52 protein-coding genes (2 of these 52 cut by a window edge) are annotated in these 56,667 nt (G+C 69.6%); 20 read left to right on the top strand and 32 right to left on the bottom strand.

From position 1 onward, the window contains the following. Window positions 1-1,243, top strand: the 3' portion of a protein-coding gene (locus tag ACQRWP_RS33610; RefSeq protein WP_357710574.1) for an ATP-binding protein. It extends 62 nt beyond the left edge of the window; 1,243 of the gene's 1,305 nt are visible here — the last part of the coding sequence; its start codon lies beyond the left edge, outside the window; it ends in the stop codon at window positions 1,241-1,243. Window positions 1,244-1,261: 18 nt separating this feature from the next. Here ACQRWP_RS33610 and ACQRWP_RS33605 read toward each other — a convergent pair whose 3' ends face one another. Next, window positions 1,262-3,214: a DNA cytosine methyltransferase gene (locus tag ACQRWP_RS33605; RefSeq protein ID WP_430500140.1), complete on the bottom strand. Its 1,953-nt coding sequence runs from the start codon at window positions 3,212-3,214 to the stop codon at window positions 1,262-1,264. Between the two features lie 332 nt (window positions 3,215-3,546). Here ACQRWP_RS33605 and ACQRWP_RS33600 point away from each other — a divergent pair, with 332 nt between their 5' ends. The 6 genes from ACQRWP_RS33600 (at window position 3,547) to ACQRWP_RS33575 (ending at window position 15,281) form a co-directional block, all read left to right on the top strand. Next, window positions 3,547-5,025 (top strand): ATP-binding protein, encoded by a 1,479-nt coding sequence (locus tag ACQRWP_RS33600; protein WP_430500139.1) that lies wholly within the window; start codon window positions 3,547-3,549, stop codon window positions 5,023-5,025. A gap of 47 nt (window positions 5,026-5,072) precedes the next feature. Further along, window positions 5,073-7,871 carry a Z1 domain-containing protein gene (locus tag ACQRWP_RS33595; RefSeq protein WP_430500137.1) on the top strand — a complete coding sequence of 933 codons (2,799 nt, stop codon included), beginning with the start codon at window positions 5,073-5,075 and terminating at the stop codon, window positions 7,869-7,871. Beyond that, window positions 7,868-8,872 carry a PD-(D/E)XK motif protein gene (locus tag ACQRWP_RS33590; RefSeq protein WP_430500136.1) on the top strand — a complete coding sequence of 335 codons (1,005 nt, stop codon included), beginning with the start codon at window positions 7,868-7,870 and terminating at the stop codon, window positions 8,870-8,872. Before ACQRWP_RS33595 ends, ACQRWP_RS33590 begins: the two co-directional genes overlap by 4 nt. Then, window positions 8,869-10,878 carry an AIPR family protein gene (locus tag ACQRWP_RS33585; RefSeq protein ID WP_430500134.1) on the top strand — a complete coding sequence of 670 codons (2,010 nt, stop codon included), beginning with the start codon at window positions 8,869-8,871 and terminating at the stop codon, window positions 10,876-10,878. Before ACQRWP_RS33590 ends, ACQRWP_RS33585 begins: the two co-directional genes overlap by 4 nt. 369 nt (window positions 10,879-11,247) lie before the next feature. Further along, on the top strand, window positions 11,248-13,680 hold the full coding sequence (locus tag ACQRWP_RS33580; protein ID WP_430500133.1) for a sigma factor-like helix-turn-helix DNA-binding protein: 2,433 nt from the start codon (window positions 11,248-11,250) through the stop codon (window positions 13,678-13,680). Window positions 13,681-14,327: 647 nt separating this feature from the next. Then, window positions 14,328-15,281, top strand: a complete 954-nt coding sequence (locus ACQRWP_RS33575) for an HNH endonuclease (protein ID WP_430500132.1) — start codon at window positions 14,328-14,330, stop codon at window positions 15,279-15,281. Between the two features lie 396 nt (window positions 15,282-15,677). Here ACQRWP_RS33575 and ACQRWP_RS33570 read toward each other — a convergent pair whose 3' ends face one another. The 3 genes from ACQRWP_RS33570 to ACQRWP_RS33560 all read right to left on the bottom strand — a co-directional run bounded on the left by ACQRWP_RS33570 (window position 15,678) and on the right by ACQRWP_RS33560 (window position 16,860). Then, complete coding sequence (locus ACQRWP_RS33570; protein WP_430500130.1) at window positions 15,678-15,905, bottom strand: alpha/beta fold hydrolase; 228 nt, start codon at window positions 15,903-15,905, stop codon at window positions 15,678-15,680. Then, the gene (locus tag ACQRWP_RS33565; RefSeq protein ID WP_430500129.1) at window positions 15,902-16,462 is read right to left on the bottom strand and encodes an alpha/beta fold hydrolase; all 561 of its coding nucleotides are present in this window, start codon (window positions 16,460-16,462) and stop codon (window positions 15,902-15,904) included. Before ACQRWP_RS33565 ends, ACQRWP_RS33570 begins: the two co-directional genes overlap by 4 nt. A gap of 98 nt (window positions 16,463-16,560) precedes the next feature. Further along, window positions 16,561-16,860, bottom strand: coding sequence for a helix-turn-helix domain-containing protein (locus tag ACQRWP_RS33560; RefSeq protein ID WP_430500128.1), 300 nt, complete (start codon window positions 16,858-16,860; stop codon window positions 16,561-16,563). Between the two features lie 71 nt (window positions 16,861-16,931). On the opposite strand from ACQRWP_RS33560, the gene ACQRWP_RS33555 reads away from it, so the two are divergent. Then, window positions 16,932-17,360 (top strand): VOC family protein, encoded by a 429-nt coding sequence (locus ACQRWP_RS33555; RefSeq protein WP_430500127.1) that lies wholly within the window; start codon window positions 16,932-16,934, stop codon window positions 17,358-17,360. A gap of 32 nt (window positions 17,361-17,392) precedes the next feature. Here the strand turns inward: ACQRWP_RS33555 and ACQRWP_RS33550 are convergent, their stop codons facing one another. Next, window positions 17,393-18,613 carry a hypothetical protein gene (locus ACQRWP_RS33550; RefSeq protein ID WP_430500126.1) on the bottom strand — a complete coding sequence of 407 codons (1,221 nt, stop codon included), beginning with the start codon at window positions 18,611-18,613 and terminating at the stop codon, window positions 17,393-17,395. 162 nt (window positions 18,614-18,775) lie between these two features. On the opposite strand from ACQRWP_RS33550, the gene ACQRWP_RS33545 reads away from it, so the two are divergent. Further along, the gene (locus ACQRWP_RS33545) at window positions 18,776-19,474 is read left to right on the top strand and encodes a hypothetical protein (protein WP_430500125.1); all 699 of its coding nucleotides are present in this window, start codon (window positions 18,776-18,778) and stop codon (window positions 19,472-19,474) included. 73 nt (window positions 19,475-19,547) lie between these two features. Here ACQRWP_RS33545 and ACQRWP_RS33540 read toward each other — a convergent pair whose 3' ends face one another. The 3 genes from ACQRWP_RS33540 to ACQRWP_RS33530 form a co-directional block, all read right to left on the bottom strand. After that, window positions 19,548-20,684: an epoxide hydrolase family protein gene (locus ACQRWP_RS33540; RefSeq protein WP_430500124.1), complete on the bottom strand. Its 1,137-nt coding sequence runs from the start codon at window positions 20,682-20,684 to the stop codon at window positions 19,548-19,550. 189 nt (window positions 20,685-20,873) lie between these two features. Further along, entirely contained in the window at window positions 20,874-21,407 is a 534-nt protein-coding gene (locus tag ACQRWP_RS33535) for a WapI family immunity protein (RefSeq protein WP_430500123.1), read from the bottom strand. Between the two features lie 44 nt (window positions 21,408-21,451). Beyond that, a complete protein-coding gene (locus ACQRWP_RS33530) occupies window positions 21,452-22,603 on the bottom strand; it encodes a hypothetical protein (protein WP_430500122.1) in 1,152 nt (383 codons plus the stop codon). A gap of 169 nt (window positions 22,604-22,772) precedes the next feature. Between ACQRWP_RS33530 and ACQRWP_RS33525 the strand changes: the two genes are divergently transcribed. Beyond that, window positions 22,773-24,314, top strand: a complete 1,542-nt coding sequence (locus ACQRWP_RS33525; protein WP_430500121.1) for a gluconokinase — start codon at window positions 22,773-22,775, stop codon at window positions 24,312-24,314. A 22-nt stretch (window positions 24,315-24,336) separates the two neighbouring features. On the opposite strand, the gene ACQRWP_RS33520 is transcribed toward ACQRWP_RS33525, so the two are convergent. Beyond that, complete coding sequence (locus ACQRWP_RS33520; RefSeq protein ID WP_430500119.1) at window positions 24,337-24,621, bottom strand: putative quinol monooxygenase; 285 nt, start codon at window positions 24,619-24,621, stop codon at window positions 24,337-24,339. A 151-nt stretch (window positions 24,622-24,772) separates the two neighbouring features. On the opposite strand from ACQRWP_RS33520, the gene ACQRWP_RS33515 reads away from it, so the two are divergent. Continuing rightward, entirely contained in the window at window positions 24,773-26,140 is a 1,368-nt protein-coding gene (locus tag ACQRWP_RS33515) for a serine hydrolase (protein ID WP_430500118.1), read from the top strand. Between the two features lie 7 nt (window positions 26,141-26,147). On the opposite strand, the gene ACQRWP_RS33510 is transcribed toward ACQRWP_RS33515, so the two are convergent. The 4 genes from ACQRWP_RS33510 to ACQRWP_RS33495 all read right to left on the bottom strand — a co-directional run bounded on the left by ACQRWP_RS33510 (window position 26,148) and on the right by ACQRWP_RS33495 (window position 30,770). Then, on the bottom strand, window positions 26,148-26,918 hold the full coding sequence (locus ACQRWP_RS33510) for a hypothetical protein (protein WP_430500117.1): 771 nt from the start codon (window positions 26,916-26,918) through the stop codon (window positions 26,148-26,150). Window positions 26,919-27,082: 164 nt separating this feature from the next. After that, the gene (locus tag ACQRWP_RS33505; RefSeq protein WP_430500116.1) at window positions 27,083-27,841 is read right to left on the bottom strand and encodes a MerR family transcriptional regulator; all 759 of its coding nucleotides are present in this window, start codon (window positions 27,839-27,841) and stop codon (window positions 27,083-27,085) included. 50 nt (window positions 27,842-27,891) lie between these two features. Next, window positions 27,892-30,147, bottom strand: coding sequence for a putative bifunctional diguanylate cyclase/phosphodiesterase (locus tag ACQRWP_RS33500; RefSeq protein WP_430500115.1), 2,256 nt, complete (start codon window positions 30,145-30,147; stop codon window positions 27,892-27,894). 341 nt (window positions 30,148-30,488) lie between these two features. After that, the gene (locus ACQRWP_RS33495) at window positions 30,489-30,770 is read right to left on the bottom strand and encodes a zinc-ribbon domain-containing protein (RefSeq protein WP_430500114.1); all 282 of its coding nucleotides are present in this window, start codon (window positions 30,768-30,770) and stop codon (window positions 30,489-30,491) included. Between the two features lie 56 nt (window positions 30,771-30,826). Here ACQRWP_RS33495 and ACQRWP_RS33490 point away from each other — a divergent pair, with 56 nt between their 5' ends. Together ACQRWP_RS33490 and ACQRWP_RS33485 are read left to right on the top strand one after the other, a co-directional pair. Then, window positions 30,827-31,192 (top strand): type II toxin-antitoxin system RelE/ParE family toxin, encoded by a 366-nt coding sequence (locus ACQRWP_RS33490; protein ID WP_430500112.1) that lies wholly within the window; start codon window positions 30,827-30,829, stop codon window positions 31,190-31,192. Then, window positions 31,189-31,506 carry a helix-turn-helix domain-containing protein gene (locus tag ACQRWP_RS33485; protein ID WP_196928203.1) on the top strand — a complete coding sequence of 106 codons (318 nt, stop codon included), beginning with the start codon at window positions 31,189-31,191 and terminating at the stop codon, window positions 31,504-31,506. Before ACQRWP_RS33490 ends, ACQRWP_RS33485 begins: the two co-directional genes overlap by 4 nt. A gap of 26 nt (window positions 31,507-31,532) precedes the next feature. Here ACQRWP_RS33485 and ACQRWP_RS33480 read toward each other — a convergent pair whose 3' ends face one another. From ACQRWP_RS33480 to ACQRWP_RS33445, 8 genes are all read right to left on the bottom strand, one after another. Next, window positions 31,533-31,823 carry a hypothetical protein gene (locus ACQRWP_RS33480; RefSeq protein ID WP_430500111.1) on the bottom strand — a complete coding sequence of 97 codons (291 nt, stop codon included), beginning with the start codon at window positions 31,821-31,823 and terminating at the stop codon, window positions 31,533-31,535. Window positions 31,824-31,844: 21 nt separating this feature from the next. Continuing rightward, window positions 31,845-32,942, bottom strand: coding sequence for a hypothetical protein (locus tag ACQRWP_RS33475; protein WP_430500110.1), 1,098 nt, complete (start codon window positions 32,940-32,942; stop codon window positions 31,845-31,847). Continuing rightward, window positions 32,920-33,261, bottom strand: coding sequence for a hypothetical protein (locus ACQRWP_RS33470; protein WP_430500108.1), 342 nt, complete (start codon window positions 33,259-33,261; stop codon window positions 32,920-32,922). Before ACQRWP_RS33470 ends, ACQRWP_RS33475 begins: the two co-directional genes overlap by 23 nt. A gap of 4 nt (window positions 33,262-33,265) precedes the next feature. Continuing rightward, on the bottom strand, window positions 33,266-33,598 hold the full coding sequence (locus ACQRWP_RS33465; protein ID WP_430500107.1) for a YbaB/EbfC family nucleoid-associated protein: 333 nt from the start codon (window positions 33,596-33,598) through the stop codon (window positions 33,266-33,268). A 267-nt stretch (window positions 33,599-33,865) separates the two neighbouring features. Then, on the bottom strand, window positions 33,866-34,735 hold the full coding sequence (locus ACQRWP_RS33460; protein WP_430500106.1) for an SRPBCC domain-containing protein: 870 nt from the start codon (window positions 34,733-34,735) through the stop codon (window positions 33,866-33,868). Next, window positions 34,728-35,285 carry a winged helix-turn-helix domain-containing protein gene (locus ACQRWP_RS33455; protein ID WP_124820022.1) on the bottom strand — a complete coding sequence of 186 codons (558 nt, stop codon included), beginning with the start codon at window positions 35,283-35,285 and terminating at the stop codon, window positions 34,728-34,730. Before ACQRWP_RS33455 ends, ACQRWP_RS33460 begins: the two co-directional genes overlap by 8 nt. Before the next feature lie 101 nt (window positions 35,286-35,386). Further along, complete coding sequence (locus ACQRWP_RS33450; protein ID WP_430500105.1) at window positions 35,387-36,730, bottom strand: class I SAM-dependent methyltransferase; 1,344 nt, start codon at window positions 36,728-36,730, stop codon at window positions 35,387-35,389. Further along, window positions 36,727-38,124: an FAD-binding oxidoreductase gene (locus tag ACQRWP_RS33445; RefSeq protein ID WP_430500104.1), complete on the bottom strand. Its 1,398-nt coding sequence runs from the start codon at window positions 38,122-38,124 to the stop codon at window positions 36,727-36,729. Before ACQRWP_RS33445 ends, ACQRWP_RS33450 begins: the two co-directional genes overlap by 4 nt. 93 nt (window positions 38,125-38,217) lie before the next feature. Here ACQRWP_RS33445 and ACQRWP_RS33440 point away from each other — a divergent pair, with 93 nt between their 5' ends. After that, window positions 38,218-38,688, top strand: coding sequence for an aminoacyl-tRNA deacylase (locus ACQRWP_RS33440; RefSeq protein ID WP_430500103.1), 471 nt, complete (start codon window positions 38,218-38,220; stop codon window positions 38,686-38,688). Window positions 38,689-38,751: 63 nt separating this feature from the next. Next, entirely contained in the window at window positions 38,752-39,465 is a 714-nt protein-coding gene (locus ACQRWP_RS33435; RefSeq protein ID WP_430500102.1) for an RICIN domain-containing protein, read from the top strand. A gap of 19 nt (window positions 39,466-39,484) precedes the next feature. Here the strand turns inward: ACQRWP_RS33435 and ACQRWP_RS33430 are convergent, their stop codons facing one another. Then, window positions 39,485-40,840, bottom strand: coding sequence for an MFS transporter (locus ACQRWP_RS33430; protein WP_430503370.1), 1,356 nt, complete (start codon window positions 40,838-40,840; stop codon window positions 39,485-39,487). 1 nt (window position 40,841) lies between these two features. Between ACQRWP_RS33430 and ACQRWP_RS33425 the strand changes: the two genes are divergently transcribed. Further along, on the top strand, window positions 40,842-41,849 hold the full coding sequence (locus ACQRWP_RS33425) for a GlxA family transcriptional regulator (RefSeq protein WP_430500101.1): 1,008 nt from the start codon (window positions 40,842-40,844) through the stop codon (window positions 41,847-41,849). A 111-nt stretch (window positions 41,850-41,960) separates the two neighbouring features. On the opposite strand, the gene ACQRWP_RS33420 is transcribed toward ACQRWP_RS33425, so the two are convergent. The 8 genes from ACQRWP_RS33420 to ACQRWP_RS33385 form a co-directional block, all read right to left on the bottom strand. After that, on the bottom strand, window positions 41,961-42,425 hold the full coding sequence (locus tag ACQRWP_RS33420; protein ID WP_430500100.1) for a hypothetical protein: 465 nt from the start codon (window positions 42,423-42,425) through the stop codon (window positions 41,961-41,963). Between the two features lie 28 nt (window positions 42,426-42,453). Next, on the bottom strand, window positions 42,454-44,406 hold the full coding sequence (locus ACQRWP_RS33415) for a VWA domain-containing protein (RefSeq protein ID WP_430500099.1): 1,953 nt from the start codon (window positions 44,404-44,406) through the stop codon (window positions 42,454-42,456). A gap of 2 nt (window positions 44,407-44,408) precedes the next feature. Then, complete coding sequence (locus ACQRWP_RS33410) at window positions 44,409-45,869, bottom strand: magnesium chelatase (RefSeq protein WP_430500098.1); 1,461 nt, start codon at window positions 45,867-45,869, stop codon at window positions 44,409-44,411. Window positions 45,870-45,926: 57 nt separating this feature from the next. Further along, complete coding sequence (locus ACQRWP_RS33405; RefSeq protein ID WP_430500097.1) at window positions 45,927-46,994, bottom strand: hypothetical protein; 1,068 nt, start codon at window positions 46,992-46,994, stop codon at window positions 45,927-45,929. Window positions 46,995-47,070: 76 nt separating this feature from the next. Further along, window positions 47,071-47,721, bottom strand: coding sequence for a response regulator transcription factor (locus tag ACQRWP_RS33400; protein WP_357270655.1), 651 nt, complete (start codon window positions 47,719-47,721; stop codon window positions 47,071-47,073). Next, window positions 47,718-48,962 (bottom strand): sensor histidine kinase, encoded by a 1,245-nt coding sequence (locus ACQRWP_RS33395; RefSeq protein ID WP_430500096.1) that lies wholly within the window; start codon window positions 48,960-48,962, stop codon window positions 47,718-47,720. Before ACQRWP_RS33395 ends, ACQRWP_RS33400 begins: the two co-directional genes overlap by 4 nt. Before the next feature lie 55 nt (window positions 48,963-49,017). Further along, entirely contained in the window at window positions 49,018-49,515 is a 498-nt protein-coding gene (locus tag ACQRWP_RS33390; protein WP_030331463.1) for a hemerythrin domain-containing protein, read from the bottom strand. 5 nt (window positions 49,516-49,520) lie between these two features. Then, a complete protein-coding gene (locus ACQRWP_RS33385; RefSeq protein WP_430500095.1) occupies window positions 49,521-50,501 on the bottom strand; it encodes an aldo/keto reductase in 981 nt (326 codons plus the stop codon). A gap of 70 nt (window positions 50,502-50,571) precedes the next feature. On the opposite strand from ACQRWP_RS33385, the gene mgrA reads away from it, so the two are divergent. After that, on the top strand, window positions 50,572-51,567 hold the full coding sequence (mgrA, locus tag ACQRWP_RS33380) for an L-glyceraldehyde 3-phosphate reductase (RefSeq protein WP_430500094.1): 996 nt from the start codon (window positions 50,572-50,574) through the stop codon (window positions 51,565-51,567). A gap of 27 nt (window positions 51,568-51,594) precedes the next feature. Here mgrA and ACQRWP_RS33375 read toward each other — a convergent pair whose 3' ends face one another. Then, complete coding sequence (locus ACQRWP_RS33375; RefSeq protein WP_430500093.1) at window positions 51,595-52,518, bottom strand: lytic polysaccharide monooxygenase auxiliary activity family 9 protein; 924 nt, start codon at window positions 52,516-52,518, stop codon at window positions 51,595-51,597. A 124-nt stretch (window positions 52,519-52,642) separates the two neighbouring features. Between ACQRWP_RS33375 and ACQRWP_RS33370 the strand changes: the two genes are divergently transcribed. Beyond that, window positions 52,643-52,765, top strand: a complete 123-nt coding sequence (locus ACQRWP_RS33370) for a 50S ribosomal protein L36 (protein ID WP_030490864.1) — start codon at window positions 52,643-52,645, stop codon at window positions 52,763-52,765. An 88-nt stretch (window positions 52,766-52,853) separates the two neighbouring features. On the opposite strand, the gene ACQRWP_RS33365 is transcribed toward ACQRWP_RS33370, so the two are convergent. Further along, entirely contained in the window at window positions 52,854-53,195 is a 342-nt protein-coding gene (locus tag ACQRWP_RS33365; protein ID WP_430500092.1) for a VOC family protein, read from the bottom strand. Window positions 53,196-53,920: 725 nt separating this feature from the next. On the opposite strand from ACQRWP_RS33365, the gene ACQRWP_RS33360 reads away from it, so the two are divergent. Beyond that, window positions 53,921-55,669 (top strand): carbamoyltransferase N-terminal domain-containing protein, encoded by a 1,749-nt coding sequence (locus tag ACQRWP_RS33360; RefSeq protein WP_430500091.1) that lies wholly within the window; start codon window positions 53,921-53,923, stop codon window positions 55,667-55,669. Continuing rightward, window positions 55,659-56,667: the 5' portion of an MFS transporter gene (locus tag ACQRWP_RS33355; protein WP_430500090.1), read on the top strand. Its footprint extends 317 nt past the window's final position; the window shows 1,009 of its 1,326 coding nt (coding positions 1-1,009); its start codon is at window positions 55,659-55,661; its stop codon lies beyond the right edge, outside the window. The genes ACQRWP_RS33360 and ACQRWP_RS33355 overlap by 11 nt, the downstream gene beginning before the upstream one ends.

Raw genomic sequence — 56,667 nt, 5'->3', positions numbered from 1 at the left:
CGACATCGGTTATGACTTCCCGACCGCAGTGGCCGACATCGTCGACAACAGCGTCGCCGCCGGCGCCTTGCGCGTGGAGGTGATGATCGAATTTGCCGGGTCGAAGACCCGGGTCTACATCGCCGACGACGGACGTGGCATGTCTCCCGGTGCGCTGCTCGAGGGGCTCCGACTGGGCACACGTCGCTCCTACAAGAAAGGGGATCTCGGCCGCTACGGGTTGGGTCTCAAGACCGCGTCCCTGTCGCAGTGCCGTTCGGTTGCAGTGATTTCCCGCAGCACCCCCGACGTTGTGCGGACCTCAGCCCGAGTCCTCGACCTTGACGTGGTCGAGGAATGGGATCAGTGGATCGTGATTGATCCCGGTGCGGATCCGGATATCGCCAGAGCCCGTCAGTGGCTGGCCGAGGGCACAGGGACTGTCGTCCTCTGGCGCAACCTCGACCGGGTGCTTCCCGAGAAGCGTCCCGAGGGGGGCTGGGCACGCCGGCGACTGGAAGCGCTGGCAACAAAGACGGCGGAACATCTCGGAATCGTGTTCCATCGATTCCTCGAAGGCGTCGGCGGACGCACTCCGCTTGTCATCACCGTCAACGGTCAGAAAGTGCGGGCATGGAACCCGTTCGCTCCGGACGAGGACGGCCTTTCCGAGCTGCCCGCGCAGCGCTTTGAGATCGCCGCCGGCGATGTCTCGGGCCATGTTGACCTTCGCCGTTTCATCCTGCCGTCCCGTGACAGATTCTCCAGGCCAAGCGAGTTCGAGCGAATGTCGGGGCCGTTAAACTGGAACCGGCAGCAGGGTCTCTACGTCTACCGGGCCGACCGGCTGGTTCAGTGGGGCGGCTGGAGTGCCATCCGTGGGATCGACGAGCACACCAAGATGGCCAGGGCTTCGCTCGACTTCAGCACGGACCTCGACTCCGCCTTTAATATCAACGTCGCGAAGATGCGGGTGTCGCTACCGGCCCAGTTGCGTCAGATGCTGGAGGCGCCGGTCAACGAGCTGTGCGGCTACGCCAACGACGCCTACCGTAAGAGCGCCCGGGTGAAGGCGAAGCCCTTGCCCCAAGACCTCAGCGCGTCCGCCGACGTGCGGTCCGCCACGCAGGCAGCGACGACCACCGGGCTCGCCCTGCGAGCGGCGGCGATGCAGTCCGGCGAGTGGGCCGCCTGGCAACGAATCGCGTCGACCCTGCGCAAGGACGCCCCGGAGATCGCCCAGTCGTTGGGATTGGAGCCCTGAGCCGCTGACGGACCCGGCTTAGAAGAGCCGTAGCGGGTCGGCGCGCGATTCCGAGCAGAGCTTCTGGAGCGGGCAGGCATTGCATTCCGGTTCCATCGGTCGGCACAGGCTGTTGGCCAGCTCAACCAGACCCAGATGGGCTCGCCGGGCGTCCGAATCACCGCCGATCATTCGGGCGATCTCCAAGCGGCCGTCCGTGAGCCGGTTCCGACGATCGACAGGATCACCGCTGAAGCGGGCGGCCACCCGCAGTACGCCCTTCGTCACAAGAACAGGCTCCTCGGACTCCTCTTCGCTGTGTGCGGGCACCACGAGAATCGCGAGGTCGGCCACCGCTTCGGTGAGCCCTGGGACATGGCGGAGCTGGTCGTCGCCATGGAGCAGCTCCGGGTTGTCGGCGAGCCGGCCGGCCAGTTCCAGAATCGCCCCGGCTCGGCCAGGCCGCCCAGCCCACTTGCTGATCTCCAGCAGCTCAGCCTCCGCGAGGACAGTCTCCTGCGGCTCACGCCAGCGGGCCAGTAGTGGCCAGATGAAGCGCACCACCTCGGCCGGCGCGCGGTCCAGAAGCATTTCGGCCTGAATCACCTGCCAGCGGGTTTCCGCCCTCAGCCAAGGGAGGCCGCGGACCGCCGCGCTGTCGAACCACGCGGCGAGAAGCGCAGCGATGTCCTGCGTCGTCGCGGGCACCGGTCGCGGATCGTCCAGGGCCGCGCGTACAGCGCCAGCGAGGTGCTCTCCCAACAGCGGGGGAACAGCGTTACCGATCTGGCGGAACGCCGCAGATGGTGGCCCGGCGAAGCGGAACCAGTCCGGGAACGTCTGAAGCCGCGCCGCCTCGCGAACCGTGATGGTGCGATTCTGCCGCGGATGGATGTACCAGTAGCCGTCCTTGGCGATGTGTGCGGTGATCGTACGCGACAAGTTGTTTTCGTCGAGCCGCTTGTACTTGTCGTCGAAGATGTCCTCGCGGTATCGCTTGACCTCGTCCGGGAGATCCCGGTACCGAGTGGTGGCGTCCATCGCTTCGAAGGCGCGAGCGTCATCTTCGCGGACGGGCCGCGTGATGTGATCGAAGATCTTTTTTGCGTCGTCCGCAGGCACCGACTTCCGCATACGCCGTTGAAACTCGCTCTGCGGTCGGTCGTAGTCGGTCCAGCCTTCCGCGCCGCCTGTCGGCCGCCAGCCGCCTTCCACTTCCGGAAGGTCGCCGATGGCATTCCAGACCGTCACCCGCTCGCGCTGTTCCTGCGGCCAGGTGAAGGCCGCGCCGTCGCGGAGCGCCACCAGGATGAGCCGTTGTCGGAACTGCGGAACGCCGTAGCGGAAGGTCTCCACCGAGCGTTCCTCGACCGCGTAACCGATCGACTCCAGCTCATGGACCATGGTCCGGAGAATGAACATCTCCTTGTCCAGTGCCATGTCCGGCACGTTCTCCATGAGAACAGCCTGAGGGCGGGCGATGCGAACGATCTCAAGGTAGGAACGCCACAGGTCCCGCCGCTCGTCGTACGGGTCACGCAGCCCGTGACGGACGCGGTGCCTGATCTTCGAGCGCCCAGCCTTCGAGAACGGCTGGCAGGGAGGGCCGCCAGCGAGGAGTTCCACTCCCGCAGCCTTGATCAGTTCAGCCACCTGCCGAACCCGCTCTGGATCCCCTAGGTCCCAGTCGACGCTCATCCCGCCGTGATGATGTCGGTGGGTCTCGATCGCTTCCTCGTCATGGTCGACCGCGATCACGACCTGGTATCCAGCGGCTTCGAGTCCCAGGCTGAGACCGCCAGCACCGCTGAACAAGTCGGCGGCCAAACGGCCGCCGCCAGCCCTGAGCCTTGATGCCAGGGAGACGAGCTCCTCGGGCTCCGAGCAGGCGTCAGGATGAGGAGCGAGACGAAGGAAAGGACCGCGAACCAGCTTGACCCCGTACCCACGGCGACGAACAGGGGTGGCGGCGGGCTGGTCTTCAGTGGTCACGATCAGGCAGGTTACCGCTAGGCCGCCTGTGTCGACGATCGCCCATCCCGACACACCGCGACTCATTGCGTCCTGCTGTCAACCCGCCCGTTGACCTGAGCAACCAACCATCCGTACGGGTGGAAGCATCGCGGGCAAAAGGCATGTAACACCCGCAAGCACAATAAACGATCTTGACATACCACGTGAGAGAAGCATCACCTCCCTATACTCGCGCTGTCCGCACCGAGTCCAACGTTGCACCCCACATCGGTGCGCTGATTCGGTCGGACAGCCACGAACGCAAACTGTGCGGCGCCCCCGAGCCCCGTGCCCGACTGGAGCGACCTGCTTTGAGTTACGACATCGCCAACCCAGATCCCGCCGGAACCATTACCTCTCTGCGGTCCTTCGGGTACAGCGTCGAGGCCGCCGTGGCGGACCTCGTTGACAACAGCGTCTCGGCCGGCGCCCGTCGTATCGACGTCTACTTCACCTGGGCGGGCCCTGCCTCGTGGGTGGCCGTCGTGGATGACGGCAGAGGCATGACGACCGAGAACCTTGTCAGCGCGATGACGGTCGCCGCCCGCGGCTCCTTCAAGGCTCGCGCATCTGAGGATCTGGGGCGGTTCGGTATGGGCCTGAAGAGCGCATCGTTCTCGCAGGCCGCCCGACTCACGGTTGCGACAAGCCCCGAGGCCGGCGCAGCTGAGGCTGTCCGCACCTGGGACCTGGCGGTCGTGTCCGCCACCAGCGAGTGGCGCCTGCTGCACGGCACCGATGACGAAACCGCTGAAACTCTGGCCCGGCTGCGACCGGACGGAGGTGTCGGCACAACCGTGATCTGGCGAAGTTTGCACCGGTTCGACGTCGACGGCCTAGCGGTGGAGGACACCCGCGCGCAGAAGCAGTTCTACACCGAGGTAACCCGCGTCGAGGAGCACCTCGGCATGGTCTTCGCCCGTTTCCTGACTGGCCGGAACCGGATCACGTTGACGGTCAACGGCACTCCCGTAAAGGCGTGGGATCCGTTTCTGAGCGGCCATCCCTCGGTTCAGCGACTTCCCACCGAGGAGCTGCCCGTCGGTGCGCACACCGTGCGGATCGAGCCGTTCATCCTGCCCCATCCCAAGAAGCTCGACTACGAGCAGCAGGAACAGGCCGCCGGTCCAATCGGCTGGCTCGATCAGCAAGGGTTCTACGTCTACCGAAGGGACCGGCTGATCCTCGCTGGCGACTGGCTCGGCATCCGCGGTTTCCGGCGCGACGAGCGGTACAACTTGGCGCGGATCGTGGTGGACGTCCCGGCTGAGGCGGACGCCGAATGGGCCATCGACGTGCGGAAGTCGACGGCAGTGCCTCCGGTAGGTGTTCGACGCCATCTCCAGCGCATCGGCACAGCGACCCGCAGCAGGGCCGCCGAGGTGCTCAGCCATCGTGGTCGGATCGCTGCCCGGGAGCACGGTGCCGAGTTCATCTATGCCTGGCGGGTGGACAAGCGCGACGGCAGCATCCGGTGTCGCATCAACCGCGACCATCCGCTGGTGCGGGAGGTGATGCAGGGCGGCCCCGATGCGGCCGTCGACGCCAAGGCGCTGATTAGGCTGCTTGAAGAGACCGTCCCGGTGGCCGCGCTGCGGATCATGCACGACGGTGACGTGGCGGACGACCCCGAGCCGTTCCTGGGAGCGGCACCCAAGGAAGTGGGCGACGTTGCTAACCGCATCTACGCCGCGTTCGTCGCCCAGGGCCGGACCCCTCGCGAGGCGAAGGAGCGCCTCGCGCTCATGCCGCCCTTCGACCAGTTCGACGGCTTCTGGCAACAACGCTGACGGCCCTACCGCCGCCGACCGCACATCAGATCAATGGGGAGGGCCACATGACCGCGCAGACGCAGGACAACCATGACGCGATGCAGCAGGCGATCCGGCTCGTGCTCGCACTGCTTCCTCAGGACCGTCAGGCAACGCACGACGAGATCGCGGAGAGCGTCGATCCGATCTGGATGATGCAGCAGTCCCGCGGGCAATTGCTTGACCGGGACGTTCTGCTCAAGGAGATCGAGTCGCGGGTTGCGGTGTGGCAGGACGACTCGGTCGGTTTAAAGGACGATCGCAACCACATCGAATGGCTCACCGAGGCTCAGCTGGAGCGCAGCTGGGACTTCTGGGACCGCTACCGTCGGTATCTCGAGGATGTCCGCCTGATGCCGCCGCGGGTTGTTCGCCGACTGGACCAGAGCACAGACCGTATCCTGCGCCAGATCGAGGACCCGTGGCGTCCAGGCGCCTGGCGCCGTACCGGCCTCGTGGTCGGCCAGGTGCAGTCGGGCAAGACCGGCAATTACATCGGCTTCGCCAGCAAGGCGGCCGACGCCGGTTACAAGCTGATCGTGATCCTGGCCGGCATTCACAACAGCCTCCGGAGTCAGACCCAGCTCCGGGTGGATGAGGGCCTGCTCGGCTTCGACACGCAGTACCAGCAGCGCTACGACGAGACCACTAACACGGCACGCATCGGTGTCGGAGTGATGCCCGGCGTGAAGCGGCTGAAGATTGCATCACTGACGAACAGCGCGGAGGGCGGGGATTTCAAGCAGCAGATAGCCAGGAACCTCAACCTGCCGATCGGTGACTACCCCGTCGTTCTCGTGATCAAGAAGCACAAGAGCATCCTCGAGAACGTCCGCAAGTGGATCGTCGAGGTTGAGGGCGTGCCAGTCGGGGACGGCAAGTCGAAGGTCGTGCGGGACATTCCTCTCCTCGTCATCGACGACGAGGCGGATCACGCGTCCGTCGACACGACCAAGGACGATGACACCGACCCCTCGACCATCAACCGGTCGATCAGGCATCTGCTCAACAGCTTCGACAAGGCGGCGTACGTCGGATACACCGCGACGCCTTTTGCCAATATCTACATCAAGCCGAAGGCGGACCACGACACGTTCGGGCTCGACCTGTTCCCCGAAAGCTTCATCGAGAGCCTGCCTGCGCCTTCGAACTACCTGGGACCGGAACGGGTGTTCGGACTGAGCGCGACGGACCTGGAGGACGACAGTGTCAAGGCCCTTCCGATCTTCCGCCCCGTTCGTGACCACGAGAGGTGGATGCCTCGTCGGCACAAGAAGGAATGGGTGCCGTCGGAAGAGCTTCCCGTGTCACTCCGCGATGCGATCGATACCTTCGTTCTGACGTGTGCTGCCCGTCGGGTGCGGGGACAGGGCAGTCAGCACAACTCCATGCTCGTGCACGTCACGCGGTTCGTCAGTGTGCAGAATCGGATCCGCGACCAGATCGAAGAATACGTTGAGTTGATGCGTGACCGGCTCCGCGACGGGATGGGCGGGGAGGCCGCCCACTTGCTTGCTCAGCTTCGGGACCTGTGGGAGCGGGACTTTGCCGTCACGAGTGCGACGTTCCCGGCCGAGGAGGCCCCGCCGACAGGTTGGATTGACGTCGAGAAGGAGCTGCGACCGGCCCTTCGCAAGGTCGATGTGCGGGCCGTCAACGGCACCTCCCGCGACGCGCTCGAATACTACGAGAAGCGCAAGGCCGGGTTGTCCGTGATCGCCGTGGGCGCGGACAAGCTTTCCCGCGGGCTCACACTCGAGGGTCTCAGCGTGAGCTATTACCTGCGAGCGTCGTCCATGTACGACACTCTCCTCCAGATGGGCCGCTGGTTCGGCTACCGACCCGGGTACGAGGACCTGTGCCGGCTGTACACGACGTCCGAGCTTTTCAAGTCGTACGGGGAGATCACTGCAGCGGACAACGAGCTCCGTCGGGACTTCGAGGAGATGGCCCGCCTCGGTCAGACGCCGGAGAGCTTCGGACTGCGGGTCCGCGCCTCTCCCGCCGGGCTAGCGGTCACCGCCGCCAACAAAATGCGACGCGGCGTCAAGGTGCGGCTCAGCTACTCCGGCGAGCTCCCCGAAACAACGGTCTTCAGTTTGCACCCTGAGGCTGTCCGACGGAACTCTGACATTCTCGAACGCTTCATCACCGGCTTGGACCAGCAGGGCGGTCCTGAGCGCGACGGGACCAGCCTGGTCTGGCGAGGCGTGCCGCCAACCGAGATCATCGACGGATTCCTCGACGGGTACATCTCCGACCGCGGCTCCTACCGAGTACGTCCGGCGCTCATCGCCCAGTACATCCGCGGCTGCGTCGCGGTGGGCGAGCTGTCCCACTGGACTGTGCGGCTGGTGGGCACGCCCAGCGGAACGTGGCGTGAGATTGGTAAGCACCCAGTTCGTCTGGTGACCCGTTCCGGTCCCGAAGGCATGGAGCCGGAAGAGGGGCGGCATGTCATCAAGCGGGTCCTCAGCCCTACGGACGAGAGCAGGGACCTCTCCGATGAACTCAGAACACGTGCGCTCGAGGCGACGAGCGCCGCTCGCCGGCTCGAAGCAGCGCGCAAGGGAAAGAAGTTCAAAGAGCCGACCATCCCCACCGGGCAGCCGCTCCGAAGGTTCCGACCCGTGCAGGAGCCCTTGCTCCTGATCTATCCGATCGAACACCCCGAGCGAAAGACCGACGCCAGCCTTCCTCCATTGGTTGGCTTCGCGATCAGCTTCCCGTTCTCGGAGCACCCGACGGAGACCGAATACGTGGTCAATGACGTCTGGAGGCAACTCGAGATCGATCTCTTCGATGACGAGGATCCGGACGAGTGAGGGTCCGAGAAGAAGACTGGGCGCCTCTCGAGGCTGAGAATCACCCGTACGGCATCGTCGCCCGGCGCCTGTTTCCACGATCGCGGCACGACATCTTCCTGGCAGTTCAGCAGCCAACGGGGAGGCGGGTGCTCCTTCTGCGGGTGCCCGCGTCTGCCGGTCGGTCGGTGGCCGAACGGTATTCGTCATTGCCCAGCACTCGGGGTCTTGCGATCGAGTTCGCGACGGCTCCTGACGGGAGCACCGAGCTTCGGGTCGTCCTCACCGCGGACGAGCGGCGGGAGGTCTTCAATCCGCTGATCGCCGACGTGGCCACGACCGCGCACTTAGCGGAGGGCCCCGTTGAGGCTCTGACTGCGGCTATCGAGCGCTTCGAGCACTGGCGTCACCTCCTCCAGTCCATCCGTGACACGGGGCTCGGTGAAGAGGCACGACGAGGTCTGTTTGGGGAACTGGTCGTCCTACGCGACCACCTTTGGCCGGTCCTGCCGCCTCAGAAGGCGGTGTCGGCCTGGCGCGGGCCGATGGGAGCGGATCAGGACTTCGAACTGGCGACCTGTGCCATCGAGGTCAAGACCGGGACGGGAAGAAGCCCCCGAAGCATCGTCATTGCGAGCGAGCGTCAGCTCGATGACACCGGTACCGGTCATCTGCTGCTGGCCCATCTCTCGCTGGACGAGCGTCGGGGCGGCTCGGGCGAGTCGCTCAACGCCATCGTCGGCTCGCTGAGGGAGGCGTCGCCGCCGGTGGTGCGAGCAGAACTGGATGATCTGCTCATCAGTGCCGGCTACCTCTCCGAACACCGGCATCTGTACGACGAGCTCCGCTACACAGTCCGGGGAACGGACTTCTGGCACGTCACCGGCGACTTCCCGCGCATCACGGAGGCTGACCTACGGCCAGGGGTAGGGGGCTGCCGCTACCGAATCAGCACTGTCGGCCTGGACCAGTACGGTGTCTCCGCCGAGCGGATAGCCAGCATTGTCAAGGGAGAGGCATGAGCCAGACCAGCCTGTCGGCCTACGCCCAGGAGCTCGTTGCCGACGTGCTCGCGACAGCGGAAGCGGAGAACGCCACCGCTCCGGACACCTTCACCCGCCGGGTGCTTGATGAGTTGGAGCAGGCCGGTGAGGTGGAGAACACCTTTACCGCCTACCACAAGGCGCTCGGTCTTGAGGTCAACGGCTACGGGATGAACGAGTCCCTCGGGACCCTGGATCTGTTCATCACCCAGTTCAGCCTTCAGCCGGAGGAGGGTCGCCTGACTCGGAGCCAGGCCGAGGGGCACTTCAAGCGGCTGCTGACCTTCGTGCGCAAGTGCCGTGACGGTCTAGCCAGGGACATCGATGAGTCGTCGGACGTGCATGACATGTGCGTCGCGGTTGAGAAAGCTCTACCCAACGCTCCACGGATCCGACTGTTCCTCCTGACGGACACCGTCAGCGCAGTCTCGACGCTGCCACCCGGCGAGCTGGACGGTCTCACCGTTACCCACGAGGTCTGGGACCTCACCCGGCTCCACCGGTTGGCTTCCTCGGGGACGCTCAGCGAGCCGATCGCGGTCGAATTCGATCCCCCGCTCCCCTGCCTCGCCACGCCCGAGACCGACCGCAACTACTCGGTCTTCCTGGCGATCATTCGAGGACAGGACCTGGCTGACCTTTACGGCCGGCACGGCACACGGTTGCTGGAGCTGAATGTCCGGTCGTTCCTGCAGACCAAGGGTGGGGTCAACAAGGGCATCCGGGACACCCTTCTGCACAACCCGGACCGTTTTCTGGCCTACAACAACGGCATCACCGCCACTGCTTCGACCGTCGATTTCACCGAACTGCCCGAGGGCGGCCAGGCGATCAGCAAGATCCACGATCTGCAGATCGTCAACGGCGGTCAGACCACGGCCTCGATCCACTACGCGCACTCGCGTGACAAGGCGGATCTCAGCCGCGTCCACGTACAGATGAAGCTGACCCGGGTCTCCCCCGATCGCCTGCCGGAAATCGTTCCGGAGATCTCCAAGTACTCGAACACCCAGAACAAGGTCACGGTCGTTGACTTCAGCTCCAACCACCCGTTCCACGTGGCCATCGAGCAGGTCACGCGATCGCTCTGGGCGCCGGCAGCGGACGGAAGCGGCCAGGAGACGAAGTGGTTCTACGAGCGCGCCCGAGGGCAGTACACCGACGCCTTGGCCCGCGAACGCACCCCCGCGAACCAGCGCAAGTTCAAAAGCCTGCATCCGACCGGCCAAAAGTTCACCAAGGCTGACGCGGCCAAGTTCATCCACTCCTGGGCCGGTCTTCCCTACTTGGTGAGCCGTGGGGCGGAGAAGAACTTCCGCGAGCTCATGATGCGGATGGGCGAGAACGCCCCAGCCGTCAACGTCAGCTACGCGCAGCGTCTGCTCGCCAAGGCGATCTTGTTCAAGGCCACCGACAAGATCGTCGCGGCGAGGGACTTCGGCGGATACAAGATCAATATCACCTCGTACTCAATCGCGCGACTGGCGGAGGCCACCAACCGACGGGTCGACCTGGACCGCATATGGCGGGAGCAGGGCCTGTCACCTGCGCTCGCCGCCGCCCTCGACGACCTGTGTGCGCCCGTGCGTGAGGTGATCGTCAGCCCGTCCAGGGGAGGGACCAACATCGGCGAGTGGGCGAAGCGCCCGGACTGCTGGGAGGCAGTGCTCGCCATCCCGTGGACCGTTCCCGACGACCTCTTGGCGGAGTTGACGGACCAGCCGCTCGATGACAGCGCTCCGCCGGACCCGGATAACACCACCGGAGGCGATGTCGGTCTGGTGATGGCTGTTTCCGCCCCCGAATGGTTTGCTCTGGCCAGATGGGCCAAGGAGACGAGGAACCTCCAACCCTGGCAGCGACAGCTGGCTGAGACTGTCGGCCGCTACATCAACAACAACTGGCCGATCGTCGAGAAGCAGGCGTCCCAGGTACTGCGGGTCATGACCGAGGCACAGCGGCTCGGGTTCAGAAGCACGCCCTGACGTGGTGGCGCCTTGTACGAGCATGAAAGGACCCCTGTGACCAGCGCACCACTTGGTGATCTCCCTCCCGAGGCGTACCACGACGCATCCTGGATCCAGGTGCTGCCCTGGCTCACTCATCACACTCCCGCCACCTCGCGGGAGCTCACCGACCTCACTCCCTCGCCCGACTGGTGGCTCACGGAGTCACCTGCGGTCACGACGATGACGGCCGAGCACGAGGCTCTCTGTCGTCACCTCGCCCGACTCTTCCTTGTCCGGCACTCGGAGGAGGTTTTTGGACCCAGCTTCCCGACGGTCCCCCGTAGCCTGCCCCTGTCCACCCTCTCGACAGGAGCCCGGGCCAGAACCGCGTTCCAGCGACTTCAGGTGCAGACCGTCGCTGATCTTGAGTCGCTGTCGGTCAGGGACCTGTATGACGTCCGCGGCACGGGACAGGGCACGGTCGAGGAGGTCATCTCCGCGCTCGTGTCCGCCGCCATCATCCGGTCGGGTGACCTGAATGACGGGGACCTCCTCGAAAGCGAGGATCGAGCGGAGCCTGCGCCGGCGGCGGCGCTGCCCCCGGCGCAGGCACAGTTGCTCGAGGACCTTGGGCAACTGGCAGCGTGGCGCCACATCCGACAAAGCGGCGAGCAGTCCCTGCTGAAGGTCGTCATCGAGGACGGTGCGCCCGAGCAGATCCAGGAGGTGGCGCTCCGGCTGAACTCTCTGACCGCCGGAGACATCGCCGCCGAGAACGGCAGCTCCGATCCCGTCCTCGAGTTCACCGCGCTCCTGTCCGAGCTCGATGATCGACAGTTGCGGATCCTGCGAGACAGGTTCCTCGGCAGACCCCCGAAAACGCTCGCCCAACTCGCAAGCGAGTTCGATGTTTCGCGGGAGCGTGTGCGTCAGATCGAGAACAAGATCAGGGACCTGCTCGCCGGGACCTTCCACTTCGGCACCAGCATCGGCAATCTCCTCGCCAGTCTCCGAGCTGAGATCCAACCGATCGCCGCGCTGGACCGCCTGATCACGCTGCACCCTGATCTCGCCCGTGAGGTTCCCGGCGTCGACGTGCCGCTGTGGCTGGTGCTCGACCGCCTCGATGACTACTTCGAGGTCACCGACGGATGGGCCGCGGCGCCCGACGTGAATGCCGCCCGCGAGCAGACGCGAACGCTACTCGAGGACTTCGCGACCGAACACGGTCTGGTTGACCTCGCCGCGGTCACCGCAGCCACCGCCATGCCCAGGAGCGAGCTGCTCGACTGGTTGACCTGGTGCGGCTACACGCTGCACAACAACCAGATCTTGACCCGCATCCGATCGCTCAGCGATCATGCGGCAGGGCTGCTGGCAGCGACGGGCGAGCCTCTCCACATCGACGAGCTGCAGCTGCAGATGGGCCGGGACAACAGCATCCGTAGCCTCGCCAACCAGCTGGGCGAGGACGAGCGCTTCGTCAGGACCGACCGGGCGACGTGGGGGCTCGCCAGCTGGGAGGTGGAGGAGTACACGTCCATCCGACAGCAGATCGGCCTGGAGCTCGCCGCAGCGGGAGGCGAAATCGAGATCGACCGGCTGATCGAGTCCATCACCAGCCGTTTTGACGTGTCGTCCAGCAGCGTCCAAGCCTACGCCGGCAACGGCGACTACGAGATCGCGCAGGGCGTCGTGCGACGTCGTGAATCGCCGGTGGCACCGCGGAAGTCCCCAACTGCCACCCGCCGCCTCTTCCGTCACGACGTCTGGTGGAAGTTCCGCATCACCATTACCAGGGACCACCTTCGTGGTTCCGGCTTCCCCGTCCCCTCTGGCGTGGCAAACCTCGTCGGATGCTCTCAAGGGGAGGTGGTGGAGCTGGAGTCGGAGCTCGGCACCCAGAGCATCCGGTGGACGGGGCTGCAGCCTGCGAGCGGCACCATCAAGAGGTTCCTGGATCGGCTCGAAGCGCGCGCGGGACAGACGGCATTTCTCGAGTTCGGTCCGTACGGTCGCTTCAACCTCTCCATCGAGGATCAGGTCGACCCGGAGGCGGACCAGCTGGACCAGGCCGTGGCGTTGATTGGAGCCGAGGGAGTCGGGACCCCAGAAGAGGCGACGATGGCGCTCGCCGATGCAGTTGGTCTTCCGCTCGATGCGAAGCCCCGGCGTATTCTTGCGGCCTACCGGCAGCGCGGTGACGACGACATCGCGGGGCTGCTCGAGCAGGTGTGGACGCGCCCCCGGCATCAGTGGGCGAACCAGGCGGAGGGTGTTGATCGCGCTGCAGAGACAGGGCAGCGCAGCGGACCCGGCGACGCAGATGGCGGAGGCGAAACAACGGCCAATGACGACCTGGACAACCACAGCACGGACACGGACGAACTGACCGAGAGCGAATCCGCGGATCAGGACGACGATCAGCTTGCGACGGGCAGGGGCTGGGTACCGGTGCCGACGGGCTATCGCAGTGTCGGTTGGGTTCGGCCGCACGAGGCGGAGGCGGCTGTGCTGGCTTACCAACTGCACGCCGATGTTCCCGTGCACGACGGCGAAAAGATCACGGGCTGGGCCAGATACGTCGATGACAGCTCAATGGACGCCTCGAGGTTCCGCGCGAACGTAACGGTCGTCAGGCCCCGGACGCATGGGGAGCGGATCGTCTGCTGGATCCGCGAGAATGAAGCGTTCAGCATCACCCAGGCGGCGGCTGAGGAGCGCTCGGTGTCGATTCTCGGCCCTGATGATACGACGACGGGCCTCGTCGAATACTTCCAGCCGGGCAGCGCGGCGGCTGAACGCTACAGGAGCACGACCCGACTCCTGCGCGCGTAAGGCGGAGGGCAACAGGGCTGACGGAGACGACGCGGAGGGCCGCTAGCGACCCGTTCGCTGGACGCTCGAAACGACCGAGGCGGCCGTAACCCCCATCCGGAGGTGGAGGTGACGGCCGCCTCGGCGTCCGGTCAGGAGTGGTTCGAAGATGCGCCAGCCACCCGGCTGCTGGCAACGGCCAGTTCCTCGCCGGGTGAAGAGCGGTCGGAACTGCGGATGCAGTACGACCGCCTCGGCTGTCAGATCCACGCGACCCCGCTCCCAGAGGTCCGTGAACCCGTCGGAGACCGCAGGGTTGGCCAGCAACTGTCGGGCCATCGCCAACCCGCCCTTCGCCGTAACCATCCTGAGCAGCAGACCTGCGTGTAGTTCGCCTCGTTCCGAGCCCGCTCGTAGGTCCTCACCATCGCCGCGTGGAAGGACGCTTCCAGTTCCCGTCCCTCCAGCTCGGACCCGGACGGCGCCTGTCCGGCCGATGGACGTCCTGTCACGGCTTCGGCCCGAGTCCTGCCGACGGGATCCCCGAACCGCCACAAATTTAAAGCGGGACGAGGGCTTGAGCAGGACCGATCGACTGCCCGAAGCGCCCCGTGGGTTCACTACTGAGGGGCAGCGGAGCTGGTGCGCTTGCTGTAGAAACCTCTGCCATGAACCGTGCATGGAGTCTGCTGACCATCGACGAGTCGGAGCGGCAGTTCGCCGGAAACCTCGGGTACACCGACGTTCTCGGCAGCAAGTACGCCTGGGACAGCACGGTTCCGAACCACCGCGCTGTTCAACCAGGTGATCTGGCGGTACTGCGCAACGGTAGCCATGTGCTCGGCGTCGGCTGGATCGACGACGTCCAGACTGAGACGGCGACGAAGGTGAGGCGTCGCTGCCCGCGCTGCGGCAATACCGCCTTCAAGACACGAAAGCAATTGACCCCGCGCTACAAGTGCTCGCCCTGCCAGAATCTGTTCGACGAACCCGCTCAGGAACAGATCAATGTCACCGTTCATGTGTGCGACTACGCTCGCACTTGGAGGCCGACAGCAGACCTTCGGGCGACGGATGTAGCGTCTGCATATCTCAATCGATCGGCTCAGCAATCGATACGGCCACTGCACCCTGAACTGATCACCCAGCTGCTCGGACAGGCCTACGATCCCGGCCTCCGATGGTGGGTCGAAGCCACCGACCCACGGCTACCGGGTGGCCATCGCTCCAGGCTGGGTCAGGTTCGCATCGGTCAAGCTCAGTTCCGGCAGGTACTGCGCCAACGATTCGGGGACCGCTGTCTCATAACCGGACCGCAACCCCCGCAAGCCATCGAAGCGGCCCACCTATACCGCTACTGCGACACACCGAAGCATGATATCGCCGGCGGCGTCCTCCTTCGCCGAGACCTCCACTCGCTCTTCGACTGCCTCCTCCTCGCTATCGATCCCTCGAATTGGGTGGTACGCCTGAGTCCTTCTCTCGACCCGTTTCCAGATCTGGTTCAGCTCGGCGGAAGGAAACTGGCCATCCCGCCTCAGGTCCGTCCACGTGAGGAGTACCTGTTGGCTCATCTGAGATGGGCCACAGATCTCTGGAACCAGCAGGGCACAAGCTTCTAGAAAGGGGCTATCGGCAGTCGAGTAACTGGCTCAGTCCGGCCGAGTTCCTGCGGAGACAGGCCCGGAGATCGAAGGCGTCTACCGGTCGGCGAGCATCGGCGGGTGGGGCCCGGCTGCGGCGCCCGGCACACGTCGCGACCCAGAACGCCCCGGCCGAACGACCGCGAGCTCGCCGAGCAACCGGCCGGTTGCGGCACATTGATGAGGTCAATCGGCTGGACGGGCTGATTTGGGTCGCCGGCGAGCACGCCGGTGGCGGACGGCTGCTTGCTGGACATGCTGCACCTCAGCCTCCGAGGGCCGTCGGTGTCGCTGACCGAGTGCGATGCCCGGCTGGAGCGAATTTGGCGGGAAGCCGGCGCGCTGCGCAGGCCGACCTGTTCTCAGTCACGCTGGTCAATCCGGAGGCACCACTCCCCCTCCACCAAGTACGCCGACCGACTCGGACAGGAAGGCGCTGACCGCAGCGGCGAACTGCGCTTGAGCATCGTGATGTACGACGTGACCTGCTGGCAGCTCGACGAACCGGGCCTGACCCGGGCGACGGGCGATCATCTCGCGCGCGTGATCGGCCGCCAGCTCGTCACTGCGTGTTCCGCGGATCAGAAGGGTGGGGCAGGTCACCGCTGCCCAATCCTTCCAGTGGTCACCGTTGAGCGCTTTCTGGGGCGCCACCGTGTCATCAATCTCGAACGAGAAGCCCCAGCCGTCCTTCGATTGGCGGAAGGAGCACTCCAGATCGGGAGCCGCCCGCCCAGGGCCGAGGCCAGTGCATCGCGGGATGGCGCGCGGCGAGGAAGGCTGGTGGTGAACGACCAGTCGCAGTCCACGACCGCGCCGATGTCCTCGACGATCAGCGCGGTGACCCGATCGGCGTGCCGGCTGGCGCACTGGTAGGCGTTCACCCCGCCGAGAGAGTGACCCAGCACCACGGCCGGGCCGACCTTCAGATGCTGGTGGAGCGCGGCGACGTCGGCAACGTAGTCCTCCCGCTCGTAGCTCTCGGCACGGGCGGACGCTCCATGCCCACGCTGATCGAGCGCGATCACCCGCCATTGCGGTGTCAACGCCTCGGCCAGCGGCGTGAATGCCGACGCCTCGTTGTAGTGCCCGTGCAGAGCCAGGAGAGGCGTACCCGAACCGCCAAAGTCCAGATACGAGAGCCTCCGACCGCCAACCATGAAGAACTCCCGGATGACCAGGAATCCTAGATCAACAACCGTCGGCTTCCGTCTTGCGAACAGGTGGGCCGTTGATCGCGATAAAGCGTCGGAGGCAGTCAGGCTGCGTCCGCGTTCGGCGTGAACCTGACGTCCAGTCGCCTGTCCAAGGCTCGGGCTAGCCGCTCCAGGACCGGCAGGGTCGGCACGGTCCCGCCTGCCTCGAAACGGGCCACCGCGGACTGAGTCATGCCGGCGGCGCGGGCCAACTGGCTCTGGCTCCAGCCGTGCCCTTCCCGCAGGTGGCGCACCTCCTGCCCAAGCTGGAAGGCGATCCGGGTGGCTTCGTAGGTCTCGGCCGCCCCCGGCTCCGCCATCCGGCGCTCACGCAGGTCGTTCCAGTCCAGGCGATCACTCATCGCTCCACCTCATAGCGTCGATGCTATGGGATGAGGGGTGCGAACGTGCTCCGAGCGTTAGGTTGAAGACCATGGAGCAGCGCATCAGCCTCATCACTCTGGGAGTCGCGGACGTGGCCCGCGCGAAGGCGTTCTACGAGCAGCTCGGCTGGCAGGGCCAAGAAGTCGAGGAGACGGTCTTCTTCCAGGCCGGCGGCTTGGCCCTCGTCCTCTGGGGCCGCGACAAGCTAGCCGACGACGCCGGCATCGAAGGGCCGGGCACCGGCGCGATGACCCTCGCCCAGAACGTCCGCTCCCGAGCCGAGGTCGACGAGGTCATCGCCACGGCGGCCAAGGCCGGCGCCACGATCACCAAGCCGGCCCGGGAAACCTTCTACGGCGGCTACGCCGGCTACTTCGCCGACCCGGACGGCCACCTCTGGGAGATCGCCTGGAACCCGGGCTTCACCCTCGCCGAGGACGGCACCCTGACCGTCCCCGACTTCAGCGCCATGAGCTGAGCAAACGCCAGAACGTCAGGCACGATCGCTGATCAGGGCGCCGGAGACGGGCAGAGCAGCGGGTCCAGCAACGGCAGTTGGAGAGGATCCAGGCAGATCGCCAGCAGCCCTGGACCCGGCGAAGGCGTCGCGGTCGCCGTAACAGTTGGGGTCGGCGTCGGCGAGGCCTGCGCGACGGGCGGCGTCGGCAGGGCTGACGCGGGTGGTTCCGCGGTGGGGACCGGCCCCGGCGTCGACACCGAACTGGCCGACGGGGTCGGGACAACGGCTGGCGGCAAGGCCGGCGGCAGGGCCACCACGACAGCAGGTTTCGCCACTGTGGAGACAACTGTCGCAACCGCCGGCCGGACAGCCGGAGCGTACGGCGGGCTCCAGACGGCACTGTCGGCCGAGCCGACCCTCGACCTGGGTGCCACCGGCCCGACGGGACCGGTCGGAACGAGGACACCCCCGGCCCTCGGCACGTCCAAGGCGACGATCTCCGCCGAGGGCACCGGCCCGCCAGGACCTGACGCGCCAGGACCCAGAGCGCCCGGGCCGATCGTCACGAACACCACGGCAGCGACGGCGGCAGCACCGAGCGCCCGCCGGTCGGGGCGTACCGCCGTCAGCGGCGCGTCGTCGGGTTCCACCAACATAAGAGGCGCCGGCGGGTCGGCTCGATGCGCGGCCAGCAGCGCGTCGACCTGCACGATGACGGCAGCGCGATCGTCGGCAGCCGCGAGGGTGAGATAGAAGCGGAAGTTCACCGAGGCATTGGCCGGGACCAGCAGCCCCTGAAGTCGACAGCGGTCGGGCAGCAGGGTGACCGGCACGTCGGGGTGGTGGGCGGGGCCGACCAGGTCGGCGTACCGCCACTCGCGCCTGTGCTCACGGCCGCCGAAGGCCACCCGGTGGCTGGTCACGACGGCCATGCCGGTGTCGACGACACGCAGGCCCGCCGGCAACGCCTGGGAAGAAGCCTCAGCGAAGGAACAGAAGCCGCCCGGCCGGGGCAGGCCGGGGATGTGCCGCGCCTCGGCCTCGACGAGCGTGGCGACGGGAAGAACCCGGAAGACGAGTTCGTCGTCGTCGAGGTCCACCGGTAGGCCGGTGCGGGGCTGCGTACACCCGAGGAAGCTGGCGGCTTCGATGCGGAGCCGGGCCAGGTGGTCGTCGCGGTGCCGCCAGGCGTCGGTGGCGTCGCGGTACGCGCGCTGCCGGCGCTCGTTCTCGCGCTCGGCCCAGGCGATCCGCCAGGGGGCGCAGGACACAGAGGTCACTGTCACACGCGGTACAACCGCTCACGTACGTGACAGGCAACGCCGCCGAGATCGATGCATCCCGTTGCGCCCGAAAGGAGAGTATTGACGGACACCAGAGTCGGTGCAGCGAAGCTAGCCTGCGCAGGACCCCGGTGGCCGAGGAGCTTCCTGATGCTTGATGACCTGCGCGTGCTGCGCGACGCGGTACGCGGCTATCGCCTCGCGGCGACGGCCGCCGGCCTCGACTGGCCTGACCAGGGCGAGTCGCCGACCGGGCAACCGCCGGACGTGGTCCACCGGATCTTCGGCGTGGATCACGTCGCGGAGCAACTGACCTGGTTGCAGTCGCAGCGCTGGCCCGAGCGGCGGTTGCTGCCCAACGGCGGATGGCTGATCTCCTGGCCGGAAGGCCCGGACGCGCTGGACGATCTGGGGCTGTCGATCGGCACGCCGTTCCCCTGGCGGCACCAACTGCCGCTCTTCCATTTCGAATACGCCATCTTCACCTTCGTCCTGGCGGGCGAGCACGAGGGCGAGATCTGGCGCTACGAGATCTCGCCCGACGCGTGGGACTCGGTGCGTGCCGCCACCAGCCTGGCCACGCTCTTCGACCAGTGGACCCGGGGCATCGCCGCCGGTGTGATCGTCTACGAGGGCGAGTACAACAAGTGGCTCCAGATCGAGGACCTGAGCTCCGCGCAAGGTCTCGACCCGCTGGCCTTCCCGGTAGCCCCGGTAGAGGAAACCCTGCTGCGGGCACGGCAGCGCGAATGCGGGGTCAACATGACCATTGTCGAGGACGGCTTCACGTACAACGAGGAGTTGCTCGATGCCATCGACGCAGTCAAGGCGTCGCTCGGCGGCGCGTAGCCCGGTGCCGACGGCCGCTCCGGTGAGACCAGAGCAGCCGCCAGGCAGAACAGGGAGGGGCGAACTACAGCAACTACGAGCGCAGCGAGGTGAAGAACTGCCTCAGCTCACCGGCGAGCAGGTCCGGCTCCTCCAGCGGCATGAAGTGCCCGCCCCGGCCCGGCTCGCTCCAGTGCCGGATGTCGGTGCAGGCCCGCTCGGCGATCGAGCGGGGGAAGTTGGTCTGCGAGGGTTCGGTGCTCACCGTGAACGCGGCGGGCACGGTGATCATTGGTCGTGGGGTGTTGTGGTCGAAGTCGGCGTACTGCCGGAACGACGAGCCGATAGTGCCCGTCACCCAGTACAGGGTGATGATGGTGAGCAGGGTGTCCCGGTCGATGCTGTTCGCCAGGTCACCGTGGTTGTCGCTCCAGTCCCGGTACTTGTCGACGAGCCACGCGGCCAGCCCGGCGGGTGAGTCGGCGAGCGCCGCCGCCAGGGTGTCCGGGCGGGTGCCCATGATGGCGCTGTAGCCGCCGTCGGTCTCGTCGTACGCGGCCTCGGCGTCCAGGTACGCCTGCTCGGCCGGTGACGGTGGACGGGCGTCGAAGCTGGCCGGGAACGGTGGATGGATCATGTGGATGCCAGCCACCTGCTCCGGATACAGGGCACCGAGCCAGCCGGTGACCACTCCCCCGACGTCGCCGCCGAAGGCGCCGTAGCGCTCGTAGCCGAGCACGTCGGTCATCAGCTCGTGCAGGGTCCGAGCCAGCAGCGCCCGGGTCACCGGCTCGTTCGGCGCCTCCGAGAAGCCGAAGCCGGGCAGTGAGGGCACCACCACGTCGAACGCGCCGCCGGGCCGGTCGGGGTCGGTCAGCCGGTCGACCAGCGGCAGCATCTCGACGAAGCTGCTGGGCCAGCCGTGGCTGAGCAGCAACGGCAACGGCGCGGGCGCACCGGCCGGGCGCGCGGCCCGGACGTGCAGGAAGTGCAGCTTCCGGCCGCCAACGAGGGCCAGGTGCTGGGGGTACGCGTTGAGCCCGGCTTCACGAGCCCGCCAGTCGAACCCGCCCTGCCAGTAGGACACCAGGTCCCGCAGGTAGTCAGGATCGACACCGCCCTGCCACGGCTGGGTGCCGCTGCGGTCGGTGAAGCGGGTACGGGCCAGTCGGGCCCGCAGGTCGTCGAGAACCGCATCGGACACGTCGATGCGGAACGAAGAGACAGACATTGGTCCTCCGATAAGGAGGGCGCTCCCCGACGCGAGAGGTCAGCTGAGGGGGACGGCCAAGAGGAGCGCCCAGGAATGACGATGGGTGGTCACCGGGCTCACCTCCTCTCGTGGCTGACGAAGATCACCCTACACGGGCCGCGCCGCCACCTTCACGCTGAGGAACAAGGGAGCTCGCGCGGCAGGCGGTCAGCCGGCCCGCCGTCGGTACGGCTGCGGGCCGTGGGTCGGGAACCGCGACTGGGTACGCGGTGGGTACGCCTCGCAGTGCTCGGCCCAGTGCTCGGCGGCGGTGGCGAGGGCGTCCGCGGAGACGGTGAGGATCAGCGGGTAGATCGCTGTGGACGGGCGGCGCATCCACGGTGGCAGCGACTCGGCGGAGAACTCCACGATCAGCTCCAGCCGGCGGCGGCGCAGCACCCGGCTGCGCAGGGCCAGGTTGGGTTCGGTGAAGCGGACCATCGCCGGGGGCGCGCTCAGCCCGAGTGCGGCGGTGGCCTGCCCGTGCAGCCAGCCGCCGAGCGCGCGGGCCTCCTCGACCATGAGGCTCGGGTAGTGGTGTGACCAGGTCTGGCCGTCGGCGGTGCGGGCGTCCACCTCGATGAGCAGCCAGTCGTGCCAGCCGGGCGTGGCCCCTTCGGGGTCGTCGGGCGGGTCGATGCCGGGCTGGTAGCCGACGGGGCGTACCCGCACCCGAGCGCCATCGTCAGACCGGATCTCCACTCGATCATTCTGGCCGAGCGAAGCGGACTTTAGCCCCGAATCGGTCACTTCGTGATGGTCCGCCGCACGCCCTGGTGCTCGGCGCAGGCGTTGGACCGGCCGCCGGCCAGGCTGACCGACCCGTCACGGCACTGCACGAGGTAACCGCGTCCCGCCCAGAACTCCGGTACGCAGTCGAACCAGTCGCACACCTCGGTGGCCGGCTTGCGGATCCGCGTGCCGCCACAGAAGCCGTACCCCAGCGGGTTCTCCGGTGCCCCGCAGCGCGGGCCCTGGGTCGCGCTGGGCGACGGGCGTGGTGACTTCGTCTGCTTCGGCGGCGGGTTTTTCAGCGCGAGCGCCGGGCCGGCCGGGCGGATCAGCACGGGTGCCCCGCTGGTGGTGGGCGCCGGGGTGGCGGCGGCGGCGACCTCCGCGCCACCGGTCGGGTCGGACGGGTCCGACTCGATCAGCGCCGCCGGCACCAGCAGCGCGATGGCCGCCGCCACCGCGATGGTCCTGCGGCCACCGGGCACGAACGACGACAGTCGGGCCTGCCCGGGGGTGGCCGCGGCCGGCCGGAATGGCTTGAGCTGGGCGTGCTCGGCGATCAGCTCGTCGAGCTGGGCGATCACCGCGGCGCGCTGTTCGATCGCGTCGGCGAAGGCCAGCGTGAGCTTGAACCGGAAGTCCGGCGCGGCGTTGGTGGGCAGCAACAACCCGGAGGTACGCCGCCGGTCCAACACCTGTATCAGTGTGACCGGCGCCGCCGGGTCGTGGGCCAGGCCGGTTATTCGGCCGTACGCCCAGTCGCGCCGGCCCCGCCCGCCGAGCAGTACGAGTCGACGGCTGGTGATCACGGCCATGCCGGCGTCGGTGACGCGTACGCCGTCCGGGCGACGCGGGCGCAGCGGCCCGGTTCCGGGGGCGATCGTGAGGTCCGGCGCGGGCAGCACTGTGGTGTGCCGCACCTCGACCAGTTGCGCGGCGGGTAGTGCCCAGAGCACCACCTCGTCGGCGGCCAACTCCAACGCCAGCCCGGCGCCGGCGGCTGTCGAGCCCTGGAAGTCGGCGGCCAGGGCGCGCAGCCGCCGTAACTCGTCGTCGCGTCGCCGCCACGCCGTCTCGGCGCCGCGGTACGTGCTGACCCGCCGCACGTTCTGCCGGTGCGCCCACCGGTACCGCCATGTGGAACCCGTCGAATCAGTCTTCGCCACGCCGACTCCTTCGCCGCGCTGGCCACCAATCTGGGGTGTCACGGGTTTAACAGGTCCGGCGCGGCGTCCGGACACGCCGAAACGGGCGAACTACCCGATCGGCGGAGCAAATAGCACGATAGGGCGATACGCTTGCGTCGATTCACGTTTCCTGAGGGGGGTGGCGGTCGTGCCGGCAGTCACGCTGCCCGGGGTCGTGATCGGGGTCGACATCGGCACCACCAGCACGAAGGCCGTCGCGTACGACACCGACGGGCGGCAGCTCGGCAGTCACCTGGTCGGCTACCCGTTGAACAACCCGCAACCCGGCTACGCCGAGCAGGACCCGCAGCTCATCCTCGAAGCGGTGTTCAAGTCGATCAGCATCGTCGTGGCCGAGCTGGTCCAGCCGGTGGCCGGGCTGTCGTTCGGCTCCGCCATGCACAGCCTGATCGGGTTGGACCGGGACGGCAATCCGCTCACTCCATCGGTGACCTGGGCCGATTCGCGGTCCACCCGGCAGGCGGAGCGATTGCGGGCGGTGCCGTCGGGGCTGGCCCTGCACCGGCGCACCGGCACGCCGATGCACCCGATGTCGCCGCTGCCCAAGCTGCTCTGGTTCGCCGAGCAGGAGCCGAAACTCTTCGAGCGGGTGGCGCACTGGGTGGGCATCAAGGACTGGGTGCTGCTGCGGCTCTGCGGCGAGCTGGTCACCGACCACTCGATCGCCTCGGCCACCGGCCTGCTCGACATCCACAAGCTGGAGTGGGACCGCGAGGCGCTGACCATCGCCGGCATCACCCCGGAGCAGCTTCCGCAGCTCGTCGCCACCACCGCCGTGCTGCCCAACCTGATCCCGCAGGCCGCTGCGGAGACCGGCCTGCCGGAGCGCACCCCGGTGGTGGTCGGCGCGGGCGACGGACCGCTGGCGAACCTGGGCCTGGGCGCTGTGCACCCCGGCATGGTGGCCTGCTCGATCGGCACCAGCGGCGCGATGCGGGTGATGGTCGAGCGGCCCGGTGTGGACCCGCTCGGCGGGGTGTTCTGCTACGCGCTGACCGAGCAGCGTTGGGCGGTCGGTGGCGCGATCAACAACGGCGGCATCGTGCTCAAGTGGGCCGGCGCGGCACTCGCCCCGGACCTGGGCGAGCACTCCGAGGAGGACCTGGTCGCCCTGGCGGCCCGCGCGCCGGTCGGTTCGGGTGGGCTCATCATGCTGCCGTACCTGCACAGCGAACGGGCACCGCACTGGAGCGCCCTGCCGCGCGGCGCGTACGTGGGGTTGACCCACGCACACCGTCGCGAGCATCTGGTGCGGGCCGCATTGGAGGGCGTCTGCCAGCAACTCGCGCTGGTGCTCAGCTCGGTGCGCGCAGCCGGCAACGAGGTCCGGGAGGTCCGGGCCGGTGGCGGCTTCGCCCGCAGCGGCCTGTGGCGGCAGATGCTCGCCGATGCCCTCGGCCTGCCGGTGAGCTTCCCGGCCGCGCACGAGGGGTCGAGCTTCGGCGCGGCGCTGCTCGGCATGGAGGCGCTCGGGCTGATCCCCAGCATCGACGTCGCCGCCGACCTGGTGCGGATCGAGGAGACGGTCCGCCCCGACCCGGCCGCCGCCGCCACCTACGCGGCGCTGCTGCCGCTCTTCGCCGAGCTGTACGAGGCCCTCACGCCCACCTTCGCCTCGATCCGTCGGATGGCACCCGGCCTGCCCACCGGCCCCGAACCACAGGCGTGACCGCTGCCGGCTCGCCGTCGGGTCAGGGTGCCTCGACGCTGGCGATCACGTAGCGCTGCACGTCGGCGTCGAGGATGGCCGCTTCCTGCGCGTCCTCCGGCCCGGAGCCACGGAACGCCGCCAGCTGCTCTGCGGACTCCCACCGTTCGTAGACGTGGATCCGGCCGGGCTCCAGCGGGTCGGCCGCCAGCAGGAAGTCGAGGCAACCGGCGGCGGCGCGCGCCCGCGAGATGACCTCTTCGCAGCCGGACAGGTACGCCTCCCGTGCGGCCGGTTCGACCTGCAGACTGCCGGCGATGATCAGCATGGGTCCTCCGGGGTGAGTGGCTGGGAAGCCTGATGCCTGTGGGTCATATTTATACCCGTGGGTCATGGCGCTCGCCGGGACATTGCCGCCCGGACGGGTGACGCCGGTCCCGCCGGTCTCACCAGCCTCCGGCGCTTCATATCGTGCAAACGTGAGAAAAAGCGACAAGAGGCGCTCATCTTCCCTGCTGGGGAAGTCTGCCCGCGTACCCCTGAAGGTACTGACGGCGGCGGTTGCGCTCGCGGTGCTCGCGACGACCGGGCCGGCCACCGCGGACGGCCCGGGCCGCGGGCCGGTCGCGGACCCGGCGCAGACGACCGAGCCGGGGTACGGGGTTGAGTCCGGCGACGGTCAGAGCCACGAGCCCGGGGTGGACCCGTCGCCGGAGCGCCCGCCGACCAGCGAGGTGTCCTGGCTGTCGTTTCCCGGCGGGGTGTTCGCGGTGGACTCCCTCGGGCGCACCGTGCGCTACCGCGCCTGCGACGGCGACACCGGTCGGGTCGCCGACCCGACCATGCGGGTCGCCGCCGGGGTGGCCAGCGGGGCGGTCGTCGTCGGAGGCACCGCCTACCGCTACCGGGTGCCGCTGGTCGGGCGCAGCGAGGGCACGCTGGAGGTGATCCAACGGCACCGCCCGCCGACGACGCTGACCGGCGTGGTGGTCACCAGCCCGCAGCCACCCACCGACCCGGTCGCCGGGGCCCGGCTGTTCCCGCTCAGCGGGCAGCTCGCCCGGGTGGTCGCCGACGCGAGCCTCAACCCGGCCGGAGTCACCGTCCGCGACCTGTCCGGCCGCTACGGCGACCAGCAGATCGCCGTCAACGGATCGCTGCGCCCCAAGGCGGCCAGCGTCATCAAACTGTGGATCCTCGTCGAGCTGCTCCGTCGGGTCGACTGTGGACAGGTCTTCCTCGACGACGGGGTGCTGGTCACCCCGGAGGACGTGGTCGGCGGCACCGGTCAACTTCAGTTCGAGACGTTCCCGCAGGTGGTTACCCTGCGCCGGCTCGCCCAGTACCTGATCAAGTACAGCGACAACGTGGCCGCGAACGTGCTGATCACCTACCTGGGTGGGTTCGCCCCGGTCAACGCGCTGATCGACTCGATGAACCAACGGTCCACCATCCTGGCCCGCCGGATGCTCGACAGCGCGGCGGCGCAACGCGGCGAGGAGAACTACACAAGCCCGGACGACGTGGTGTCACTGCTCGGCGCGGTCTGGGACGGCGAGATCCTCACCCCCGCCTCCCGCGACCTGATGATCGGGTTCATGCGGGAGCAGACGCTGAACACGAAGATCCCAGCCGCGTTGCCACAGGGCGTGCCGGTGGCCCACAAGACCGGTGACCTGCCGGACGCCTCACACGACGTCGGCTACTACCTGATCCCCGGCACCGAGACCGCCGTCGCGTTCCTCACCGCCGGCCCCATGGCCTCCGGCGACGAGACGGTCCGGCGAATGGCCCGCACCGTCTACGACTTCCTGGTCACTCCGGTCGCCGGGGCGGTCGAGGAGTGAGCCGACCTCAGGCGCCCGGGATGTTCGCCGGTGGGTCCTCGCCCACCAGGTCGGCCGCCGGCGGGTCCGCCGACACCGGCAGCCCGAAATCCGAGTACGTCAGGTCGAGCTGGGCGGTCTGCGACTGCTCGCTGGCCAACTCGATGCGGTAGCGGACCAGCCGACCCTGCTCGTCCACGGCCGCGGTGAACGGCACCGCCGCGGCCCGGTCACCGAGCACACTGCCGACGCCGCTGCCCAGCACCGCGCCGCTCTGCCGCAGGTCCAGCGTGCCCGCGTACTCCCGCTCGCCGGTCAACCGAACTCCCGTCGGCGCGCCCAGCGTGCTGGCCAGCCGGGTGTTGTCCAGGCCCTGCTTGGCCGCCGGGGCGCCCGGGGCGCCGACGTGCCACCAGGTCTTGCCGTCCCAGACCGGCACACGGCGGTCCGGGGCGGTGACCCGCACGTACACGTCCGGCCCGGTGGTCAACCGCTCGATCTTCACCACACCGGTGGGCACCTTCAGCGAGGTGGTCTCCAGACCACGCTTCGCCTTCGGGTCCCAGAGCAGCACCGTGGCGTCGCCGTCCGTACCACCGGTGCCGACGGTCAGCTTGTACGGCTGCTCGTCGGCCTTCGCGGCGGCGGCCTTCAGCACACCGACCGGGTCGGCACTCGCCGACGCCGCCGGGCGACCCGCGTCCGGTTCGTCGTCGCCGGCGGCAACCAGCGCCCACGCCCCGGCGCCGACCGCCACCACGAGCACGGCGACAGCGGCGATCAGCTTCGGTTTCTGCACTGTCATCTCCCCGGGCGGTGCGGTCCGGCCAGACTAGCCGGACCGCACCGACTGTTGTTCCGGGTCGGCCTCCCGGCCGCTGTTGTTCCCGGTCGGCCTGCCGGCCGCTGTTGTTCCCGGTCGGCCTGCCGGCCGCTGTTGTTCCCGGTCGGCCTGCCGGCCGATCAGGCCCGGCTGATCGCGTTGGCGTGGATCGCCTCGTGCAGATAGGCGGCCAGCCCCGGGGCGATGTTCTCGTAGTGCGCGGTGAACCGCTCGTCGGCCAGGTACATGTCGGCCAACCCGGTCTGGATCTCGTACGAGCACTCGTAGAACCAGCGGCTGATGAGCTGCCGGTGCTCCTCGGCCAGTTCCATCGCCTCCGGGCTGTCCGCCGGCGCGCCCGAGGCCATCAGCGCGACGATCCGCCGACCCCAGTCCTCGTTCTCCGCCTTGTTCCGCAGCCAGTCGTCCTTGGTGTAGCGGGAGACCCGCCGGTTCGACTCCCGGTACGCGTCGGTGTCACCCCACCGCCGCTCCGCCTCGGCCTGGTGCTCCTCCGGATCGAAGTCACCGAAGACCTCGAACCGCTCCTCCGGCGTGAGTTGGATGTTCATCTTGCTCGCCTCCATCGCGAACTCGATCGCCGTGACCATCTCCTGCAACCGCTTGAGCCGTACCGTCAGCAGTTCGTGCTGTCGGCGCAGGTGCGCGGCCGGATCGGCCGCCGGGTCGTCGATGATCGCGGTGATCTCCTCAAGCGGGAAACCCAGCTCCCGGTAGTACAGGACGAGTTGCAGCCGTTGCAGGTCCGCGTCGTCGTAGCGGCGGTAACCGGCCGAGGTGCGCCCGCTGGGGGAGAGCAACCCGATCTCGTCGTAGTGGTGCAGCGTCCGCACCGTCACGCCGGCCACCTTCGCGACCTGACCCACCGTGTATGCCATGGTCCCCCTCCCTTCCGGGAACCAGGCTCCTGCCTGCCGTTACGTAAGAGTCAACTCCGATTCTGGCCCACCATGGCGGGGCCGTCCGGCCGCCCGTACAGATAGCCCTGGCCCCGTGGGCAACCGATCGCGGTGACCGCCTCGTGCTGACGCTCGGTCTCCACCCCCTCGGCGACCACCGCCAGGTCGAACGCGCCGGCCAGGCGGGTGACCATCTCCACCGTGGCGTACGCCCGGTCGTCGGTACCTAGCCGAGCCACGAACGACCTGTCGATCTTCAGCTCGGTGGCCGGGATGCGGTGCAGGTAGCTCAGCGACGAGTAGCCGGTGCCGAAGTCGTCGATGGCGATCCGGATGCCCAGCTCGCGGAGCTGGTGCAGCCGCTCCAGCACCGCCTCGGTGCCCTCGATCAGCGCCGACTCGGTCAGCTCCAGGGTCAACGCCCGCGGTGCCAGCCCGGCGGCGCTGGTGGCCGCGGTCACCGTGGCGATCAGGTCCGGCCGACGCAGGTGCGCGGCGGCGATGTTCACCGCGACGGTCGCCTCCGGCGCCCGGCCCCGCCAGGTCGCGGCGGCCCGGCACGCCTCGTGGATCACCCAGCGGTCGATCGGCAGGATCAACCCGGTCTCCTCGGCCAGCGGCAGGAACTTCGCCGGCGGCAACATCCCCAGCCGAGGGTGCCGCCAGCGCACCAACGCCTCGGCGCTGCGCACTGCGCCAGTGGCCAGGTCGACGATGGGTTGAAACTCCAGGTGCAGCTGATCCTCGTCGACAGCGCGGCGCAGGTCGGCGATCAACTCGGCGCGGGAGACGGCCGACTCGCGCAACGCCGGCGTGCACGTCCGGTACGCGGACTTCCCGGCCGCCTTTGCCGCGTACATGGCGATGTCGGCGTCGCGCAGCAGGTCGGTGTGGGAGGCGTGCTGCGGGCCGTACTCGGCGATGCCGATGCTCGCCGACGGGTGCACCCCGACGTCCTCCTCGTCGTCGGAGGGCCGCAGCGCGTCCAGCAGCCGCTCGGCGAGCCGCTCCGGTGAGACCGGTCCCTCGCCGTCGACCAGCACCGCGAACTCGTCACCGCCGAGCCGGGCGATGGTGCCGTCGCCGTTCACGGCGGTGTGCATCCGGGCCGCGAGCCCGGTCAGCAGGGTGTCGCCGGTGGCGTGCCCGAACCGGTCGTTGACCTGCTTGAACCCGTCCAGGTCGAGCAGCAGCACGGCCACCGGTCGCCCGTCGCGCAGGGCCAGGCGCAGCCGCCGGTTGAACAACAGCCGGTTGGGCAGACCGGTGAGCTGGTCGCCGTACGCGAGCCGGCGCAGCCGGGCCACCAACCGGAGGTTCTCGTTGGCGGCCAACCCCTGCCGGACGGCGAGGGCCGCCAGCAACACCATCATCGTCACGAACACGAGCTGCGGGGTCTGCCCGGTGGGCCGACGGGCCAGCACCACCGCAATGATCGCCCCACCCACCGGCAGGTACGGCAGCGCCACCCGCCACCAGGGCGGCAGCGGCGACTCGGCGGTGTCGTCGGTGCCGTCGCAGTCCGGTGGCGGCGGGTTGCGGGTGGCCAGGCCGATGAGCAGGTAACTCAACGGCCAGCACAGGTCGATCGGGTGACCGGCGGTGTAGTCGGCGCGGGCGACCAGCGACACGTAGAAGACGTCGGCGACGACCCGCAGCGTGAGGCTCGCCGCGAGGACGGTCATCGGCCGCCACATCGGCCGGGCCGGCCCGGAGACCGCGACCAGGATGGTGAGCTGCATCAGGTCGAACATCGGGAAGAGCAGCCCCAGCGTGCGCGCCGGGTCGGCCAGCTCGGCGGCGGCGACCCCCCGGAAGACCAGCACCCAACCGATCGGCACCAGGGCCAGGGCGACGATCACCCCGTCCAGCAATGTACGGGCCCGCCCGACCGCGGTCCTCGGTGCGGACGGCGAGCTGAGCAGCGCGGCCGTGCCGGTGAGGATGCCGGCGGTGAAGACCACCCCGACCACCGGTGTGTGCGGCAGGTCGCCGCCGACCAGCCGCTGCACCGTCCAGATCGCCCGGCCGATCGCGGCGAGCCCCATGGTGAGGGCGAGCAGCGTCCAGAACCGGCGCAGCGGCGTCGGATGTCGACGGGCCACCCCGACGCACGCGAGCGTCGCCCAGCCGGCGACCAGCATCGCGCCGATGTCGCTGACCAGCGCGGCGCCGGGCAACGCGGCGACCAGCCAGCCCGCCTCCAGCAGGATGACCGCAGCCGCGACGAAAGCACCGGCGGGGTTGAGCGTCCCCGCAGCCTGCTTTCCGTCCTGTCGGGACACGGTCGCTCCGGCTCTTTCGTCGTGCGTGCACCCTCGGCGGCGCCGGTCCACGGCAAACCCCGAAAGCCTAACCAGCGCCCAGAAACGCCGCCAGAGCCGAACGTTCACCCCGCTGCGGCTCCGGCCTTTTGCCCCGGCCTCCGGGGCTCGGCCAGGGTCAGCGGCCCGCGGATCGGTTCCAGGGTGAACGGGGCAGTGCGGTGCCGGCCAACGGACGGCGTGCGCGGCGGCGTCTGCGCCGGCCAGGGGTGCAGGGCGGGCGGGCAACGGTGTGCACGGCCACGTCGGCCGAGGACGATTGTCGGCCGATCAGCCAGCAGAGGAAGCGCTCCATCGTCGGGTCAGCCGACCGGGAGGCGCTCGGCGTCGGACTTGGAGATCTCGTACTCCGCCCCGCAGAACGTGCACTGCTGCGCGTACCGGGTGCGAATCGGAATGAGGGGGATGAAGAAGAGTGTGAATTTCGTCGAGCGGCGGGTGATCACCTGCGCGGCCTGGTTGCCGCAGTGGCGGCAGACCTGCTGCACGACACCGGACCGGTTGACCTTGGTACGCAGCCCAAAGATGAAGAACATCGCCAGCCAGTACCCACTCAACCGCGAAAAGTCACCAGATCCCGCCATCGGATCAGGACAACCGTCGACCAGCGCGTAGGTATAGCGATTGGTATACTCCTTTCGTGAGCCAGGAAGAGTGGGATGTCTTCGTCGTCGACGAGGTTCGGGCCTGGATCGACAACTTGGACGAGCCCACGTTCGCCCGGGTCGTCCAAGCCATCGACGCGCTCTCCGAAGCTGGACCCGGGCTGGGACGACCCCTGGTCGACACGATCAGCGGGTCGTCGATAGCAAACTTGAAGGAGTTGCGCCCCGGCACGGTCCGCATCCTCTTCGTCTTCGACCCTTGGCGCGCGAGCATTCTGCTGGTTGCCGGCGACAAGTCAGGCCAATGGACGAGCTGGTATCGACAGGCCATCCCGCTCGCCGAGCAGCGGTACGAGATTTACTTGAAGGAACGTGCACAGCAGGAGGGGGGACAGCGGTGAGTGGTCACGTGCGGTGGACGGACATCCGAGCGGAGTACGTGCAGCGCGCCGGCGGCGAGGCGGCTGTCGAGGCGGGCAAGGAAGAGTTGCTCGCGCAGGTCGTCGGACACCGCCTCGCGGAGGTACGACGCTCTCGCGGCTTTACCCAGCAGCAGATCGCTGAGCGGATGGGCGTGACCAAGGGCCGGGTGTCCCAGATCGAGCAGGGCAGAATCTCCGGTCAGGATGTGGTGGCCCGGTACGCAGCCGCCCTGGGAGGCCGGCTCCACCAGGCAATCTATTTCGACGACGGTGACATCGCCGCCATCGCGTGAGGCCACCGAACACAAGATCGAGGCGGTCAGCTGGCTGAGTACCAGGGCCGGCGCTGGTCCAATTCGCCCGCTAGCCGGCGGAGAAAATCGCGGAACCCCTGCTCGCTGTGCGACGTCTCGATCTCGTCGGTGAGCGGGCCGTCGTACTGCTGCGCCTGGACGATCGCGTCCGCATACACACCCGGGCCGTCCCCGAAGTAACGTCGCTCGACCATCGCTTCGGCCATCTGGCTGGCGGAGTCGTCGTCCAGCTGAGGAGTGAACATCAACCCGTACAGGATCTGGTTGATGACGCCCTTCCAGTTGCGGCTGTCCATTCCATGCACCTTTCCGACGGGTCAGTTCAACCGGGTACGGCCGTCAAAGCCGAAGAGCGGAATGTCCTTGACGCCGTTGCGGCTCAGCTCGTCGGTGACCTGCCGCATGTGCTCGGGGCCGGGTTGGTAGTGCCCGCTGGCGGAGGTCACGTACTGGACCCTACCGTCGACGACCGCGATCTCACCGGCCGCCGCGACCGGCTGACCGTTGCCCAGGGTGGAGTGGTGGAAGTCGCCAACCTGTTGGTAGTTCGAGGCGTACATGTTGCCTCGCTCATCCATCACGAAGATGGCCCGGCCGCCGTCCCTGGTCCAGTGGGTGGACGCGGCGCGGGTGTCGAAGGGCTGGCCGTCTCTTGCCTGGCGCAGGATGCCGTCCGAGTCGACGTACACCCGGTGCGCCTCCCGTTCCGCCTCGCTGAGCCGACGCACCGAACTGGGGCGAAAGGGATTTCCCGGATGGTCACCGGCGGTCTCGTACCGGTACTTGTCCAGCATTGGCCGGCCCTGGTAGCGAACCTCCTGCAGCGGTCCGGGCACGCCGGGGCGCCCCGGACGCCGATCCGGGCCCTTGCGGTTGAACCTGCGCAGCAACGTCTTGGCGCGGCGAAGCAGTCGCGGAATGATGTCGTTGACGACCCGTTGCACGACCTCCTTGATGATCCGGCGGATCGCGACCCGGGCCACGCCGATCGCGATCGGGATCTGTGCCAGCGAGCCACCGAGGGTGGGGGCCGCTGCCGCCAGCGCCATGGCAACCTGGATCACCAGGATCGTGAGCTGGACGATCGTGAGGACCTTCTGGGTCAACGTGATCACGGCCATCACGAGCAGCGCAGCGGCGATGAGCTCTGCGGCCTCGGCACCGTCCTCGATACGGCTGGTCGGGCCCTCCTCGCCGCGCCACATCGCCTCGAAGGCGGTGACGTCCCGCCCCCGGTTGGTCGCGCTCACGACACTCGCGCCGGCGTTCGCCTCACTGGCCGCCGTGCGCAACGTGCCCGCGAAGGACATCCACGCCTGGGCGGCCTCGTACAGCAGCTCCTCGTCGGCCTCTGGCCAGGTGAAGCCGACCCAGTTGAGGGCCTCGGCGAGCTCAGCTGGCAGCTGTAGGCCCACCGGGCAGCCCCAGTCTCGTGAACAGCGCCGCGTTGTCGAGGTCGCTGCGCTCATGGGCATCGGCGGCGGCGTCAAGCCTGTCGGCCACGCTCAGGAGTTGGTCGGCAATCGAGGCGTAGACGTCGAGAGCGTGTTGCAGCACCTCGGTGTAGGCCGCTCCGAAGAGCGTGCCGGCCTCGTCGCCACCCCAGGGACTGGCCGAACCGGTGACGGTGCCCTGTAACCGCTGTACCTCGGTGCCGAGCCGCTCACCGCTGGCCTCGATGCTCCGCGCCGCCCAGTGCAGCGCGGAGACGTCGACCTCTATCGCGTCGGTCATCCGGTCACCGCTGGTCGAATCGGCGGGTCAACGCGTCCAGGTTGCCGATCATCCCGTCCAGCCCACGCCAAGCCTCTGCCGCGACCTCCTCCAACTGCCGACGCGTCGCTGCCTGGTCGATGTCGCCACCGAGCAGCTCCTGGCGCTGTTGCAGCTCGTCATCCTGGGCGGCGCGCACTGCCTTGATCACGTGGTCGGCGATGGCACCGGTGCCGCGCCGCAGCAGGCGGGAGTCGATCTCCAGCGACTCCAGCCGGCCATAGCCAGCCACCACGGCCTCGACCAGCCCGTCGGCGGCGGTGCCGCGCCCGCGCAGCTCGCCCTCGCCGGTTGGCACAACTGGTGATGACGTCGGCTCCGTCAGGGCCGACGGACCGGCGGTCTGGCCCAACAGACGCATTGCCGCTTCCAGCGAACGCCCGACCGCTGTGTGATCTGCATGGTCTGGACCTGCCACCCGCACCGTCCCGGCCGCCGACTCGACACTGACTCAGCCGACTTTACCGATCAGCTGGCCGCTAGGCGGGCCCGCCGACCGGTCCCTCCACCTTGGATGCCGATGGCTCAGTCCGCCCAAGGTGGAGGTTGACCGGGAATGTCGAGCTCAGCTGGACGGGGCGGGCTCGAGGCCGGGGATCTCCTCGGAGAGCCAGATCGGCTGCCAGTTCGGCACCTCGTGGAAGCGACGCAGCTCGAACAGCCCGGCAACCGACCCGCTCCAGGCCCCGTACGGGGGGTTGGCCTCGTCGAAGCCGCTCTGCACGAAGGTCAGCGTCGTCCGGCCACCGGACTCGGCCAGCTCCCAGCTCGTCACGCCGGTCGGTCCCCAGTCCACGGACATCCGTCGGCCGGGCTCCAGGTCGACGACCTTGGCCGCGTAGCCGGTCTCGAAGCCGCCCATGGCGTACCGACCGCCGACCCAGGGCTCGATGCCGATCGGGTAGCCGAACCAGGCGCTGGCCTGCTCGGAGTTGGTCAGCGACTCCCACACCTTGTCGGCGGGGGCGGCGATGACCAGCTCGCCCCGCAGGTCGGCGGAGGTGAAGTCGGTGCGGGGCAGCAGTGGCTTGCCCTCCACGTGGGCGGCCAGGTTGGCGATGGACAGCGCCCAGTACGTCTGGAGCACGCCCCGGATGCTGGAGCCGCTCATCGCCTCGGCGAAGTCGAAGTGGCTCTGGATCAGCGTGAGCACGGTGCTGTCGGTGCCCTCGGCGGTCAATTGGAGTTCGGTGGTGGTCTCCACCCCGTCGAGCAGCCAGCCGAAGCGCAGCGTGTCGTCGTCGGCGTGCAGCAGCCGCTGGTGCGGGGCGTCGCCCTCGGGCGTGTAGCGGCCCCAGAACTCGTACCGCTGGGGCAGCTCGACCTCGGCGTGCTCGGCCAGCCAGAGACGCAGCTCGGCCGGGTCGGTCAGGGCCTGGCGGACGCGCCCGACGGGCGCGGAGAGACGGGCCTGGACCTTCATCGGCTCACTCATTGTCGTTCCCTTTCGGATAGCAGGCGACGGCCAGCTTGAAGGCATCTCCTTCGCTGCCGCCGTAGCGGGTGAACAACTCCTGAAGTGCGGTTTGCAGGTCGTGCAGGAACTGCTGGCGCTGCTCGGCCGGCACCCGGATCTCGCCGGAGACCCCGATCGAGGGCAGCTCGGGCGCCGCCCGGTCCAGGCCGGCGATGTCGGCCTGGACCTCCTCCATCAGGTCGAGCAGGTAGCCCAGGCTCAGCTCGTCGCGGGCCCGGCGCAGGCCGATCCGGCCGACGAGCCGCGGGGAGAGCCAGTAGGACCGGGCGGCGGCCTGGTAGATGCCTTCGGTGATGCCGCGGACCTTGCGTTCGTTGACCAGCTCGACGAGGCCGGCCGCGACGAGCTGCTTGACGTGGTAGTAGACGCGCTGTGGCGTCTGGTCGAGTCGGGCCGCGACCTCGGTGCAGGTGCGCGGCTCGGCCAGTTGCCGCAGCACTTCGACGCGCTGCGGCTTGAGCAGGACTTCGGCCTGCTCGATCTGCTCCAGGTACAGGACATCTCTCATGGCAAAATCAGTTTGTACGTACAAAACTTCTTTGTCAATCGCTTCGCGAGAAGCCGCGCCGACTTTTTTCGACGCGGCTTCCGGCGACGCTCAGCAGGTGATCAGGGCAACCAGTCCGGCCGCAGCGGGTAGCCGCTCACGCCGTTCGGGCCGTTGTGAGTGGCCAGCACCTGGTGCAGCTGGATGCCGTTGCGTTCGAACGCCATCCGCGACCCGGCCATGTAGAGCCCCCACACCCGGGCGGTGCCCGCGCCCACCTCCGAGACGCAGAAGTCCCAGTGCTCGACCAGGTTGCGGCACCAGGCGGCCAACGTCAGCGCGTAGTGCTGGCGCAGGTTCTCCTCGTGGTGCACCTCGAACCCGGCGTCGTGCACCTCACTGATCAGTCGGCCCGGACCGGCCAGCTCACCGTCCGGGAAGACGTACCGGTCGATGAACGCGCCCGAACGGTGCGGCGCGCGGTTGTCGGCGCGGGTGATGCAGTGGTTGAGCAGGCGCCCGCCCTGCCGCAGCCGGCTGCGCAACGCCCCGAAGTAGGCCGGGTAGTTGCGCACCCCGATGTGCTCGGTCAACCCGATCGAGGAGATGGCGTCGAACTGCTCGGCCGGCGCGTCCCGGTAGTCGAGGTATCGCACCTCCGCCAGCTCGGTCAACCCCTCCCGCTCGACCGCGGCCTGCGCCCACTGCGCCTGCGCCTTCGACAGGGTCACCCCGAGGGCCTTGACGCCGTACTCGCGGGCGGCGTGGCGCACCATGCCACCCCAGCCGCACCCGACATCCAGCAGCCGCATCCCCTTCTTCAGCGCCAGCTTGCCGGCGACCAGGTCGTACTTCGCCGCCTGGGCCTGCTCCAGCGTGTCGTCCGGAGACCGGAAAACCGCACAGGTGTACGTCATCGACGGGCCGAGCACCTTCTCGTAGAAGGCGTTGGAGACGTCGTAGTGGTGCGAGATGGCAGTGCTGTCACGCACCCGCGAGTGCCGCAGCCCGTTCACCACCCGCTTCCAGCGGGGCTGCGCCTCCTGCGGCGGTGCCGGCGGCGGCATCAGCCGCTCCCAGCCCAGCCCACGGACCAGCGCCAGCCCCTCGGCCAGCGACGGTGGGCGTAACCGCAGCTCGTCCTTGAGCACCCGCAACGCCTCGTACGGGTCACCCGGGTGCACGCCCTGCAACGCCAGGTCACCACTGACGTACGCCCGGGCCATGCCGAGGTCGCCGGGTGCGGTGAGCAGGTACGACAGCCCACGCTCGGAATGGATCGCCAGGGTGATGCCGGCGTCGGACGGGCCGACGGCGCTGCCGTCGTACCCGGTGATCCGCACCGGCAACGGCCCCGTGGTGACCGCGCGGATGACATCCGCGACGGTCGGACCCGTGTGCCGGCCCCCCGCCGGCGGGGTGGCGGGGATGCTCGCCGCCCCCTGATCTCTGTCGGTCAGGCTCATGCTCGTGCTACCGCCTTTTCGTACAGTCCCGTCAGCCGGTGGTCCGGGTCGTAGCGGTCTTTCACCGCGCGCCACGTGTCGCCGCCGTAGAGGCGATCGAAGGCGTCCCGGTCGTAGTACGCGTCGGAGTAGAGCGACTTGTGCCCGCCAGACTCCGACACCCTGCGTTCGATCGTGCGGTTGACGTCGCCGTCGGCGGCGCCCGGCGCGATCGGCACGCTCCCCCAGAACCCGATGTTGACGTAGTCCTGCCCGGGCCGCAGCGGATATAGCGGCCAGGACCGCGCCGAACCGGGCCCCACCGGCTCACGCAGTCGCAACGGGCACAGCCACACCGGGTTCATTCCCACCGCGCCGGCGAACCAGCGCAGGAAGTCGGCAGTACGGTCCAGCGGGATCTCCACGTCCTGCACGACCCGCTCCCGGGCCGGTTGCCCGCGCAGCCGGTCGATCCGGGCCGCCACCTGGTGGCGGTGCTCCAGCCGGACCAGTCGGTGGTAGAAGTCGCTGCGCCGGTAACGCGCCGGCCAGAGCCTGCGCACGACCGGGTGCTGCGCGCCGAACGCCGACGAGCACCAGAACCAGTCGGTGTCCCAGCGCCACAGATAGTCGTACGCGGTGAGCACGTCGCGGGTGCGCCGGCGCAGCGACCGGTAGTAGATCGCCTGACCGGTGTAGTCGCTGGGCGGGTCGGCCACGTCGGTGAACGTGGCGAAGATCAGGTACGCCTCGCCGGGGCTGAACATCACACCGTCCATCGCGTCCACCGGCTCGCCGGCCCAGGACCGGGTGGCGGTCACCTCCGCGATCGCGTCGGTCAGCGCCTCCAGTTGGGTGAACCGGACGTTACGCAACGCCACGTACCGGCCGACCGGTTGCAGCTCGATGCGCAGCCGGGTGGCGTAGCCGAGGCTGCCCAACGAGTTGGGGAACGCGCTGAACAGGTCGGCGTGCTCGCCGTCGGGTCGGGCGGTGATGACCTCGCCGGAGCCGGTGAGCACGTCCAGCTCCTGGACCGACTCGTGCGGCAGGCCGTTGCGGAACGAGGTCGACTCGATCCCGAGGCCGGTCACCGCGCCGCCCAGCGTGATGGTGCGCAACTGCGGCACCACAAGCGGCATCAGGCCGTGCGGCAGCGTCGCGTCGACCAGGTCCTCGTAGGTGCACATGCCCTGCACGTCGGCGGTGCGGCCGGTCGGGTCGACCGACAGCACGCCGTTCAGGCCACTCACGTCGAGCCCCGGAGTCCGGGGAGCGGACCGGGGACGGAACAGGTTGGAGGTGCGTTTGGCCAGCCGGACAGGCTCGCCCGTGGGCACCGCGGCGTACGACCGCCGCAGCGTGTCCACCGCTTGATCATGGTCAATCGGTTGATCCACACGCTCAGCGCGCATGTGATCACCTTACGCTCGCCGTTTGGAAAGCGTGGGATGTCGGCGCTGGCAGTTTCCCGTCCGCTGGCAGGCCCGACGGCTACCGTGGCGGGCATGCCATCGCCAGCGATCACCGCCCTGGACGCCGCCCAATTGCCGTATCGCCTGGTCAGCCACGGTGCGGTCGGCAGTCTCGCGGAGGCCGCCGCCGCCCGGGGCGTGGCCGTCCCCGACGTGGTCAAGACGATCGTGGTCCGGCGCGGTGAAGACGATCACCTGTTCGTGCTCACCCCCGGCGACCGGGTCGTCTCCTGGCCCAAGCTGCGCGCCCTGCTCGGGGTGCATCGGCTCTCCATGCCGGACGCGGCGGGCGCCCTGGCCGCCACCGGCTACGAACGCGGCACCATCACCCCGTTCGGCGCGAGCACGGCCTGGCCGGTGGTCGCCGACGAGCGACTGCGCGGCCGGGAGATCACCCTGGGCGCCGGCGAGCGCGGCCTCGCGATCGCGATCGACGCCGACGCCGCGATCGCCGCCCTCGACGCCACCGTCGCCGACGTCACCGACCTGCAGCCCACCCGCTGAGCCTCGCACCCGCCGCACCGCCGGGCTGGCTCCGGCGCGACGTCGTGGGTGAGGATGGCGCGTATGTCCGCGCCCGAGGAACGCCCCGACCCCGCCGGCACCGTCTACGGCGGTCACCGGGCACCGCGCTCCGGCCCTCTGGCCGATCCGCTGCTGCGGGCCGCGGTGGCCGTCGCGGTCGTCGGCGTACTCCTGGGTGTCGTCTTCGCCACCGGGCTGCTCGACGGCGACGACGAGCCGGCGGTGCCGGCATCGGTCGGTACGCCGTCCAGCGCGGCGCAACCCAGCGAGCCGACCGGCGAGCCGAGCCCCACCGCACCGGCCGAGCCGTCACCGACCCCGTCGGTCAGCACGCCGGCCGCCCCGCCCACCGGGCCCCGGGTGCTGCGCGCCGCCTCGGGCCTCTGCCTGGGGCTCGACGGTGACGGCGAGAAGGCCGAGGCCGAATTGGCCGTGTGCAACGGCGCCCCGGAGCAGCAGTGGGTGGTCAGCCCGGCCGGCGCGGGCGTGCTGACGTTGACAAACGCCGCGTACGGGCAGTGCCTCGACGTCGAGGGCGGCAGTGGGGACGACGGCGCGCGGTTGCAGCAGTTCCCCTGCCACGGCGAGGCCAACCAGCAGTGGCGGTTCGGCGGGACCGGCACCAGCGCGGTGCTGCTCGTCGCCGCGCACAGCAACAAGTGCGCCCAGGCAGACGACGACGCCGTCGAGGCCGGCGAGGACATCCGGCAGCGACAGTGCGACGGCCGGCCGGCCCAGCAGTGGACAGTGGGCTGACCGGCCGACGCGTCGCGGTTCAGCCCCGGAAGCTCCACGCCCTGGGCGCGGTCGCGGCGACCAGCACGGCCTCCGGCACCGGGCGGCCCGGGCGGCGGCGCAGCAGCAACGACAGCCCGGCAGCGCCGATCGACAGCGCGCCCGCCACGTACCAGGCCATCGCGTAGTCGCCCAGCCGGTCCCGGACCAGCCCCGCGCCGGTCGCGGCGACCGCCGCACCGAGTTGGTGTGCGGCGAACACCCAGCCGAACACCACCGCTCCGGCGCCACCGAAGTACTCCCGGCACAGCGCCACCGTCGGCGGCACGGTGGCCACCCAGTCCAGGCCGTAGAAGACGATGAACACCAGCATGCTCGGCTCGGCGGTGCCGGAGAACAGGCTCGGCAGCACCAGCAGGGACAACCCGCGCAGCGCGTAGTACATGCCGAGCAGCAGGCGGCTGTCCACCCGGTCGGTGAGCCAGCCGGAGGCGATCGTGCCGACGATGTCGAAGAGCCCCACCAGGGCGAGCAACCCGGCCGCGGTGGTCTGGGTCATGCCGTGGTCGTGCGCGGCCGGCACGAAGTGCGTACCGACCAGGCCGTTGGTGGTCGCCCCGCAGATCGCGAACCCTCCGGCCAGCAGCCAGAACGGTCGGGTCCGGGCCGCGGTGGCCAGCGCGCCGAGCGCCCGGGTCGCCGCGCCGCCGGTCGCCGGCGGCGCCGCGACGACCTCGGTCGCCCCGTACGCGGGCAGGCCGAGATCCGCCGGGTGCTCGCGCAGGAACCACACCACCAGGGGTACGACCGCCAGCGCCGCTGCGGCCACCACGAGCGCGGCGGTACGCCAGCCGTGGTCACGTACCAGGATGGCGATCAGTGGCAGGAACACCAGTTGCCCGGCCGCCCCGCCGGCGGTCAGCACTCCGGTGACCAGGCCCCGCCGGTGGACGAACCAGCGGCCGGTGACGGTGGCCACGAACGCCAGCGCCATCGAGCCGGTGCCGAGCCCTACCAGCACACCCCAGCAGAGCAGAAGTTGCCAGCTGGCCGTCATGAAGATCGTCAACCCGCTGCCCGCGGCGACCAGCAGCAACGCCACCGAGACCACCCGGCGAATGCCGAACCGGTCCATCAGGGCGGCCGCGAACGGCGCGGTGAGGCCGTAGAGCAGCAGGTTGACCGAGACGGCCGCGGAGATCGTGGCCAGGGGCCAGCCGAACTCCTCGTGCAGTGGGTGCAGCAGCACCGACGGGGTGGCGCGGAAGCCGGCCGCGCCGACCAGCGCCACGAAGGCGACGGCGGCGACCAGCCAGGCGGGATGCAGGCGGCGGTTCTTGGTCACGGGACAAGTCTGGGCTGGTCCACCCACCTCGACGAGTGGCCGGAAAGCCATCATGCGCAATAATCGGGCCATGAGCGCTCGCCCGCACCGGATCGCCGTACTCGCTCTGCACCAGGTGGTTGGCCTGGACCTCGGCACCCCGTCCCAGGTCTTCAGCACCGCCCGGGCCGCCGACGGGACACCCTTCTACGACGTCCGGGTGTGCACCCCGGGCGGGCAGCCGGTGCGCAGCACCGCCGGCTTCCAGGTGGTCCCCGACCACGGTCTGGAGCTGCTCGACACCGCCGACACGGTGATCGTCCCCGGCATCCACGACGGCACCGCGTTGACCTCGGGCGTCGTCGAGCCGGAGGTGACCGGGGCGCTGCGCGCGGCGTACGAGCGGGGTGCCCGGATCATGTCGATCTGCACCGGGGCGTTCGTGCTCGCCGCCGCCGGGCTCCTCGACGGGCGGCGGGCGACCACCCACTGGGCGTACGCCGAGCGGTTCCGCCACCTGCACCCCCGGGTGGACCTCGACCCGGGCGTGCTCTTCATCGCCGACGACCGGGTGCTCACCTCGGCCGGAGTCGCCGCCGGCATCGACCTCTGCCTGCACGTCATCCGCCTCGACCACGGCAGCGAGGTGGCCAACCGAGCGGCCCGCCGCTGCGTGATGCCACCGTGGCGCGACGGCGGTCAGGCGCAGTACATCGAGCAGCCGGTGCCGAAGGCGACCGACACCAGCACGGCGGGCGCCCGGGAGTGGGCGCGGCAGCGGCTGCACGAGCCGATCGCGCTGCGCGACCTGGCCGAGCAGGCGCGGATGAGCGTGCGCACCTTCACCCGACGCTTCCGGTCGGAGACCGGCCTGAGCCCGGCCCAGTGGCTGCTGCAACAGCGCACCGACCACGCGAGACTGCTGCTGGAGACGACCGAGCTCACCGTCGACCAGATCGCCCACCGCTGCGGTTTCGGCACCACCGCCGCCCTACGCCAGCAACTCCACCAACGCATCGGCGTGGCCCCGTCCACCTACCGCCGCACCTTCCACCCCCGCTCCGCCCTGGTCGAAACCTGATCCCCAGCCCTCGCCGATCTTGCACTTAGGGTTGCCCGAAAGTCCCTTACGTCTATTTTTGTCGAGACGGAAAGTGCAAGATCGACGAGGGCTGGGGCCGGACAGCGCGGCTCACGGGCGGAGCTGGTGCAGTTGGGACTGGTGCTTGGGCAGGTGTACCCGGGTGTGCAGGTCCAGGGTGCGGGACCAGGGCAGCGGCTCCTCGACGATGAGGTCGAAGCCCTCGCGTAGGTGCGTCTCGACCGGGGTCTCCGCTGCCAGGCCGAGCTGGTCGACCAGGCCGCACAGCCGGTCGCTGGTGCCGTGCAACAGCGCGGTCAGGCCACGCAGACCACCCTGCTCGGCGGCGAGCGCGTCGAGCTGGGGGCGGTGCATGTCCTCTTCCAACTCGTAGTAGGCGAACGGCGACCCGGCCAGCAACGCCTCGGTGGCCTGGATCATCAGCTCGTCGTTGGCGACCAGATGCGCGACGATCTGCTCGGCACTGAGCTGCCCCTCCGGAGCCGGACCGAACCCGCCAGCGTCGACCTCCGCGAACAGGGCACCGTAAGCCCGCCGCAATCCCCCGCTCTCCATCCCCCCAGTCAACCCGCCGCGGCGGGGGTTAGCGGCGGGATTGGCGGGAGCGGAGGTAGTCGCTGACCACGTACTCGCCCAGGTCGTCGGTGTCCGGGGTGAACATGCGGCCTCGGCTGCGGCGGGCCACCGCGTCGACGAAGCGTCGCAGGCCCGGGTCGTCGCCGAGCATGAACAGGTTGAGCGTGGCGCCGTAGCGGCTCAACCGGTCCGCCTCGCGGACCGTCGCCTCGATCGTCTCCGGCAGCGGCGGCCAGTGGAACAGCGCCTCTCCGTCGTCCGGGTCCAGGTGCGCGGTCGGCTCGCCGTCGGTGACCACCAGCACGATCGGCTCGGCGTCCGGGTGTCGGCGCAGGTGCCGGCCCGCCAACCGCAGCGCGTGCTGGAGGTTGGTGCCCTGCTCCATGTCCGGCTCCACGGCCGCCAACTCCTGCTGGGTGAGCGTCATCGCCTCCCGGCCGAAGCCCACGATCTGGAGGGCGTCCTGCGGGAAGCGCGTCTCCATCAGGTGTGCCAGCGCCAGCGCCGTCTGCTTCATCGGCCCCCAACGACCCTGAGAGATCATCGAGTACGACAGGTCGACGCAGAGCACCACCGCGGCCGAGGCCCGTCTCTCGGTCTCCACCACCTCGAAGTCGTCCACCGCGAGCTGCACCGGGACCGTCGGCCCGGCCCGACTGACCGCCCGGGTCAACGTGCGGACCACGTCCAACGGTTGCTCATCGCCGTACTGCCAGGGCCTGGACGCGCCGCTGACCTCGCCCGCCGCGCCGGCCGAGCGCAGGTCGTGCTGGCCGCGCGGCCCGGCGGTCAGCTCCGCGAAGACCTGCCGCAGCGCGGTCCCGCCGAGCCGGCGCAGCGCCTTCGGGCTCAGCGTGAGCCCCTCCGCGTCCCGGCTCACCCAACCCTGGCGGCGCAGCTCCCGCTCCAGATCGCGCAGCCGGCGAACGTCGTCGGCCGCGTCCCGGCCCAGCGTGCGCGCCACCGCGTCGACGTCCACGTCGTCGAGGGTCGCCCCCGGGTGTTCCTGGTCGAGCTGGTCCAGCAGGTCGTCCAGGTCACCGATCTCACCCAGCGCGCCGGCCGCGTCGGCGTAGTCCAACGGCTGGTCGCCGCGGACCCGCTCGCCCCGCCCCCAGCGCAGATCGGGTCGCAGCGCCCGCAGGTTCGCGTCGAGCGCGGACAACTCCCCGGCGAGGCGGTCGCCGAGCGACTGCTGCATGAGGCCGGCCAGCTCGGCGCGCTGCCGCTCGGAGAGCGAGTTCATCAGCCGCTCACCGGCCGCCGCCCGGCGGGCCAGCACGTCGATCAACTCGTCGACGTTCTCCGGCTTCTCCGGGAAGAAGTCGCCGTGTCGGCGCATGAACTCGGCGAACGCGTCGGTGGTGTCCTCCGCGCGACCGTGCCGGGCGAGCAGGTCGTTCAGGTCGCCCATCATCTCGGCGAGCCGCTGCTGGGCGGCCGGATCGGCGGAGGCGCGCACCGCGTCGCGCAGCCCGGCGAAGCGCTGACCGAGCACGTCGTCGCGGAGTTGGTCGAGGATCTGCTGGTACGAGCGGCGGGCGTCGTCGCTGGCCCACTGGTAGCCGGACAGCTCCTCCACCGCCCGCGCCGTCGAACGGGGCAGATTGTCCAGCACCGCCTCGGCGAACCGCGCGGCGTCGTCGTCGCGACCCCGCAGCTCGTCGCGCTCGGCGGCGAGTGCCTGGTCGAGCAGGGCCTGGGCGCGGGTCACCGCGCCGTCCAGGTCGCCCCTGCGCAGCGCCTCCCGGCGCAGCCGCCGAGCCCGGGCGGCCAGGTCGTCCAGGCCACCCCGTCCCTGCGGGCCACGGCGCAACAGGTCACGCAGCGCCTCCCGCAGGCTGCCGCCGGCCAGCACCTCGGCACCGACCGCGTCCACCGCCTCGCGCACGTCGTACGGGGGTGCGAGCGGGTCGGGCCCGCCGTTCCACTGCCCGTAACGGAACCGGTTGCCGGCCACGGTCAGCCCCGGCCGCCGTAGACGGTGCGCCCCGAGTCGGTGACGTCCTTGCCGAGCCGGCGGGTCAGGTGCAGCCCTTCCAGCACGAACTCGACGGCGGCGGCAGCCTCCTCCGAGGTGGGCGCGTCGCCCAGGTCGAGCCGGTCCAGGACCTTCGCCAACCCGGGTACGGTGCCGACCTGGCGCAGCAGCTCGGCGGCGCTGACCAACTCACCGGTCTCGATCGCGGCGCCCTCCTCGACCAGGGCGGTGAACCCGGACAGGTCCAGCCCGGCGAGGTGGGCCCGGAACGTCTCGGCGGTCGCGGTACGCAACAGGTGCGCGAGGATCTCGGTCTCCCGGCCCTCCTCGCCGCTCTCGAACTCGACCTTGCCGCGCAGCGTGCTGGTCACCGACACCGCGTCACCGACGCGGGCAACGGCGGCCTCGGGGCGCCCGTCCGGGGTGTCGGAGACGGCGAGCAGACCGGCGCGACGCAGCGCGGCACCGGCGACCGTCTCGGCGGCGGCGATGGCGAATCGGGCGGAGACACCGGAGCGCGGGTCCACCGACGGTGACTCCCGGACGGCGCGGGCGAAGCGGGCCAGCACCTCCAGCACGTGCTCCGGCACCTCGGCGACCAGGTCGGCCTCCTGGCGGATCAGCGCCAGCTCCAGCTCCAGGTCGACCGGGTAGTGGGTGCGGATCTCCGCGCCGAACCGGTCCTTGAGGGGAGTGATGATCCGGCCCCGGTTGGTGTAGTCCTCCGGGTTGGCGCTGGCCACCAGGAGCAGGTCCAGTGGCAGGCGTAGCTGGTAGCCGCGAACCTGGATGTCCCGCTCCTCCAGCACGTTGAGCAGCGCCACCTGGATTCGCTCGGCCAGGTCGGGCAGCTCGTTGACGGCGAAGATGCCCCGGTTGGTGCGCGGCACCAACCCGAAGTGGATGGTCTCCGGGTCGCCGAGGGTACGACCCTGGGCGATGCGGATCGGGTCGACGTCACCGATCAGGTCGCCGACGCTGGTGTCCGGGGTGGCCAACTTCTCGCCGTACCGCATCGAGCGGTGCAGCCAGCCGATCGGCAGCTCGTCGCCGGCCTCGGCGACCTGGGCGCGGGACGCCGGGGTGAGCGGGTGCATCGGGTGCTCGTTGAGCACCGAGCCGGGCAGAACGGGGGTCCACTCGTCGAGCAACGCGCCCAGTGAGCGGATCAGCCGGGTCTTGCCCTGGCCGCGCTCGCCGAGCAGCACCATGTCGTGCCCGGCGAGCAGGGCCCGCTCGACCTCGGGCAGCACGGTGTCGTCGTAGCCGACGATGCCGGGGAAACGGGTCTCCCCGGAACGCATCCGGGCGAGGAGGTTGTCGCGGAGTTCCTGCTTGACGGTGCGGTACTGGTGACCGGCCGCCCGTAGCGCGCCGAGCGTGCCGGGCAGGTCGGCCGGTGGAACCGGGATTACCGGGGTAGGCGCAGTCACCCGACCCACGCTAGCTCACATTCGCAGGGGCGCCCCGGGCATCAGGGGGCACCCCCGCTGCCACCCTCAGCCCCGGTCGCAACGCCGGCAGGTGCCGCGGCGGCGCAGGTGGTACGCGTAGGTGGCCGCTCCGAGCGCCACGCCCCACACCGGCCAGAGCCGCTGTGGGATCCCGGCCAGGTCGATCCCCGTCCAGAATTCCGGTTGGCCGATCATCCCGAGGCTGGCTGCGGTCACCGCGATGGCGACCAGGGTGGCCGGCACCACGGCCAGCTTCACCGGCACCCGCCGGCCGGCGAGGCCGATCATCCAGCGCGGGAACCGCTCGCCCCAGCGCTGCACCAGCCCGAGGGTGAGGATCGAGCCAACGGTGGCGAACGCGCCCAGCCCGAGCCCGGCCCACACCAGCCCAGTGTCCTGCAGCTCGGTCAGGAACTCCCGGGAGATGCCGAACGGGATGCCGACCGCCCAGGCGAACCGGGTCAGCGCGTACATCAGCGGGATGACCGCCGCGATGCCCACGGCCCACCGGCCCCAGCGCGCGGCGGCGGCCGGGGTGGTCCACCCTCGGTCGGTGCCGCCACGGCCGCAACCCACGCAGGCCCCGGCGGTACGACGCTGCCAGGCGAGCACCGCCCCGGCCAGCAGCAGCCCGCCGGCCAGCGCGGCGAACCGGGCGAACAGCGCCCAGGTGAAGACATCGGCGTAGTCCACCGGCGGCCAGCCGAACGGCGCCCCGATGATCAGTATCGGCAGGTAACCGAGGATCACCAGCACGCGCGTGTCCGGGACGACCACTGCGAGCACTAACGCCACCGCCCAGCCGTAACCGACGAGCAGCGCCCGCAGCGGGCCGGGCGGGCGGCCGGACGGCCGGGTCATGGCCAGCGCGACCACCGCCGCGGTCAGGAGTACGCCGGCGAAGAGAGGGGTGGCCAGATCCACCGGCACCAGGTGCAGCAGGTTGTCGTCACCACCGCGCCGTTCGTTCGGGCCGAACGGGTAGCCGGCGCCGGTGAGGGTGCCGATCAGGGCGAGCACGCCCCACAGGCCGAGCCAGCCGGCGGCCAGTGGGGCGAGCCGGTCCGGCCAGCGTGAGTCGGTACGGGGTGGGGAGGCAGTGATCGTTGTCATGCTCTCAGCCTCGACGGACAGCCGCCGGATTCCCTCCCGGCCGGCGGTGAACCCGCTCCCCCGCTGGAGGGACCGATCAGCCGGACGGGGTGACGAAGCCGGACTCGTAGGCGGCGATGACCGCCTGCGTACGGTCGCGGACGCCCAGCTTGGCCAGCACGTTTCCGACGTGCGTCTTGACCGTCTCCACCCCCACCACCAGGTGCGCGGCGATCTCCGGGTTGGACCGGCCGGTGGTCATCAACCGCAGCACCTCGGCCTCCCGCTCGGTGAGCCGGGCGGCGCTCAACCGGTCGCCGCCCGCCGGCCCGTACGCCCCGACCAGTTGGCGGATCGCGGCCGGGAAGAGCAGCGACTCGCCGGCCGCGACCACCCGGACCGCCTCCACCACCTCGGCGGGCCGGGCCCGTTTGAGCAGGAACCCCGAGGCGCCGGCGCGCAGAGCCTCGTAGACGTACTCGTCGTTGGCGAACGTGGTGACCACCAGCACCCGGGGCGGGTCGGCGGAGGTGGCCAGCAGGTGCCGGGTGGCCTGGATGCCGTCGATGCCGGGCATCCGCACGTCCATCAGCACCACGTCGGGCCGGTGCCGGGCGACCAGCGGCGGCACCTCGGCGCCGTCGGCGGCCTCGGCGAGCACGTGCAGGTCGGGTTGGGCGTCGATGATGGCTCGCAGCCCTACCCGGATCAGCTCGTCGTCGTCGACGATCAGCACTCCGGTGGTCATGTCGTCTCCTCGTACGGCAGACGGGCCCGGATCAGCCACCGGTCGCCGTCCGGGCCCACGGTGAGCCGACCGCCGAGCAGCAGCACCCGTTCCCGCATGCCGTCCAGGCCTCGACCGCCCCGCCCCCGATGGGCCCGGTCGGGGTGGCGCACCGCGTTGACCAGCTCCAGTTCCAGCGCGTCGCTGTGCAGGTCCAGGCGTACCGTCACCGGCCCGTGGCCGTGCCGGGCCGCGTTGGTCAGTCCTTCCTGGACGATCCGGTAGCCCTCCCGGGAGACCACCGCGGGAACCCGGGTCGGGTCGCCGGCGCGTTGCGCGTGCACGGCCAGGCCGGCCGCGCGGGCGTCGGTGACCAACCGGTCCAGGTCGGCGAGGGTACGCTGCGGCGCCGCAACGGGCCGGTCGCGTCCGTTCTCCCGGAGCAGCCCGAGCACGTGGTCGAGGTCGTCCATCGCGTTCCGCCCGACGTCCTCGATGGCGGTGAGCGCCCGCCGGACGAACTCGGGGTCGGTGTCGAGGACCTCGCGGGCGGCCCCGGCCTGGAGGGTGGCCACGGTCAGCGCGTGACCGACCGAGTCGTGCAGCTCCCGGGCCAGCCGGTTGCGTTCGGCGAGCCGGGCGGCCCGTGCTTCGAGGGCGGCGATCCGCTCGGCCTGGGCCGGGCCGAGCAGCACCGGTGCCATGGATCCGGCGAGCGCGCCGAGCCCGGCGACGGCGTAGCCGAGGCCGACCAGCAGAAGCACCCCGGTAAGGGTCAGCCAGCCGCTGTCCCGCCCGTCCAGCGGCCCGAACTGTTCCCGGCTGGTCAGCTCGGCGCCGATGCCGAACTGTTGGGCGATGAACGCCAGCGCCATCGGCAGGGCGCTGAACAGCGCGATCATCACCAGCGCGCCGACGATGAGGTGGGTGGCGATCCAGAGCGCGCTGCGCAGCCGGGTCTCCCGGTCGCAGTGGTGCCCGGGCGCGGGTTCGGGCAGGTCGACGCCGAGCAGGGCCCGCACGGCGGCGATCTCCAAGGCCCGGCTGCCGTCCACCAGCAACGGGACGACGGCGATCAGCACGGCGATGACCAGCAGGATGTAGACCAGCGGGCGCGGGATCGCCGAGTCGGCGAGCAGTTGGGCGAAGGTCACCGCGAGCAGCCCGTACGGCAGCGCCAGCACGCCGCCGAGCAGCAGGAACACGCCGCGTCGCCAGGTGGTGCCGGCGACCAGCGGGGCCAGCGCCGCTCGGAGGGTCACCTCGTCATTCTGCTGTCCGGACGGGTCCCGGCGACTCCCCCGCGCCGGGGAGATCTCAGCGGTGGTCGGCGACGTACTGCTGCGGGTCCTTGTCGCGGAACGGAAGGTTGCGACCGTTCTTGTGCTCGCCGTAGAAGGTCAGCCAGCGTTGGCCCAGCTCGGCGCGGAGTTCGGTGCTGGCGTGCCGGCGGAAGTCGGGCAGTGCCTCGTCCTCCTCCTCGGCCAGGTGTTCGCTGTTCTCCCGGCGGGCGGTGCCGACCGCCTCCCACCACTGGTCCGAGCCGACCGGGTGCAGCTTCGCCTCGGCGATGGCGTCGCGGATCTTGTTGTGGTCGCCGATCGCGTCGGCGGTCTCGTCCTCGCCGTCGTCGCCGTGCTTGACCAGGTGCGGGTAGAGGATCGCCTCTTCCGCCTCGGCGTGGATGTCCAGGTGCAGGGCGAGGGCGTCCCAGATGGCGAGCATCTCCTGCTCGTCGCGGGCGTCGTCGAGGCGGGCGAAGCCACGCCGGAAGGCGGCGTGGTCGTCCAGGATCAGCGCGGTGATGTCGTCCACTGTGCTCACTTTCCGGTTGGGTTGCCGAACCGGGCACGCAGCATCGCCGGCATGGCGGCGAGGCCGGTGATCGGGCGGAAGCGTTTCGCGGCCTCGGCCAGCGCCGTGTACTCGTCGTCGGCGAGGTCGATGTCGGCGGAAGCGGCGTTGCGTTCCATCTGCTCGACCCCGGACGCGCCGGGGATGGCGAGCACGTTCGGGTGGCGCAGCAGGTACGCCAGCGCGATCTGGCTGGGGGTGGCGTCGTAGGCGTCGGCGACCTGGCGCAGGGTGTCGATCAGGGCCGCGCCGCGCTCCAGGTTCTCCGGCAGGAAGTACGGGTTTGCACGCCGGACCGCGCCGGTGGGCGGGTTCTTGGCGTCGTAGCGGCCGGAGAGGAAGCCCTGCGCCAGCGGGCTGTACGCGATGACCACCCGACCGGCCTGCCGCGCGTACGGCAGCAGGTCCTGCTCGGGTGCGCGGTCCAGCATGCTGTAGCGGACCTGGTTGCTGAGCACCCGCCGGCCGAGCGCCGCTTCGGCGACCTGCCAGCGGCGCAGCCCGTAGTTGCTCACGCCGACCTCGCCGACCAGCCCGACGTCCTGCAGGGTCCGCATGCCGCGCATTGTGGTGTGGTCGGCGACCAGCGGGTTGGGCTGGTGCACCTGGTAGAGGTCGATGCTGGTGACGCCGAGCCGGGCCGCCGAGGCGACCGCCCGCTGCTGCACCACGGCGGCCACCGGCAGCACCGGCAGGATCTTGCTGGCGACCACGACCTTCGGCCGGTCGTCGCCGAGGGCCGCGCCGAGGATGCGTTCGCTGCGTCCGAAGCCGTAGATCTCCGCGCTGTCGAAGACCGTCACGCCCAGTTCGACGGCCCGCCGGACGATCTGCGCCGCCTGCCGCTCGAAGTCCGGGCCGTACCCCCATTCCCGGGAGCCGAACTGCCAGGTGCCCAATCCGATCTTGGACAGCGGTTTGGGGGTGTCGAGCGCAATGAAACGCATGGCGTCGAAACTACCCCGATGTCCCGGTTTCCACGCCCGATCCGCGTCACGCTGGGCCGGAGCTAGGCTCATGATCGTGACCTACCTCGCCGCGGATGACCGCTACGACACCATGACCTACCGGCGCAGCGGACGCAGTGGCCTGCGGCTGCCCGCCGTCTCACTCGGGCTGTGGCACAACTTCGGTCCGGACCGCCCGTTCGAACGGCAGCGCGACATCGTGCGCCGCGCCTTCGACCTGGGTGTCACCCACTTCGACCTGGCCAACAACTACGGCCCGCCGCCCGGTTCGGCGGAGGAGAACTTCGGCCGGATGCTCGCCACCGACCTGAAGCCGTACCGCGACGAGTTGGTCATCTCCAGCAAGGCCGGGTACCTGATGTGGCCCGGCCCGTACGGCGAGTGGGGCTCGCGCAAGAACCTGATCTCGTCGCTGGACCAGTCGCTGGGCCGGATGGGGCTGGACTACGTCGACATCTTCTACTCGCACCGGTTCGACCCGGACACCCCCCTCGAGGAGACGATGGGGGCGCTCGACGGCATCGTCCGCTCCGGTAAGGCGCTCTACGTCGGCATCTCGAACTACAACTCGGAGCAGACCACGCGGGCCGCCGCGATCCTGCGCGAGCTGGGTACGCCGCTGCTGATCAACCAGCCGTCGTACTCGATGCTCAACCGCTGGACCGAGTCCGACGGCCTGCTCGACACGCTGGAGCAGGTCGGCGCGGGCTGCATCGCGTACAGCCCGTTGGCCCAGGGCCTGCTGACCGACCGCTACCTGGGTGGCATTCCGGCCGACTCGCGGGTTCGCACCAGCGTCTTCCTCAACGAGAGCGACCTCAGCGAGGAGAAGATGGCCACCATCCGTGGGCTCGGCGCGGTCGCCGAGCGGCGCGGCCAGTCCCTCGCTCAGCTCGCACTGGCCTGGGCGCTGCGTGACCCGCGGATGACCAGCCTGATCATCGGGGCGAGCAGCGTCGAGCAGTTGGAGACGAACATCGCCGCGCTGGACAACCTCGACTTCACGGCCGACGAGCTGGCCGAGATCGAGCGCCACCTGGGCTGAACGCCGTCGGGTCCCGGGCGGGTCGGGTCACCAGATCCGGCGCCGCCCGGCTCGGTGGTTGCGCACCTCGCACTGCCGTCCCACCGGCGCGGCGGCGCTGCGACGTCGCCGTCCGGCACCGATCAGCAGCAGCGCCAGGACCAGCACGGCGGCGGCACCGGCCAGCACCGGCCACCGGTCGCCGAGGTTGGTCACCGACGCCACCGGCACGCCCGGGTCGGCCGCCGCCGCCACCGCCGGCTCCGTGGTGGCCGGCCCACTCGCGGCGGTACGCGGAGCAGCCGCCGCGCTCTTCGTCGCGGCGGCCTTTGCCGGGGTGGCGGTGGCCTTGGCACCCCGGAACACCACGTCCGAGCAGGAGTAGTAGGTGTCCGGCGTGTTGGAGTTCTGCCAGATCGTGTAGATCAGGTGTCGGCCGCTGCGGCCCGCCGGCAACCGACCCGCCAACTGGTACGCCCCGGCCCGCACCGGCGGATCGGTCAGCGTCAGAAACGGACGCGACTCCAGATCCGCCCAGGTCAGCTTCTTGCGGGGGTCGTAGTCGGGCGTGGTGACGTAGAGCCGGAAGGTGCCCCGGTGCTCGATGGTGGTCCGGTACCGGAAGGTGAACTTCGCGCCGGTGGTCAGCGTGGTGCTGGGCCAGTCGGTGCGGGGCAGGTCCAGTCCCCGGTACGCGGACAGTCCGCCGCTGCACAGCTCACCGTCCGGGATCCGTTCCCGATCTCGCCCGTTGATCGTGGAAACGCGTACGTTGTCCCATTCGCGGACGGCCGCGCCGGCCTGGATCGCCGCCCGGCAGGCGCTGGTGGCCGCGTGCCGGCCCTCGGGGCCGCAGGCCGGCGCGCGGCTGATCGGGTCGGTCGGGGCGCCGTGGGCGGCTGCGGGTGTGGCGGCCAGGGGCACTGTCGCGGCAGCGACCAGCACCGTGGCGAGGAGCCGGCGTACGGGCATGAGGATGACCTCCGCCCAGTGGTACGGCCGGGACACGGCAAAGGTTCGACGCCGACCGGCCGGGAATCTGGCGGGTGGGTGCGGCGTTTCGATACTCGGAACCGCTTGCACCGAGGAGGCAGAGATGAAGGTACGTAGCTCGTTGCGTGCACTGAAGCAGAAGCCGGGTTCGGTGGTGGTCCGCCGTCGCGGCCGGGTGGTCGTGGTGAACCGCGCCAACCCGCAGTGGAAGAGCCGCCAGGGCTGATCGAGCCCTTACCGGACATCTAGTCGCCAACGCCCTGACCGGGTCATCCGGTCGGGGCGTTTTGCGTGTGGCGGGCCTCGCGCCCCGGTCAGGCGGGCGCGCCGCCGAAACCGATCTCGTTGCCGTCCGGGTCCCGGAAGATGGCCTTGCGCACGCCGTTGTCGTAGGTCTCGCGCTCGGCCGGCTCCAGGCCGCGCTTGGCGATCTGGGCGAGGCGAGCGTCGAAGTCGTCGACGAAGACTGTGTGCAGGGCGTGCCCGGCGTGTTCGGGCCGCACCTCGATGAAGACGTACCGGTGCTCGGCGAGCTCCCACACCGCCTCGGTGTCGTTGGGCAGGAACGTCGGCGGGGTGCCGAGGAGCTGCTCGTACCAGGCCGCTGCCGAGCCGTAGTTGTGGACGGGGATACCCGCGAAGAGATCTATGGCCATCGGGCCATGTTAGGGGTATGGACCGACCGGCCCGGGTAATGAGAAAAGCCGCCCTGTTCCGTGAGTGCTTTTCTTGACCCGAACCCGCAGGTGGCGTGTGCCTGATGATGGCCGCTCAATCACGCCTGTTCATTGTTGCCGCAACGGCTCGATGGACCGCTTGGGCAATTGTCGGGTCGGAGAATCTGGCTCTCGCGACGCGCTCGGCGCGACGCAGTTCCGAGCCGAGTCGGAGTGGATGCGTCGATTGCAGGATATCGCGTATCCATCGCTCAAGATCCGCTTCGTCCACCGGGGGGCTCGCGGACGGCGCAGCTCCCCCGGTCGAAGATAGACGCCAACTGGCCTCATTGCCACTCATTAATCCCCCATGCACATCACAGCCATGCTGAGCTGCTGATATGCCGTCCTGTGCGCCGTAGGTGGCGATCGGGCTCGACGCCAACCCTGGCAGCCGACAGCGCTAAGTTACCAACTCGTAACGCGCGAATTTCAGATGACGGAAATTCCATATCCCACTACACCGATAGGCATTGCGGTATCTCGGAGAGGGCTCTCGGCAACCCTTCCTGGCCCGACGCAGGCGACTAGCCACATCGAGGAACGCCACTTCCCTATCCTCAGGCGGAGGGACCCCTGATCGATGTCGGCAATGAGCGAGGGGTTGACTTGCCGGCGGAACATCGATAGGACTTTTAAGTCGCCGAAAACGGGGGGAAGCAGCTATGCGTATTACGTGCGGAGTAAAGCTCACACAGAGCGGGGGCGTTGCCCTGTTCCACGACGACGTGTTGGAGTTCAACGTCGAGGCGCAGAAGCTGGAGAACAACCGTCGATACAGCGACGTGGACGATCTCACGTTGATCGCCCGGATCCTGGGCGATTTCGGGTACAAGGTCTCCGACGTCGACCAGTGGGCACTGGACGGCTGGGACGGCGCCGTCCACGGGCAGGCCCACCGGCTCAACAACGGCAGCCCGGTCGACGTCCGCCTGGCGCCCTACCGGGAGACCGAGCTGGTGCCGAATCCGGCACAGCCGGGCCACCGTGGCGAGTTGCCCATCGGCGACGCCACAGTCCCGTACGTCAGCCACGTGCACGTGGCGAGCCACCTCGCCGCCGCGTACAGCACCAGCCCCTTCGCCCGACGGGGCGAGCCGAGCCTCGTCCTCGTCTGGGACGGCGGTTGCTTCCCCCGGCTCTACTCGGTGGACAAGGACGGCCGCGTCGAGCCCGGCGGCGAGGTCTTCCCGCTGATCGGGCACTTCTACTCGATGGCCTCGCAGCACTTCGGGCCGTACCGCCGCGACAAGCTGTCCCGCAACGTCGACGACCTCTCGGTGGCCGGGAAGCTGATGGCCTACATCGCCTTCGGCACCGCCCGGGAGCCGATCAAGCAGGTCCTCGGGGAGCTGTTCCACGAGCACTTCGAGGCCAACAGCCCGGCCGTCCGCAAGTACCGGGAGGAGATCATCGGCTGCGGCAGCACCGGCGAGCCCTCCCACGCCTACGTCCACGCCTATCTGGAGGACGTCCGTCGGCGCACCGACCAACTGGGCGTCTCCGACGACGACGTGCTCGCCAGCGTGCACGAGTTCATCGAGGAACTGCTCGTCGAGCGACTCGTGGCCAAGGCCGAGTCCTGGAAGGGCGACGGTCCCTGGAACCTCTGCTTCGCCGGCGGCTGCGCCCTGAACATCAAGTGGAACAGCGCCATGCGGGCACACAAGGCCATCCGGGAGATGTGGGTGCCGCCCTTCCCGGACGACTCGGGTTCGTCCGTCGGCACCGGCGCCATCCTGGTCAGCGGAGAGCAGCGGCTGACGCCGATCTCGTGGAACGTCTTCGCCGGCCCCGACCTCGTGCACAACTCGCACGTTCCGGCCGGCTGGACGGTGGCGCCCTGTCGACCGGAGGAGCTGGCCCGGCTGCTGCACCGCACCGGTAAGCCGGTGGTGGTCCTGCACAGCCGCGCCGAGCTGGGCCCTCGCGCGCTCGGGGCGCGCAGCATCCTCGCTCCGGCGGTTGACCCGGCGATGAAGGACGAGCTCAACCGGATGAAGCGTCGGGAGAGTTTCCGGCCGGTCGCACCGATCTGCCTGACCGATCAGGCGCCGACGGTCTTCGACCCCGGCACCCCGGACCCGTACATGCTCTTCGACCACCGGGTGCGCCCCGACTGGGTGGACCGGATCCCGGCGGCGATCCACCTCGACGGGACCGCCCGCTTGCAGACGGTCAGCGCCGAGGACAACCCGATGCTGGCGGCCGTCCTGCGCGAGTACCACAAGTGGAGCGGAATCCCGGTGCTCTGCAACACCAGCGCGAACTACAACGGCCGCAGCTTCTTCCCCGACGTGGTGTCGGCGATGGAGTGGGGCCAGGTCGACCTCATCTGGAGCGAGAACGCGCTGTACCGCAGAGTCACCTCGTCGGACGCGTCAGCGAGCGTCACCGGCACCGGTGTCAGCTGACATCCGGCGCCTGCCGGAGGGTACGGACGCCGGCGCGCCAGCGCGCCCCCCGCTGCGGGAGCCGGCCTTCCGTACCCTCTGGCTGGGCGACCTGGCCGCCAGGTCGGCACACCAGATCACCGCCTTCGCGCTGCCCCTGCTGGTCGTGACGTTGCTGGCCGGCAGCGGCACCCAGGTGGGGTTGGTCGGCGCGGCCCAGTTCGTGCCGGTGCTGGCGTTCTCCCTGCTGGTGGGCACCTGGACCGCCCGTACCTCGCTGCGCTGGATCCTGGTCACCGGCAACGCGGCGCGCGGCGTCGTGCTGTTCGGCATCGGGGTCCTGGCCGCCACCGACCGTCTGGTCTTCACGGCGCTGCTGGTGGGCGCGTTCCTCATCGGCTCGGCAGCGGTGCTGCACGACATCGGGTCCCAGGTCACCGCGCCCCGGTTGCTGGACGGCGACCGGCTGGTCGCCGGCAACGGTCTGTTGCAGGCCACCACGTCGGTGACCCAGATGGCCGGGCCGGCGGCGGCGGGATTCATCGTGCAGTCCGCCGGCGCCTCCTGGGCCGCTGTGGTCACCGGGGCACTGTTCTGCGCGGCGGCGATGGCGATGGCCGCCCTCCCCGCTCGGGCGCTGCGGCCGGCGACCGACCGGGGCGACGCGCCGACGATCCGGGCGGGGCTGGCCTACGTCTGGCGGAGCCGACCGATCCGGGACCTGTGCGTGCAGTCGGCGCTGTTCAACCTGCACGAGCAGGCCTTCGCGACGGTCTTCCTGGTGTACGGCGTGCGCACCCTCGGCCTCTCCGGTGGCCTGATCGGCCTGGTCATCGGGCTCGGCAGCGTCGGGGCGCTGGTCGGCTCCCTCGTCGCCGGGCGGGTCGGGGCCCGACTGCACCTCGGCCGGGCGCTGACCGTCTCGATCACGGTAGCCGCGCTCGGGTTGCTGCTGGTGCCCGCGCTCGCCACGGCCGGCACGGCGACCGTGCTGCTCGGGGCCGGCTTCGTGATCAACG

Source organism: Micromonospora trifolii, assembly GCF_050516465.1.
Taxonomy (GTDB): domain Bacteria; phylum Actinomycetota; class Actinomycetes; order Mycobacteriales; family Micromonosporaceae; genus Micromonospora; species Micromonospora trifolii.
The sequence above is the reverse complement of the archived record's forward strand: the minus strand, read 5'-3'. Positions and strand labels throughout refer to the sequence as shown.

Excerpts from the sequence above, each read along its gene's own strand:
- ACQRWP_RS33480 (WP_430500111.1), bottom strand. The coding sequence starts at position 31,823 with ATGGACAGCCGCAACTGGAAGGGCGTCATCAACCAGATCCTGTACGGG.
- ACQRWP_RS33565 (WP_430500129.1), bottom strand. The coding sequence starts at position 16,462 with ATGGTTGGCGGTCGGAGGCTCTCGTATCTGGACTTTGGCGGTTCGGGT.
- ACQRWP_RS33455 (WP_124820022.1), bottom strand. The coding sequence starts at position 35,285 with ATGAGAGATGTCCTGTACCTGGAGCAGATCGAGCAGGCCGAAGTCCTG.
- ACQRWP_RS33505 (WP_430500116.1), bottom strand. The coding sequence starts at position 27,841 with ATGGCATACACGGTGGGTCAGGTCGCGAAGGTGGCCGGCGTGACGGTG.
- mgrA (WP_430500094.1), top strand. The coding sequence starts at position 50,572 with ATGATCGTGACCTACCTCGCCGCGGATGACCGCTACGACACCATGACC.
- ACQRWP_RS33470 (WP_430500108.1), bottom strand. The coding sequence starts at position 33,261 with ATGACCGACGCGATAGAGGTCGACGTCTCCGCGCTGCACTGGGCGGCG.
- ACQRWP_RS33460 (WP_430500106.1), bottom strand. The coding sequence starts at position 34,735 with ATGAGTGAGCCGATGAAGGTCCAGGCCCGTCTCTCCGCGCCCGTCGGG.
- ACQRWP_RS33555 (WP_430500127.1), top strand. The coding sequence starts at position 16,932 with ATGGAGCAGCGCATCAGCCTCATCACTCTGGGAGTCGCGGACGTGGCC.
- ACQRWP_RS33445 (WP_430500104.1), bottom strand. The coding sequence starts at position 38,124 with ATGCGCGCTGAGCGTGTGGATCAACCGATTGACCATGATCAAGCGGTG.
- ACQRWP_RS33425 (WP_430500101.1), top strand. The coding sequence starts at position 40,842 with ATGCGCAATAATCGGGCCATGAGCGCTCGCCCGCACCGGATCGCCGTA.
- ACQRWP_RS33450 (WP_430500105.1), bottom strand. The coding sequence starts at position 36,730 with ATGAGCCTGACCGACAGAGATCAGGGGGCGGCGAGCATCCCCGCCACC.
- ACQRWP_RS33375 (WP_430500093.1), bottom strand. The coding sequence starts at position 52,518 with ATGCCCGTACGCCGGCTCCTCGCCACGGTGCTGGTCGCTGCCGCGACA.
- ACQRWP_RS33405 (WP_430500097.1), bottom strand. The coding sequence starts at position 46,994 with ATGACAACGATCACTGCCTCCCCACCCCGTACCGACTCACGCTGGCCG.
- ACQRWP_RS33435 (WP_430500102.1), top strand. The coding sequence starts at position 38,752 with ATGTCCGCGCCCGAGGAACGCCCCGACCCCGCCGGCACCGTCTACGGC.
- ACQRWP_RS33430 (WP_430503370.1), bottom strand. The coding sequence starts at position 40,840 with ATGGCTTTCCGGCCACTCGTCGAGGTGGGTGGACCAGCCCAGACTTGT.
- ACQRWP_RS33495 (WP_430500114.1), bottom strand. The coding sequence starts at position 30,770 with ATGGCGGGATCTGGTGACTTTTCGCGGTTGAGTGGGTACTGGCTGGCG.
- ACQRWP_RS33540 (WP_430500124.1), bottom strand. The coding sequence starts at position 20,684 with ATGTCTGTCTCTTCGTTCCGCATCGACGTGTCCGATGCGGTTCTCGAC.
- ACQRWP_RS33440 (WP_430500103.1), top strand. The coding sequence starts at position 38,218 with ATGCCATCGCCAGCGATCACCGCCCTGGACGCCGCCCAATTGCCGTAT.
- ACQRWP_RS33520 (WP_430500119.1), bottom strand. The coding sequence starts at position 24,621 with ATGCTGATCATCGCCGGCAGTCTGCAGGTCGAACCGGCCGCACGGGAG.
- ACQRWP_RS33385 (WP_430500095.1), bottom strand. The coding sequence starts at position 50,501 with ATGCGTTTCATTGCGCTCGACACCCCCAAACCGCTGTCCAAGATCGGA.
- ACQRWP_RS33420 (WP_430500100.1), bottom strand. The coding sequence starts at position 42,425 with ATGGAGAGCGGGGGATTGCGGCGGGCTTACGGTGCCCTGTTCGCGGAG.
- ACQRWP_RS33560 (WP_430500128.1), bottom strand. The coding sequence starts at position 16,860 with ATGAGTGATCGCCTGGACTGGAACGACCTGCGTGAGCGCCGGATGGCG.
- ACQRWP_RS33585 (WP_430500134.1), top strand. The coding sequence starts at position 8,869 with ATGAGCCAGACCAGCCTGTCGGCCTACGCCCAGGAGCTCGTTGCCGAC.
- ACQRWP_RS33400 (WP_357270655.1), bottom strand. The coding sequence starts at position 47,721 with ATGACCACCGGAGTGCTGATCGTCGACGACGACGAGCTGATCCGGGTA.
- ACQRWP_RS33545 (WP_430500125.1), top strand. The coding sequence starts at position 18,776 with ATGCTTGATGACCTGCGCGTGCTGCGCGACGCGGTACGCGGCTATCGC.
- ACQRWP_RS33370 (WP_030490864.1), top strand. The coding sequence starts at position 52,643 with ATGAAGGTACGTAGCTCGTTGCGTGCACTGAAGCAGAAGCCGGGTTCG.
- ACQRWP_RS33365 (WP_430500092.1), bottom strand. The coding sequence starts at position 53,195 with ATGGCCATAGATCTCTTCGCGGGTATCCCCGTCCACAACTACGGCTCG.
- ACQRWP_RS33575 (WP_430500132.1), top strand. The coding sequence starts at position 14,328 with ATGAACCGTGCATGGAGTCTGCTGACCATCGACGAGTCGGAGCGGCAG.
- ACQRWP_RS33595 (WP_430500137.1), top strand. The coding sequence starts at position 5,073 with ATGACCGCGCAGACGCAGGACAACCATGACGCGATGCAGCAGGCGATC.
- ACQRWP_RS33360 (WP_430500091.1), top strand. The coding sequence starts at position 53,921 with ATGCGTATTACGTGCGGAGTAAAGCTCACACAGAGCGGGGGCGTTGCC.